Origin of the sequence: Gilvimarinus agarilyticus, from assembly GCF_000832015.1 — a bacterium.
Taxonomy (GTDB): domain Bacteria; phylum Pseudomonadota; class Gammaproteobacteria; order Pseudomonadales; family Cellvibrionaceae; genus Gilvimarinus; species Gilvimarinus agarilyticus.
The window spans coordinates 3,991,802-4,049,472 of the sequence record NZ_JXCJ01000001.1; the positions used below are offsets into that span (position 1 = coordinate 3,991,802).

Here is a 57,671-nt window from a genome sequence, read left to right on the forward strand (position 1 = left end):
GCACTTAGTTCAGACAGTKCCGCCGCGAGATTCGCCTGGCGCATGAGCTGTTGGTTGGCGTTAGGGGGTGATGTAGGCTTTTGGCTATCCGGTTCAGCTGCGCTCAGTGCCTGGCGCAACCGCGAATCGCCAAGCGCGTTGGCCGCAGCCGCCGAAAAGCTCTCGCGCATGGCCGATAGCAGCGTTATATCGGGGTTTAACTGAGTGGCCGCCGAGCCTTCAGTTTCAAAACTTAACAGTGGCGCCGAGCCAGGCGAGCTGTATAACTGCCAGCGAACTTTTATCCAGGCATTGGCCATTGTAAAGCGCGCCAACATCGACGGGGGCATCTCGGCTGCCGGTAGTGACGAGGCGCCCTGGCTGAAACAGCCAGCAAGATCGAGATCGACAACTTCTCCGCTTAAATACCTTGCTTCAGCGCCGTCAAGCGCTGGGCCGCCAAAATGTCCGGCGCGGTATAACTCTGTGTGCCCCAACCGACGCACGGCCCGAAACGCATCAACCTGAAGTTGCTCGGGGGTGCGCACCAAGGTAGGCAGAGCTTGACGTAACTCTTCAAACCGCAGCGAAGTCGGTGAAACACAATCGCCGCCATAATAAAAACGTGCAGTGGGCTCAGTCGCCGCAAAAACGGTATCGCTATAGCCAAACGGCAACATAACCAACGGGTAGAGTGCGCCGCTTAACAAACCCGGCGTCGTAAACTCAATAATTTTTGGCGCCGGCATAGTGCCGATATCCAGTGACTGCAGTACCGCATTTTGATCGGTGGGCTGATCGGAGTAGTGAATGCGGCCGTTACTGTCCGTCCAGCTATACACCTGTGCCTGTACCGCACCAACAACAAGTACCGCAGACATCACAACAGCTAAACCTAACCAAAGGCGCATGGCGGGCCTCTTAACTCTGGGTAACAAACCTAAGGCCAATACCGTCGGACTCGGCGCGCACCACTTCCATTTCGACAATCGGCGCATCTTCCATCAAGCCTTGTATTTGTCCGGTGACAATGGAGCCAATCGGTGGTGCCTGCTCTGGGTCGAGCAGCACAAACACGCCGCCATCAGAGAGATCGCGGGTTTTCACTATCATCTCGCCCCACTCTGCGTGCACAATTTTAATCCTGCAGGCTATGGGGGTACGTAAATGCTGTCGCTTATCCACTACCGAAGGCTCCCTGTTAGTTATTATTTTTCGCTGACCGCCAACCGATCTACCTTTTGAAATCCTCGGGGTAATTTGTTGCCGCGGCGCCCGCGCTCCCCCCGGTAGTGCTCCAGATCTGACGGTTTTAAAGTAAGGTGACGTTTACCCGAGTACACAGTCAAAGACTGCGCAGCCGATAGCGTCACAATTCCTAACGCAAACTCTTCGCGCGACTGCACGCGAGCTGCGGGAATATTAATAATTTTGTTACCTTTACCGCGCGCTAGCCGAGGCAGCTCAAGCGCCGGAAACAACAGTAGACGCCCCTCATTGCTAACCGCTGCCACCCAATCGTTTTCGGGGTCGTGCACAACCGATGGCGCCAACACTTGAGCGCCTTTTGACAAGGTTAAGGCGTTTTTACCCGCGCGATTTTTGCTGTGTAAATCGCTAAGAGAAGCAATAAACCCATAACCACCGTCGCTGGCCAACAGTATTGTCTGCTCATCGGCCCCCATCAACAGACCTTCAAAGGTAGCACCGTTGGGCGGATTTAAGCGCCCACTGATAGGTTCACCCTGCCCGCGCGCCGACGGCAACGTATGCGCGGCTATCGCGTAGCTGCGGCCAGTGGAGTCGAGCAGTATGGCCTGCTGGTTCGATTTGCCAAGCGCAACCAGCTTAAAGTGATCACCCGCTTTGTAGTTAAGTGCTTCTGGGTCTATGTCGTGGCCTTTGGCGGCGCGAATCCACCCTTTGTCCGAGACTACCACCGTAACCGGATCGGCACTGACCAACTCCGCCTCGCTAAATGCCTGCGCCTCTTGCCGGGCTACGATGGGCGAGCGGCGGTCGTCACCAAAATCTTCAGCGACTTGTTTTAACTCTTTGCGGATAAGCGTTTTCAAGCGCGTCGCCGAGCCTAAAATCTTCTCGAGTTCGGCGCGCTCTTTTTCAAGTTTCTCTTGCTCTTCGAGTATTTTCATTTCTTCCAGTCGTGCCAGCTGGCGCAACTTGGTTTCCAGAATATACTCGGCCTGCATCTCTACCAGATTAAAGCGCTCGATTAGCACCGGCTTGGGGTGATCTTCCTCACGAATGATGCGAATCACTTCATCAACATTGAGGTACACAATCATCAAGGCGGCTAAGCGCAGCAAACGCTCTTCGACTTTTTGCAGACGATACTGCAGACGCCGGCGCACGGTCACAGTCCGGAAGCTTAACCACTCAGACAGTATTTTTTGTAAATTTTTAACCTGCGGTCGCCCGTCGATACCGATCATGTTCATATTGATACGGTAGGTCTTTTCAAGGTCAGTGGTCGCAAACAGATGCTGCATTAACTGCTCGCAATCAACCCGGTTCGAGCGCGGCGACACCACTAAGCGAGTAGGATTTTCGTGATCCGACTCATCGCGCAAGTCGGCCACCATAGGCAGTTTTTTAGCCTGCATTTGCGCGGCTATTTGCTCAAGCACTTTGGCACCGCTGACCTGGTGCGGCAACGCGGTGACAATCACATCGCCGGTTTCTTTTTCTCGCGTGTAGATCGCACGCATGCGCAAGCTACCCCGGCCGGTGTGATAAATCGCTTTGATATCGTCCCGCGAGGTAATAATTTCTGCCTCTGTCGGCATATCAGGGCCTTGCACAAACTCGCACAACTCCGTGACATCGGCTTTAGGGTTATCCAGCAGATGAATAGCGGCACTGACGACTTCGCGTAAATTGTGCGGCGGGATATCCGTGGCCATGCCCACGGCGATACCCGTGGTGCCATTAAGTAACACGTTGGGAACCCGCGCCGGAAACACTTCGGGCTCGTCAATGGTGCCATCAAAGTTAGGCTGCCAGTCGACGGTGCCCTGCCCGAGCTCTTCGAGCAATACGTCGGCGTAACGCGCCAGTTTAGATTCGGTATAACGCATGGCGGCAAAGGATTTAGGATCGTCCGGCGCCCCCCAGTTGCCCTGGCCATCCACCAACGGGTAACGATAGGAGAACGGCTGCGCCATAATCACCATCGCCTCGTAGGCGGCCGAGTCACCGTGCGGGTGAAACTTACCAATCACGTCGCCCACAGTACGGGCCGACTTTTTGTACTTAGCGGTGGACTTTAAGCCAAGCTCGCTCATGGCGTAAATAATGCGCCGCTGGACGGGTTTTAAGCCGTCGCCCACATGGGGCAAAGCCCGGTCGAGAATAACGTACATGGAGTAGTCGAGATAAGCTTTCTCGGCGTACTCTTTGAGGGAGATAAACTCTTCTGCCTCTGAAAATTGCGTGTGTTCAGACATTGGTTATCCTGATTTTGCGCGTCTTAAAAGATCAGTTTAAGGCTGTGCAGACAGCGACTCAAAATTAACTTCGCCCGACTCTTTGATCCGAATCGACGGCGTGTAGCGACCGGTATCGAGTTTAGCCGCAAACTCATAATCGATAGGCTGGTTGGCCGGGCGGCGGCTCAGTGAGCGCGCCAGGCGAACCAGCTCGAGTATATTGGTGGTTAGCTCCAGCTCCAGCGGAGTCTCGCTGTATGCCTTAAGCACCGGCACCTTGGCGCTCACGCCATTTAGCAAATCATAGCCCTGCAGCGCCATGCTGTAAGACATCCCGCTAATCATCAGATCATCGGGGTTGGGGTTGGTAATCCGTAAACGCAAGCCGATTCTCGGCGCCAGCTCACCCGACTCGGCGGGCAACATATGCAACCCGGTGACATTAACGGTGGGCTCGGTGAAGCCCGGCCGCAAGCTCGCACAACTAGCCAACAAAACTACCATTGTGGCAACCGCCCAAAGGCGAACAGAACCCAGCAAACGGCCATTAACACACATACCAGCACTCCTTAATTCGATCCGGCCATCACGCCGGTGAAGGGGCATTATGATTCAATCGACGCGGGAATCAAGCAACTGAGCGAGCGGCAATACACGCCTCACTCCTGGCCACCCGGCCATTTTTGTGACGCGAGTCACATTAGGGGCGCCGCCGAGTGTGCTGTAATCGACACTTTGATGAACCCGATTCCCAGAAGCGGGCTTTAGCACTGCTTTAGCACTACGCCGAGATACGTTATGCCGCACCCCAACACAGCCAATAATACGTTACTAGGCAGCCGTGAACTGCGTTTTCATAACCGGCAAGAATCGAGCTATCCCAACCTGATGCGCTTTTGTCTCGACTTTAAATTTAAAGTCTTACAACTACTTTTTAGTGCGCCTAACACTGAGGCGGCACCGGTTAAAGTGGTGGTGCTAACACGGGCAGACTACAACGGTGACCCCAGCAGCGCCATCACCCCGGCATTTGCCGACCTAAACCAACTCGAGCGATATGTCACCGACAACCAAGTGGATATTTTGCACGATTACCTGTTTGGCGTCGACGAACTTGCCGAGGCGAGCGAGGCCGGTTAGTAAACCGCCAGCTTAGCTAAGTTCTTGCTCAAACTCTGCCAGTAGATCCAGCGGCTCCCACTCCTCGCCTTCCATATCCTGGTTCCAGTTGATACCCACCAGAATGACGTCCTCATGCATGCCGGGGAGCCAATCCTCCAGTAACTCGGCGAGCGCAATGGGCAGCGGCTGGTAATCGTGCCACTCCTCGACGCAGTGTACAGCGGCCAGCTCGCGCGAAGACCACAGGGGCATAACGTCGGTGTCATCGCGTTTTTCCGAGTCGCACAGCGCCCACCCGTCCGGGCCTTCAAGCCCCCACACACAGCCGGTATTGATCCCTTCGACAATAAAGCGGTCTACGTTTTCTTCAAAATCGTCTGATAAAGGTTCCATGGTTTACCTCTCGTAGGGCGGTAAGATCAAGCGGTGCCCTTGCTCGCGCAGCCAAAGGCGCTGACGCTGATAGTCCGGGCAGATGGCCTGTACCTGCTGCCAAAATGCACGACTGTGGTTATGGTGACGCAGGTGGCTAACTTCGTGGGCTACAAGATAATCCACCACAGCCACAGGAGCCAGCACTATTTGCCAGTTGTACTGAATGTAACCCTCGGACGTGCAGTGGCCCCACTTAGAACGCGTAGCGCGAATATTAACCCCGCGACACCGGAGCCCCGTGGCACGACACAGCTGCTGTGTTTTAGCCTCGAGCAGGCCTAAAGCCTCGTGCCTATACCACTGGAGTACGCTCTGGTAGGCTTGCTCTGCGGCGCTTTTGCGACTGCGTGATGACAGCCAAATATGCAGTGTATCGGCGTCTCGCTCACAGGCCGCTCGGGTACCGTTCGCAACGGACAGCGTGAGCTCCCCATCCAGATAAGGTAACCGCTCGCCTGACTGATATTGATAGCGTGGCCGCAACGCAATGCGCTCTTGCTGCTGTGCCAGCTTGGCGCTTACCCACTGACGCCTAGCCTTCAACAAGGCCAGCAAATCGCGCCGGGCAATACCTTTAGGGGCCAGCACGCGCACCTCCCCCTCACGCACCTCAATGCTAACGGTGCGCCGGCGGGCGCTGAATTGATATGTCACAGGCCAGGGCAACGACGCCGAATCAACCAAAATTTTTGTCTGCCACAAAGGGGTTGTGGGCTCGCTCGTGGGCAAAAGTCGACATAGGCCCGTGGCCCGGCACAAAGCGAATATCGTCTCCCAACGGCCATAGCTTTTCCGTGATCGATTGCAACAGAGCCTTGTGATCCCCTCGCGGAAAATCTGTACGCCCAATAGAGCCGTGAAACAAAACGTCACCAACAAACGCCAAGCGCGCCTGTTTATCCACCAGCACTATATGCCCCGGCGTGTGCCCCGGGCAATGCAATACCTCCAGCGAGCACTCGCCGAGCCTAATAACCTCGTTGTCGGCGACAAAGCGGGTGGGCCGCACCTGCGGCGTTAAGAGTGCAAACCCCATCATCTGTGCTTGCATCGCGAGCTGCTCGAGCCAAAAAGTATCATCAATGTGAGGCCCAATAATCGGCACCTGATACTTATGGGCGAGCAGCTCTGCCGCCCCAACATGATCTAAATGACCGTGCGTAAGCAAAATCTTGGTCAGTGTGACACCCGCCTGAGCAAGCGCCTCGCGAATACGTTCGGGATCACCGCCGGGGTCCACTAACGCGGCTTCGCGGCTCTGCTCACACCAAATAAGCGAGCAATTTTGCTGATAATGGGTCACCGGGATAATTTGAAACTGAAGCACTTAAACCTCGTTATCACAAGATACTAGGGGCGTTAAGCTGCGCAGTTTAGCAGCCAGATGAACACGGGAGAACGCCGCAGCCGCAAATCTCTGATAGCATACGCCTACGCCGCTGGCGCCGTACCCGAGCCGAAAGGATAGCAACTCAATGAACGACAAACTATTTACCAGCCTGCAGTATTTGGTCCCACAGCACGCGCTGTCGCGGTTAGCCGGTAAACTGGCAAACTGCCGTAACCAAACTGTGAAAAGTACGTTTATTAATTGGTTTATTAAACGCTATCACGTGGATATGTCTCAGGCTTTGGATGGAGACCCAGCCAGCTACGCCTGCTTTAACGACTTTTTTACCCGCGCATTAAAAGCCGACGCCCGCCCCATCGACGGCACCGGCAGCAGCGTTGTCTGCCCCGCGGATGGGGCTATTAGTCAGGTGGGCAGTATCGAAGAGGGGCGTATTTTCCAGGCCAAAGGGCAGCTCTACAGTGCCTGCGAATTGCTTGGTGGCGACGAGGCCTTAGCCGCCGAGTTTGCCGACGGCAGTTTTGCCACCGTTTACTTATCACCCAAAGATTATCACCGGGTGCATATGCCACTCACAGGACGGCTGCGACAAATGACCGTAATCCCCGGCGACTTATTCTCGGTGAATACGGCCACCGCCCGCGAAGTGCCCCGACTGTTTGCCCGCAACGAGCGCGCCGTGTGTATTTTTGATACCGAGGCAGGCCCTATGGCGGTTGTTCTGGTGGGCGCCATGATTGTCGCGGGCATAGAAACCGTGTGGGCCGGTGAGGTCGCCCCCTTTAAGCGCCGCGTTGTCACCACCCACTATGGGGCGGCACAAGCAGCGCCGATAACCTTAGAAAAAGGCGCCGAGATGGGCCGCTTTAAGCTGGGCTCCACAGCCATTGTGTTATTCGGGAAGGATAAGGTGCGCTGGGACGAAGCCTTTAAAGCCGAAAGCGCCACCCGTATGGGCGAGGCCATGGGGGAAACCGTCGGTTGAGTTTACGAGCGTGTAAAGCGATCAAGTAACGCGCGCAGGCCTTTTTTCTCGGTAGAGAGCAGGTAATCATCCCGGATCGCGATGATGTCTATATCGTAACTGCCGGGCTCTAGATCGCGCGCAATTTCAACTTTTTGCACATCGGCCAAAGAGACCTTACCGGCGTCAATGAGTGCCTGTTTGGTACGGTCGTCGTCGGCTAAATCGAGCAGCCGGTGCGTTTTTAATGGCTGCTTGAGCGCGTCCATCACCACCATTACTTTAGGTTTTAAACGACGTTCAAAGTTCTGCTCGACCACTACGCCGACCTCTCCGGTGTTGAGCTCGACAAGTGTACCTGTGGGGTACAGCCCAATCGCGCGGATAAACTCAACTACGAGATCTTCCTGAAACTGAATATTGCGCAGCTCATACAGCCGGGCAACGGCTTTAGAGGGGGCGATAGGAACCGTGGCTCCGCGGGGTGTAATCACAGTATCGTAGAAGGTGACAATGCCGGCAATTTTACCCAATAACGGGATCTTGTCGCCCATCAGGTGCTGCGGAAAGCCACTGCCATTTAAGCGCTCACAGTGGGTGCGTACCACGCTTATGACTCGCGGCTCCATACCATCGGCGCCTTTTAGCAGCTCGACACCCAGAGCGACAAAACTTTCGTATTGTTTTTGTTCTTCAGGGGTACGATCTGCATTAATAATGAGCTCGTGGGGTAATTTAGTTTTACCCACATCTTTAAGCAAAACCCCCATCGCCAAAATATCCAGCTCGCGTTTTGCAAGCCCAATATGACGACCAAACAATATCGCCCACACTGATGAGCGCAGCGCATGGCTGTAGGTGTACTCATCGGCCTCCTGAACGCGCGAGAGCCAAGTGAAGGCATCCGGGTTGCGCAGCACACTGTCAACCATATCGCTGGCTAGACGGCGCGTTTCGGCCACCGGGATATCGTAAAAAGTTTCTTTATCCAGCTGCGACAGAACGTCGGCAACGGCTGAGTAAACCTTTTGGTGCAGGTCGCGGGCTTTTTTAACCTCACGTCCCAGCGACTTAACCTCTTGGTATTGGTTGCGCTGAATTTTTATCGGCTTAACCGGCACCGTAACCGGGGCACTATCGACATGCCGGGTGGGCCCGTTTTTACTTCCCGCGCCACCGGTTGTCCCATCGTAAGAGCGCAACTTGGTGGCGAGCGGCGAGCGGCCTTTTACCACATCGATATAAACGTGTCCGCACAAGCTTTTCAGCTTTTTAAGCTCGTCTATATCGCGAATATAAAAGCCCTGCAGGGGGAACGGTGTTTGCGCCCACGGCCGATCAAGCCCCGACACATACATGCCGATGGTGAGCTCGTTAACACTTAGCTTAACCTGTTTTATCCCCACTGCCGCTCCCTCGTAATCCCCTCTGTTGTAACTGGGGATATTGGCGTTAAACCAGTGTAATCAATATTCGCAGATGGCGCCAGAGACTACCGATCAAGGGTGGTATTGTGCCGATAAGTCGTGAACGGCCCGAATAAACGCCCCGGCGTGCTCTGGATCTACCTCTGGGGTAATCCCGTGCCCCAGATTAAATATATGCCCCGGCCCGGTGCCAAACGACTGCAAGATAGTCCCAACCTCTTGGCGAATACGATCGGGCTTAGCGTAGAGAATCGTCGGATCCATATTACCCTGCAGCGCCACACGCGAACCCACCCGGGCGCGAGCCGCGCCGATATCGGTAGTCCAGTCGAGCCCCAGCGCATCCGCGCCAGTGTCGGCCATGGCTTCCAGCCACTGACCGCCCCCTTTGGTAAACAGGATCACCGGCACCCGGCGCCCCTCTCGCTCCCGGATCAGGCCTTTGACAATTTTATCGAGGTAAGCCAGCGAGAACTCCTGATACGCGGCATGGGATAGCGCCCCACCCCAGGTATCAAAAATCTGTACCGCCTGCGCGCCGGCCTCGATTTGAGCGTTGAGGTAGACAATGACAGATTCCGCCAGAGTGTCGAGCAGCTGGTGCATCAGCTCGGGCTGGTTATAGAGCATCTGCTTAGCGCGGCGAAAGTCTTTACTCGAGCCACCTTCGATCATGTAGGTCGCCAGCGTCCAGGGGCTACCCGAGAAACCAATAAGAGGCACCCGGCCATTTAGCTCACGGCGAATCAGTGATACCGCGTCCACCACATAGGGTAAATCTTTGGCGGGGTCGATTATCTGCAGCGTATTAATATCGGCCTCGGTACGTACCGGCTTTTTAAACTTGGGGCCTTCACCTGTTTCAAAATACAGGCCCAGTCCCATGGCATCCGGAATGGTAAGGATGTCGGAAAAGAGTATGGCAGCGTCCAGCGGGTAGCGCTCCAGTGGCTGCAGAGTGACCTCACACGCCATCTCAGGGTTACCACACAATCCCATAAAATTACCGGCCCGCTCGCGACTGGCACGATACTCAGGCAGGTAGCGCCCAGCTTGGCGCATCATCCACACAGGCGTTACATCGACAGGCTCACGCGACAGGGCACGCAAAAAACGATCATTTTTAAGTTGGGTCATGGTCAATCAGATATCCATCGAGTGTCTTGTTATGATTAGAGGCGACGCCACATTCTCTAGCCGCACACTTGCCGCCAGCCGATAGGCGGACGATAAAAAAGCCGGTCAAAGGACCGGCTTTTTCGTTTAAACTTCGAGGTAGTCTAAGATACCATCGGCGGCCTCGCGGCCCTCCCAAATGGCTGTAACTACAAGATCAGAGCCCCTTACCATATCGCCCCCGGCAAACACTTTAGGGTTGGTGGTTTGAAACTTAAATTCTTGTTCCTCGGGTGCAACAACACCGCCCCAACTGTTGACGTCCACGCTTTGCTCGGCGAGCCACTCGGGCGGGCTAGGACGAAAACCAAAGGCAACCAACACCACGTCGGCAGGTAGAATCTCTTCACTACCGGCGATAGGCTCGGGGCGGCGACGACCGTTCTCGTCCGGCTCGCCCAGCTGCGTCGTAACCACCTTAACGCCTTCGACCTTGGCTTCACCGACAATCGCCACTGGCTGTCGATTAAACAAAAATTCGACGCCCTCTTCGCGCGCGTTTTGCACTTCGCGCTTAGAGCCCGGCATATTTTCTTCATCGCGACGATACGCGCAGGAGACTGACTCAGCGCCTTGGCGAATCGAGGTGCGGTTACAGTCCATCGCAGTGTCGCCGCCGCCGAGCACCACAACACGCTTGCCGCTAACGCTGACAAACTCGTCGGCGCTTTTTTCAAAGCCTAAGTTGCGGTTAACGTTGGACACCAAGAACGGCAAAGCGTCGTAAACACCCGGTAGATCTTCACCGGGGAAACCGCCTTTCATGTAGTTATAAGTACCCATACCCATAAACACGGCATCGTACTCACTCATTAGTTCAGCCATGGTGACATCGGTGCCAACATTCGTGTTTAAGCGAAACTCGATGCCCATCTCGGTAAAAATTTCCCGGCGGCGAGTCATCACCGACTTCTCTAACTTGAACTCCGGAATACCAAAGGTGAGCAGACCACCGATTTCCGGGTAGCGATCAAACACTACCGGTTTAACACCGTTGCGCACCAATACATCAGCACAGCCAAGGCCCGCTGGACCAGCACCAATAATGGCCACTTTTTTATCGGTCCACTTCACTTTGGACATATCCGGACGCCAACCCATGGCGAACGCGGTATCGGTAATATACTTCTCGGCATTACCAATTGTTACCGCACCAAAACCGTCGTTTAGGGTACAGGCGCCTTCGCACAAGCGATCTTGTGGACACACGCGCCCGCAAACCTCTGGCAGAGTATTGGTTTGGTGGCTAAGCTCCGCTGCTTCAAAAATATTGCCCTCTGAGATCAACTTTAACCAGTTTGGTATAAAGTTGTGGACCGGGCACTTCCACTCACAGTAAGGGTTGCCACACTCAAGACAGCGATGAGCCTGACCCGCCACCTCGTCTTTACTGTATGGCTCATAGATTTCGACAAACTGATGTTTGCGAGTCTGGATGTCTTTCTTCGACGGATCTTGACGACCAACATCAAGAAACTGGAAGTTATTACTTAAACGTTCGGCCATAGTTAATGCCTCTAAACTGTTAAACCCAACGGGGTTATTCGCCGCGCGTCTTAACGCTTTCCAGCAGACTTTTCACGCTGGCGGCCTTGGGTTTTACTAACCAGAATTTACCCACGTAATCATCGAAGTTGGTCAGGATTTTCTCGCCCCAAGCACTTTCGGTTTCTTGGACAAACTCTTCAATAACGCCGCGCAGATGATGACGGTGCGCTTCTAACGATTCGGTGTCAACGCGATGGATCTCAACCAACTCATGATTGTAGCGATCGACAAACTGGTTGGTTTCATCCAGCACGTACGCAAAGCCGCCGGTCATACCGGCGCCAAAGTTAACACCCGTATCGCCCAGCACAGTCACGACACCACCGGTCATATATTCACAACAGTGATCCCCGGCACCCTCTACCACAACCTGAGCACCTGAGTTACGCACTGCGCAACGTTCGCCGGCCGTACCGGCGGCAAACAATTTACCCCCGGTGGCACCGTACAAACAGGTATTACCCATAATGCTAGTGGTATTTGAGGCAAACTCTGAACCTGCGGGCGGGCGAATAACGATTTTACCGCCGGCCATACCTTTACCCACGTAATCGTTCGCATCACCTTCGAGGTAAAGCTCAAGACCACCGGCATTCCACACACCAAAGCTCTGACCGGCAATACCGGTTAAGTTAAGCTTGACGGGGTTTTCGGCCATACCCTGATTACCGTGACGCTTAGCGATCTCACCGCTTAAGCGCGCACCAATGGATCGGTCGCAGTTAGTCAGGTGGAAACTGAATTCACCACCGGATTTCGCCTCGATCGACGGCAAAACTTCTTTCACCATGGCCTCGGCCAGCTCACCTTTATCAAACGGTGTGTTGCGCGACACGGCGCACAGCTGCGGCTTGGTTGCCAAGAACTCATCGGTATGAATAATCGGACTTAAATCCAAGTTCTTTTGTTTAACGGTTTGGCCTTCAGTTAAGGCCAGCAGGTCGACCCGGCCCACGAGTTCACCCAAGGTTTTTACACCCAAATCGGCCATTAATAAGCGCACTTCTTCTGCCACAAAGCGGAAAAAGTTTTTCGCCATCTCGACGGTGCCAATGTAATGCTCGCGACGCAGTTTTTCGTTTTGAGTGGCAACACCGGTGGCGCAGTTATTAAGGTGACAAATACGTAGGTATTTACAGCCCAATGCCACCATCGGTGCGGTACCAAAGCCAAAGCTTTCCGCCCCAAGCATTGCCGCTTTAATCACATCAAGACCGGTTTTTAAACCGCCATCGGTTTGCACGCGAACTTTATCGCGCAAGTCATTTGCACGCAGAGTTTGGTGCGTCTCGGACAAGCCTAACTCCCAGGGGGAGCCCGCGTAACGAATCGAGGTCAGGGGGCTTGCCGCGGTACCGCCGTCATAGCCTGAGATGGTAATTAAATCGGCGTACGCTTTGGCAACACCAGCGGCGATCGTACCGACCCCTGGGCGCGAGACCAATTTAACGGATACCAGCGCGTCCGGGTTGACTTGTTTTAAGTCATAAATGAGCTGCGCCAGATCTTCAATTGAATAAATGTCATGATGCGGCGGAGGCGAAATCAAAGTTACGCCGGGCACCGAGTAGCGCAAGCGGGCAATCAAGGCATTTACTTTGCCGCCGGGCAGCTGGCCACCCTCACCAGGCTTAGCGCCCTGAGCCACTTTAATTTGCAGTACTTCAGCGTTTACCAAATAGTGTGGCGTAACACCAAAACGCCCAGACGCAATCTGCTTAATTTTGGAGACCTTGTTGGTACCAAAACGCACCGGGTCTTCGCCACCCTCACCACTGTTAGAGCGGCCACCTAACGTGTTCATCGCCTCGGCGAGTGCCTCGTGCGCCTCAGGCGACAATGCCCCCAACGACATACCGGCTGAGTCAAAGCGCTTAATAATACTCTCGACCGGCTCTACTTCGTCCAGCGCTATGGGCTTATTGACGCCGCCCTGCACTTTAATCAAGTCGCGCAAGGTTGCGACCGGGCGAGTGTTTACCAAATCAGAGTATTTTTGCCAGAGCTTCCAATCACCGGATTGCACGGCATTTTGCAGCGCGGTAACCACATCGGGGTTATACGCATGGTACTCCTGACCATGAACATACTTCAGCAGGCCGCCCTGAACGATTGGCTTGCGATCCAACCAAGCGGTTTTTGCCAAAGCTTTTTGATCACTCTCAAGATCTTCGAAGCGAGCACCCTTAATTCGTGACGGGGTGCCGACAAAACAGGTGTCAACCACCTCTTCGGCCAGGCCGACCGCTTCAAATAGCTGCGCGCCGCGGTACGAGGTAATGGTCGAGATACCCATCTTCGACAGAATTTTCAACAGGCCTTTATCGAGCCCCTTACGATAATTTTTGTAGGCGTGATCCACGTCGGTGAGCAACTCACCTTTGCTCAGCAAATCGTTCATCACGTAGTAGCTGAGGTAGGGGTACACAGCCGTAGCACCGTAGCCAATCAAAGAGGCCACTTGATGTGAATCGCGGGCGGTACCAGTCTCGACAATAATGTTGGCGTCGCAGCGCAAACCGTTTTGCGTCAAGTGGTGATGCACGGCGCCGGTTGCCAGTAAGGCATGAATAGGTAACTGCCCTTGTTTGAGCTCCATATCGCTCAGCACAACCAATACAGTGCCGCCGCGCACGGCGTTGGCAACCCGTTCGGTCAGCTCGTTAATGGCTTGCTGCAAACCCACTTTTGCCGGATCGTAGGCCAGAGAAAATGTCTCGGCTTTGTAATCACTGCGGCCCAAGTTGGTGAGTGCACGGAACTTAGCTGGAGACAATACCGGCGAAGTTAAAATAACACGATTAGCGTGCTCTTCGGTTTCATCGTATACCGACAGCTCGCGACCGACACAGGTCTCAAGCGACATTACAATGGCTTCGCGCAGCGGATCGATGGGCGGGTTCGTGACCTGCGCAAACTGCTGGCGGAAATAATCGTACACCGAGCGCTGTTTGCTCGATAACACTGCCATAGGGGTGTCATCCCCCATCGAGCCTACGGCCTCTTGGCCACCTTCGGCGAGCGGGCGCAACACTTGATCGCGCTCTTCAAAGGTCACCTGATACATTTTCATAAACGCCTTCATGTCGGCGCCAGACAAACCGTTTTCAGCCACGTCGGTTTCGAGGGTAGACTCAATACGCACGGCATTGTCTTTTAGCCAGCGCTTATACGGCTGACCTTTTTTAAGTTGATTGTCGACGTCCTGCGTATGAAACAGCTCGCCGGTCTCGGTATCTACCGACAAAATCTGCCCAGGCCCTAAACGGCCTTTGGCCACGACATCTTCGGGCTTGTAGTTGTACACCCCGACTTCGGACGCCACGGTAATAATGTCATCTTTAGTAATCACCCAGCGCGACGGGCGCAAGCCATTGCGGTCAAGCGTACACACCGCGTAACGACCATCGGTAATCACCAGTCCAGCCGGACCATCCCAAGGCTCCACGTGCATCGAGTTGTACTCATAAAACGCGCGCAAGTCGGAATCCATATGCTCGACATTTTGCCAGGCCGGCGGCACCAGCATACGCACGGCGCGATGCAGCTCCATACCGCCAATCAGCAATACTTCCAGCATGTTATCCAGGCTTGACGAGTCTGAGCCAGTACGGTTAACCAAAGGAGCTACTTCAGCAATATCGGGCAACAGAGGCGTAGAGAACTTATCGGTACGCGCTACCGACCAGTTGCGGTTACCCATCACTGTATTAATTTCGCCGTTATGCGCCAGCATCCGGAACGGCTGCGCCAAAGGCCACTGCGGTGTGGTGTTTGTTGAGAAGCGCTGGTGGAACACACAAATCGCCGTCTCAAGACGTTCGTCCGCAAGATCGGCAAAAAACTGCGGCAAGTCCACAGGCATCATAAGGCCTTTATAGGACAGCACCGTGGTGCTTAAGCTGGCAATATAAAAAGCCGGGTCATTTTGCAGGGCGATCTCGGTGCGTCGGCGGGCCATCAATAGCTTAGCGCTTACCTCGGCATTGCTCAGGCCATCGGGACTATTGATAAATACATGGTTAAACAGCGGCAGCGACTCAAGGGCAATCGGCCCCAAACAACCGGTATCAACCGGTACCTCACGCCAACCGGCAACACTCAGTCCCACATTGGCAATAGCGCCTTCAAGCACCTCGCGAGCCGCATCAGCTTGCGCAGCGTCGCGGCTCAGCATAACAGCGCCAACGCCATAAATATCGGTCAACGGCGTAGAAAACGACTCGGCCGCCACTGCGCGCATAAAACTGTCAGGCTTCTGCAGTAATAAACCGCAGCCATCGCCTGTCTTTCCGTCGGCAGCAATACCGCCACGGTGAGTCATGCACGTCAAAGATTCGATCGCGGTCTCGAGCAGACGGTGGCTGGTTTTACCCTTTAAATGGGCAATAAGACCAAATCCACAGTTGTCTTTAAACTCGTCCAACCTGTACAGGCCAGTGGTCATACGCTGTCTCTCAATATCAGTATCTGTGGCAGCGCACTGCCCGGCCAAAGCGCGAGTAGTGCTACCGACAAAAAAGCCCCTAAACTAGAGGGGCTATTACAAATGGGCGCAGAATATTACCCGCTAAAGCCATTTTAGGCAAGCGGAACAGTGGCGCGAGGATGCCGACCATAGCCGGCAAGATTGTGCGATAGGCCGCGTATTACGGGCCTTTAAGCTCAGGTTATTGGCAATTGCGGCAAGATGCAACCACAGCTCACAAATGAAGCTGGCCACAAGCGAGAATTTACTCGCAGAACTGGCAACAAAAGCCTGAAAACAAAAGAAATTTGTGAAAATGTGCCACTATTCCTCTTTTTAACACGCAGGGCCCTTTATCCTGCTCGCGATTTACGCTAATTTAGGCGATACAACTAAATTATTAGGGGTACCTTTGCCCTAAAAGCCCACGCTTGGGTGTGCGACGCCCCGCCGGACGGCGGTTTAGCAAGCACAACAGCGGCCAAACACAATTACAACGCCGGCAACCAGGAATTCAACATGCGGATACAACAACTTGGGTCAACGACACTAAAGTTAACCTCAGCGATCGCCTTATGCCTTGGCCTTGCGGCCTGTGGCGGCAGCAGCGATGGCACAACGCTAGATCAGATTAACGGCAATATCGATGACGACACAGATACTCCGGCCAGCGTCGCTCAAATAGGTCACGGCAGTGGCGCTGACTTTGTCCCCGGGGAGATAGGCACCGAAACTAACGGTAACGCCCTATCCGCCGGCGGCAGCACAACGTTAATTGTAAACGTGGTTGAAGACGGCCAACTGATCACTGACAGTACTTCAGTGACCTTTATCTCCCCCTGTATTGCATCGGGCGAGTCACTGGTAGAGCCTATCGGCGGTGCCAGCGATGACGACGACAGCGCCAGCAATGTGGTCGACACGAGCAACGGCCAGGCGGGCGTACGCTATACCGCCAACGGCTGTATCGGTAACGACAGCGTCAAAGCGACTACTACTTATGGCGGCGGTGTTATCAGCGCCACAGCTGACATAAACATCGAGTCCGACACAGTAACCAGCATTAATTTTGCCGACGCAAGCCCCAACTACATCACCTTAAAAGGTACCGGAGGCACTGAAGCCTCTAGCGTTCGCTTTCAAATACGCGGCACGACCGGTGCCCCCGTTAAAGGTGTTGAGGTTAACTTTGCACTAAATACTACAGCGGGCGGCCTCTCCTTGGTCAATTCAAGCGCCATTTCCGGCAGCGACGGTTACGTCAGCACCACCGTCCAATCCGGCACAACCCCGACAAGCGTACGGGTAACAGCCACTACCGATACCGGCGTCACAAGCCAATCTAACGAGCTTATTGTTTCTACCGGCTTGCCCGACCAAAACAGCATGAGTATTGCCGCCAGCGACCGCTACCCAATCGCCTGGAACCATAACAATGTAGAATCAAGTATTACCGTAAACCTAGCCGATGCCTTCAACAACCCAGTCCCCAACAGAACTCCCGTGTACTTCACCACCAATGGTGGCTCTATCACTGCATCCTGCCTGACCGGTGTAGTTTTTGATGAAGAAGGGGACGAGGAAATAGGAACCCCAGGGGTTTGCTCGGCCATCTGGCGCAGCCAAAACCCTCGCCTGTTCTCCGAAACTCAGGTGATGATGGACGAAGAAACATTAACCTTTTACTGCCCCAACGGAGACATCGCCGGCCAAGGTAGCGATTGCCGCAATGGCCGCGTCAAAATCATTGCCACCACCATTGGTAACGAATCATTCGTCGACACCAACAGTAACGGCGTTTACGACTTCGGCACTGACTTATTTTACACAGCCAATTCAGATGGCAGCGCGTCTCGCAAGGCCAATTGCAAATACCCATCGCCCATCTCAGGGGCCGCTTCGCGATCATTTGGCTGCGACGATCTGGGGTCCGCCTATATCGATCGTAACTTTAACGGCGAATACGACGGCAACGAAGAGGTTACCTCCATTAATGACAACAGTACCGGAGAGTACATCCCAGGCGACGGAATCTACAACGGCAGCCTGTGCCGCGAGGAAGACGCTAGCGCGGGTAATTGCAGCCGGGACAGTGTGCTGGTGCGGGACGACATCACACTAGTATTAACTAGCGAAGAGCAGTTTTTCTTTACCATGCCCGACGGTCGACTTCCCGGTCAACCTGACCCATCTGAGCAGATTCGCCTGCAACCTGGCGAAAGCATGACTGTGTATCTGATGCTGGCGGATGCTAACGGCAACGGCCTGCCCCGAGGCACAGAGATTACAGCGAGCGCCCCAGACGGGATCGAAGCAAGTGTATCGCCAGAAGGAGAGCTTGCCGGCTCTTCAGAAGGGACCATTGTTGCGTTATCGATTCAAGTCAGCGACTCCCAGTCAACTCAAGGTGTCGTTTCTTTAAACGTAACAATGCCTACACCCTATGACGGTGAAGTTGGACGCTCTGTAGGCATAGTCAGCGTCGTCTCTTACTCGGCCAATTAATCAAAACCCCAGTCACAAAAAAGGCGGCTAAGAAGCTCTCTTCTTAGCCGCCTTTTTTGTGACTTAATCATTTACTACAAGCCAATTTCCTGCTGCAACTCCCCCACCCGCCGCGGCCAGGGGCCTGCCTTTATCTGACTTTTGGGCAAGGTTGCTACAGCCTGTTTTGCCTTTGCCGCCGAGCTGTAACGCCCCGCCAGCACGATATACCAAGGTTTTTGCGACCGCACTGTTTCCATCACCCGCAATGAATCCACATTGTCTTGTTTTTTAACATAGGCGATAGCCGCATCGCGACTGGACACACCCAACACTTGCAGCGAGTAATCCGACTCAGGCCAGGACAAAATCTCTGCCTCATCATTTGGCCAGGTCACAGCGGCTGGCTTCGTCGCTACCGGTGGCTCTTGCGGGACCACATCAGAGCTAGTCGCTGCACTCGAAACGACGGCCGCATCAGGCTTAACCGGCTCGCCAACAACTCCCATCTCAGGTTCAGCCTCTCGAGAAGGCCCAGAAGCCTCAGCGGCATCGCCCGAAACCGCAGGTTCGGCTCGACCGGTCACCTCATCTTTTATACTGACCGCAGGCTCCTGACGCACTGCCTCAGCGGGTGGCTCTATAGGCTTAACCGCCTCAGGGGCTGGCGGCGCAGTAACCACCGGTTCCGTTATTTTCCGCTCCAATTTAGGAGCTTCCGGCGCCGGCAAGCGCTTGACCACCCCCTGCTCGGTGGGTTCTGCCGTGTCATCACCCTGATATAAATAGACTAGCCCCAAAGCCGCCAACAAGCCTGCAACAGCCGCAATATGAACAACCGGAATTCCACCTTTGGACTCATTTTGAGCAGATGCTGCCGCCACGGACTCAGGGGAATAGCTTTGCAGCTCTAGCCGCGCCAGCTCAAGCAGCTTATCCAGGCGCCCGCCAGACTCGTCCATAAACGACTCTACCTGACGAAGCGAAAATATTGGCTCGCCTAAAAAACCTGCAAGCTCTACCCGATAGTTCAGCATGGCCGTCGCATCTGACGCACTCATCAAGGGAAAAGCGAGATCCTGCACCGCCACATCGGGCATCTCAAATTGATCTAACCGCGGCGCCAACTCCAACTCCGAAAACAGCACAAAGCTGAAAGGGCGGCTGTGCCCTGCCGGCACCTGAAGCAAGCTTACAAGGGCCGCCAAGGTGTCATCATCTAGTAAATGGACGCTATCAAGCACAACGGTTACCCCGAGTGCCTCACCACCGCTATTAATGGTCGTGCGGAGCTGGGCGAGTATTTCGCCGATACTTGAGCTATCGGAAACAGGCAAGGCGAGAAAATCAGCCAGCTGCAATAAAAGCGCTTGGGATGAGCTAGCCACGCTGGCATCCAGCAGCACACTCTCCTGGATAGCCATTAGCTGACCGTAAAAAAACTTCGCAAACGCTGATTTACCTACACCGCGCTCACCACAGACCACTACGAAGCCGGCGCTAAACTGACTCGCGTGAGTAATTTGATCCGCCAGCAACTCTAGATCGGGCGTGACATAAAAAGTATCGTTAGTAAACGGATCGCTATCTAACCCTAGCCGCTCGCAGTAATCCGGCACCATGCAATCTCTCCCGCCCGCCTAACGGCAAGCACCAATAGTTTGGCTCAACAAGCTCCGATCAATGTCGGAGGTAACAAATGCCTCACCCAAGCTGTTAAGCAGAACCAACCTAAGCCGGCCATCCTGGACTTTTTTGTCCACAGACATTAGCTCGAAAAATTGTGTTTCTGTCATATCCGCTGGCGCCACGACCGGCAAGTTCGCCCGCTTGATAAGCGTTACAGCACGACTCAAGTCCGCCTGACTGATCAAGCCCATTCGCTGCGACAAGTCTAACGCCATCACCATGCCCGCACCAACAGCCTCCCCATGAAGCCAGGCTCCGTAGCCTTGAGCTGTTTCAATCGCATGGCCAAAGGTATGCCCCAGATTTAAAATAGCGCGAATACCGCCCTCGCGCTCATCCTGCGCCACAACCTGCGCCTTGTTTTGGCAGGAACGCTCGATGCAATACGCCAAAGCGTCAACATCACCCGCCATTACACGGGCAATATTGGCCTCTAACCACTCAAAAAATTCATAATCGCAAATAAGGCCATACTTAATCACCTCTGCAACTCCGGCGGCAAGCTCTCTGGGAGGTAGCGTCTTAAGTACCGCCACATCAGCTACCACCGCCTGAGGCTGATAAAAGGCCCCAATCATATTTTTACCCAATGGGTGGTTTACACCCGTCTTGCCGCCCACCGAGGAGTCGACCATCGACAACAAAGTCGTTGGTATTTGAATAAAATTAACTCCACGCTGATAACAAGCCGCGGCAAAACCTGTCATATCGCCTATAACGCCACCGCCAAGGGCGATTAATGTCACCGAGCGGTTAAAGCGCTGCTGTAAAAGCTCATCAAATATAAGATTCAACGTTTCTAAGTTTTTGTACTGCTCCCCGTCGGGCAGCACGACTGAATGCACCTCTCGGCTAGCATCACTCAGCGCTTGCTCCAGCCCCGCAAGATAGAGCTTCGCTACTGTATCGTTAGTAACGATACACACCTGCTTGCCAGCAATGTATTCGCTAAACAGCTCCGCCCGCTCAACAAGCTCTGAACCAATAAAAATAGGGTAGCTGCGCTCCCCCAGATCAACTGTTAAGGTCTTCATAGGTATTGTCTTTTGTTCAATAGATGCAGGATAGTCACGGCTGTACTTTAGCACACAGGCACAAGCGCTGGCAGACGCCGTACAGCCGAAATAGCATTAAGGAAGGTGTGCGAGGATTTCGGCAACAGCCGCTTTCGGAGAGAACCGGTCAGTATTCAGGTGTACATCAGCCACGCCACGGTAAAGCTCGTCCCGTGCCGCTAGAATCTCTATAATTTTTTCGCGTGGGTTTTCAACTTGCAATAAAGGCCGCTTCTTGTCACGCGAGGTCCGCTCTACCAGCTGATCCACCGAGGCCGTCAAGTAGCACACCAACCCCTGAGCCATCAGCTCGCAATTTTCAGGCTTTGTAACAATCCCACCACCAGTGGCAATAACACTGGGCGTCTCGGCAACCAAATCCTGCAAGACTCCGGTCTCACGCGCGCGAAACCCCTCCTCACCTTCCATATCAAATATCCACGGGATATCGGCACCTGTGCGACCTTCAATCACACGGTCCGTATCATAAAAGGGGACATTTAACTCGGAGGCAAGAACTCTACCGATGGTCGACTTGCCGACCCCCATGGGGCCGACAAGAAATACGTGCCGATCTAGCATAGTCTTATTCGGTTAAGCTCTCGGCCATAATGCGCGGCGTGATAAAGATCAACAACTCACTCTTTTCTGAGTTTTTCACATCGCGGCGAAACAGACGACCAAGGTAGGGGATATCCCCCAAGAAAGGCACCTTATCCACACCATTGAGCTGCTGCATCTCAAAGATACCACCCAACACAATCGTCTGACCATCAGACACCAGTACCTTGGTATTCAGTCGCGTAATATCAATAATCGGGACACCAAATTCAGTATTAAACTCAGCCAGCAAATCCTTCTTAATGGCCAACTCCATAATAATGTTGTTGTCCGGGGTAATTTGCGGTGTTACGTCCAGTTCCAGCACCACCTCTTTAAACGAAGCCGATGTCGCACCACTGGCAGAAGCCTCCTGATAAGGAATTTCACTACCGGTCGAGATTTTAGCGCGTTGCTTATCGCCGGTAATCACCTTCGGCTGTGAAACAATCTCGGCATAGCCGTTATACTCCAGCGCCGACAATTCAAGGTCTAAGTAAGCATTATCGGTTAACAGACCAAAGGCAATGCTGCCCACAGGGTTGGCAACCCCCATGTCCACCATCATATTCTCATTAAGATCCATTGTGCCGCCACCGTAGATAAAGTCGGCCGGGGTCCCGGGGTCCGAATCAAGACCGCTGGTGGAACCACCGACCTCGAACAGTGAGTCAGAGTTAAGGCTGGCACCAACACCACCCCAGCGCACACCCAGCTCTTCGCGGAAGTCTTTATTAGCAATCACCAAGCGCGCTTCAATCATTACCTGGCGAATAGGGATATCAATCTCTTCGACCAGACGCTTAAAGGCATCTATGCGCTCAGCTGTGTCCGTCACAATAATCGAGTTAGTGCGCTCATCAACCACGGCCTGCCCTCGGCCCGACAACACACTGCCAGTGGATCGACTGGCAGTGCCATCGTCGCTATCGCCACTACCACTGCCACCTTTGAACAGCTCAAAGATTTCTTTCGCGCTCGCGTAGCGCACACGGATATATTCTGTGCGAAGTGGCGCAAGCTCTTCTAGCTGACGTTTAGTCGAAAGCTCCTGGCGCTCGCGCTCGGCAATCTCAGCAGCGGGGGCTACCATTAACACATTGCCCACCTGACGTTTATCTAGCCCCTTGGTTTTTAAGACCATATCCAACGCTTGATCCCAAGGCACATTATCCAAGCGCAAAGTGATGCGGCCCTGCACTGTATCAGAGGCAACGAGGTTCAAGTCGGTAAAGTCAGCAATAATCTGCAGCACCGCACGCACTTCGATGTCCTGAAAGTTAAAGGACAAGCGTGAGCCGGTATATTCAAATAAACGTTCTTGCTCGGCCTTTTCAGCCGGGGTCAAAGGCTTAACGCTAATCACATATCGATTATCAGTTTGGTAAGCCAGATAGTCGTAATCGCCATTCGCGGACACGTCCAACACCACATCGCCGTTGTCGTTATTAGCCGCAATCGTCGCTACCGGGGTCGCAAAATCCAAAACATCCAGGCGCCGACGCAGCTCGCCTGGCAATGCAGTGTTAGCAAAGGTTACTCGCAAACCGTCAGCGGTATCACGCATATCAGCACTGATACGATCAGTAGACAAATCTACGATAATACGCCCTTCGCCGGCATCGCCGCGGCGGAAATCAATACCGCTCACCGCGCGAGTAGCCTTAGCCCGAGAGCGATCGTCACTACTTGCCGCAGGCGCGGTTACGCTCGCCGGCTTGCTCGCCGCTACTTGCCGCTCGCCAGTACCGCCAACCTCAATGACATAAGCATTGCCATCGATACGGGAGCTGTAATTAGTCAAGTTTTCAAGGTTTAGGATCAAGCGTGTGCGACCACCAGAGGTCAGCACCAGCGCGCTTTTACCATTATCAAAGGCCAGCGGGTAACGTCGCTCTTTCAGCTCACTCTCGACCTCCGGAAAGTCCAGCACGATCCGAGCCGGAGATTCTATCGTGTAGCCTTGTGGCTCGGGCGGCGCCTCATCAAAACTCAAACGAACCTCGAAACGCTGGTTAGGCAGCTCCGCAAACCGGATATCATCTATTGCGGCCGCCCCTGCGAACGGTGACAACAGACAGACCGAAAGTAACGCGACTGTTTTTCTCATTTTTAACCCCATTAAGAACAAAGCACGCATGACCGCCTATTCCTTTTCTTCTAATTTAATAATACGTGGACGCTCAACCCAGCCGTCGTCACCGTCAGAGACAATTTCCATCAGCTCAAGCTGATTGGGAGTCGCCGTAAGAATTTTACCGTGGTTGCGCCCCATATAATTTCCTACCGTTACCGGCTCAACACTGCGCTGAGCCCCCGGACCGGTATCTATCAGAGCCCACAGAGTGCCATCTTTTGATACAGAACCAACCATTGTCATGTTGGCAATGCTAAAACTCTCTAAGTATTCTTTAGCTCGGGTAAGATCAGGCTTTACAGACTTGCCGCCCTTAACCCGCGCAAGCTCTTCTACAGGCTTTTCGAACGGGCTGCGCAATGTCATGGCCGCATAACTAAACGGCGGCAACGGCCGAAACACCGGCAATGGCTCAATCTGCTCACCCGGGCGACGCTTAGTCTCCTCGATGTAGTTGCGCAAATCTCGTATGTCACCACCGCTGCCACCACAGCCAGCCAAAACTGCCGCAGCAGTTAACACAGAGGCCAATATTAACTTATTGCTGTTCATTGGCTTCCCCCTCCGGCTGGTAGTGGTATGTTTTGGCGTCGATTTGCATAACTAAGTCACCACCCTCACTGGCATTCTCGATGGTGAAATTATGCAAAGTCACGATACGTGGCATACCGGCCACACCGCTCACAAAGTTACCGAAATCATGGTAGCTGCCGGTAACATTGATCTTAATAGGAAGCTCAGTGTAGTACTCCGCTGCACGCTGGGCTTCTAGTTCAATGCTTTGAATACTCGAGCCACTTTCAACACTGCGTGCATCGATATCTTCCAGCAAGCCGGGCACCTGAGTATCCGTAGGCAAACGAGCCAACAACGACTCAAATGAGCGCTGCATCTCTTCCATTTGCGCCCGATAGGCATCCAGGTTAGCCGCCTGCGCACTCTTTGTCTCAAAGGTTTTGCGCAGCGTTTGCTCTTCGGCTTTTACCCGCACTAACGTATTTTCTATTTCTTTAATTTTGAAGTAATAAGTAGCAGCCAATAACGCCGCCACAATTAAGACACACACTAAAATTTTGGTTGGCAGCGGCCAAACACCCAGTTTTGTGGAGTCACTATAGTCAAAGTCTCGAGCCTGCTCGAAGGATTCCCGCAGAGACATTACTGCTCCTCCTGCTGTTCTTGTAAGGCCTGCTGTGCTTTCGACACAACCGTTTTAACCGTCATCGAAAACGCATTCGCCTGCCCACCCTGCTGCGGCGCGGCATCCACCGAGGCCAGGTTAGGCTCTGAGTACCATTCGGAGGCATCTAAATTACGCATAAAGCTCGACACTCGGTTATTCGACTCGGCAAAACCCTCAATGCTCATGAGCCCGCCTTCGCGGCTAACCATTGTCAGGTAAACGCCATCGGGTAGCGCACGCACTAGCTCGTCAAAGTGGTGCACAATAACCGAACGGGTGCCTTCCAGATCCCGAATCAACTTCATCAACGCCAACAAATCTTGCCGACGCTGCTGAAGATCGTTCAGCTCGGACACTTTACTCTCAAGTGTGGCAATTTCAGTTTTCAGCATTTGGTTACGCTGATTCTGATGGTCGACTTTACCGTTGGCATTGGCGATCCACAAATAGGCGACTACCACAGTAGCGATAGCCACCCCAAGCATAATCGCAATAAAATCTTTCTTTTTCTTCTCCCGCTCTTTTACGCGCCAGGGAAGTAAGTTGATATTCGCCATTAGTCAAAGCTCCTCATCGCCAAGCCAGTTGCTACCATCAATGAGGGCGCATCATTTGCCAGAGCCGCTGCATTAACCCGCGACGCCACCGACATGCTGGCAAATGGGTTTGCTACCATTGCCTGCGTACCTAGCTTTTCTTCGATAAGCTCAACCAGCCCCTCCATGGAGGCTACGCCACCGGCCAAAACGATGTAATCAACATCGTTATATTCGCTGGCGGAAAAGAAAAATTGCAGCGAACGGGTCACTTGCTGCACGACCGATTCTTTAAAGGGCTGAAGCACTTCGGATTGATAATCGTCGGGTAAGCCGCCCTGCTTTTTCGCAAGCCCAGCCTCTTCCATCGACAAACCATAGCGGCGCTGAATCTCTTCTGTTAACTGCCTGCCGCCAAACAACTGCTCGCGGGTATACACGGTTTTGCCGTCTACCAACACACTTAGCGTGGTCATAGTTGCACCGATATCCAACACCGCCACTACTTGATTATCCTGATCCTCAAGCTGCTCTAGCACCAACTCAAAGGCGCGCTCCATGGCGTAAGCTTCGACATCAACCACCTCCTCCTCCAACCCCGCTAGCTGCAAGGTTGAAACGCGGGAGTCGACATTCTCGGTACGGCACGCAGCCAACAACACCTCGACCTGATCCGGGTCGTTGGGCGATTCACCCTGAACCTCAAAATCGATCGAGACTTCGTCGATGGGGAAAGGAATGTACTGGTCCGCCTCAATATAGATACGGTTTTCCAGGTCGTCATCCGACAACCCGGCCGGCATCTCAATAACCTTAGTAATCACCGCAGAGCCGGCGACAGATACCGCGGCATGCTTGATTTTGGTTTTTGATTGCTTCACCAGCGATTTGATAACCTCGGCGACCGCCGCTTCGTCGTTGATATTTTTTTCAACGACCGCATTGGGCGGCAAAGGCCTCACCGCGTAGGTTTCTACACGATACCGATCGCCACTACGGCTCAGCTCTAAGAGTTTTATAGACGTCGAGCTTATGTCCAACCCCACAACTGGCTTCGTCTTTTTTTCTAAGAATCCGAAAATGCCCATTTTTCTATCTATATCCGTAACTTAGACGTCGTTTATGTTATAGCACTTTAACTTAAGCCTGCAACAAGATCGCACATATGTAAACAGGCAAAAACCCCGTATAATGTAACATCCAGTCGGCTAATACCGCTAACTATCTAATTCGCTTAGAAAAAATGCCTAAAAAATATTCTTTTATCACATTACTATTCTGGTTACTCGTCGCCGGTTGCGGTGCAACCGGCGTTACATTTGCCGGACTCTACCTATATCTCAACCCAAAGCTGCCCGATGTGCAGAGCTTGCGGCAGGTTAAATTGCAGACTCCGCTGCGGATTTACTCAAGCGATAACCGACTTATTGGCGAGTTTGGCGAACAGCGCCGCACCCCCATTAATTACGACGAAATCCCCCCGCTGTATATCAAAGCGTTATTATCAGCAGAGGATGCCCAATTCTACGATCATAACGGCGTTTCTATTAGAGGACTTTTGCGAGCCACATCACAATTATTGCAAACAGGCCAGATTCAGTCCGGTGGTAGCACCATTACCATGCAACTTGCGCGGAACTTTTTCCTGACGTTGCAACAAACATTTGCCCGTAAATTCAACGAGATCCTGCTGGCACTTCAAATAGAACGTGAACTCAGTAAAGAGGAGATTCTCACACTTTACAACAATAAAATTTACTTCGGTAACCGCGCCTACGGTATTCAAGCGGCGGCCAACGTGTATTACGGCAAAAACATCGATCAACTCACCCTGCCGCAGTGGGCCATGATCGCCGGCCTTCCCAAAGCGCCATCGGCCTACAATCCGCTAGCCAATCCCGAGCGAGCCCTAATTCGCCGCAACTGGATTTTAGGGCGTATGCTAGAGCTCGGCCATATAGACCAGGCTACATGGAAAACCGCGACAACCGCACCGGTTACCGCCACGTATCATGGCCTGACACCTGAACTGTACGCACCCTACGTCGCTGAAATGGCTCGCCAGGATGCCATTACACGCTTTGGCAGTGCTGCCTACACCGATGGTTATAGCGTTTACACCACAGTGAACGCTCGCTTACAAGAGGTCGCACAAAGCGCGATTGTCGACGGCCTGATCACCTACGATCAACGCCACGGCTATCGCGGCCCCGAGCAACAGCTGGCCGCAGATGCCACCACCAAGCAGTGGCTCGTCACCCTGCAGGACATTCCCGTGTATGGCGGCCTTACTCCAGCCGTGGTCAGCTATATCGAAGAACAGTCCGCCACTCTGCTACTCCCCGACGGCACAGAAACCCGACTCGAATGGGATCAGGGTATCTCAGCTGCACGGCCTTACCTAAGCGAGAACTACCGGGGCGATAAACCCTCCCAAGCATCCGATGTACTCGCCCCGGGTGACGTTATTCGCCTGCGCCACACTCCAGAGGGGCCAACTTTGGCGCAACTGCCAGCCGCCGAAGCCGCACTCGTATCGCTCGACCCGCTCGATGGAGCCATCATCTCTATGGCCGGCGGCTTTGACTTTGAACAGAGCCACTTTAACCGCGTCACTCAGGCCACCCGTCAGCCCGGCTCCTCATTCAAGCCCTTCATCTACACCACGGCACTGGAGCACGGCTACACCCCTGCCACCATCATTAACGACGCCCCCATCGTTATCGAGGATGCCAGCCTTGAAGGCACCTGGCGCCCGGAGAACGACGGCGGCAGTTTTTTAGGGCCTATGCGCATGCGCACCGCCCTATACCGCTCACGCAATCTGGTTTCTATTCGCATATTGCGCGCCCTGGGAATGGATACCGCCCACGAGAGCCTCGCCCGCTTTGGCTTCGATAAAGACGCCCTTCCTCGCGACCTATCTTTGGCTCTAGGCAGCCACGACGTTACCCCGCTCGACCTGGCGCGCGGCTACACCACCTTCGCCAATGGTGGCTTTGCAGTACAGCCTTACTTGGTTAAACGGATCGAAGCAGTTGACGGCAGCCTTGTGTTTAACGCCACCCCAGACACCGTATGCCGTAACTGCGACGCACCCGCCAGCCAAGAACCTAGCGAAGCACGCACCTTGGAAGAACTGCTGAACGAAGAAACACCCACCGAGGAGCCTAGCGACACCCCGCCACCGGCCAAGCGTATCCTCGACGCCCAAACAGCTTTTATTGCCGACTCGATGCTGCGTGACGTTATCGCCCGCGGCACCGGCAAACGGGCCCGGGTGCTCGAGCGCGGCGACATTGCCGGTAAAACCGGTACTACCAACGGCCCTCGCGACGCCTGGTTTGCCGGCTACAACCCCGACATTGTTACCATTACCTGGCTCGGCTTTGACAACAATACCCCCCTGGGCAACCGTGAATACGGGGGCTCGGCAGCGCTTCCCATCTGGATTGACTACATGCGCGCTGCGCTAGCCGACAAACCAGAGCGCCCGGCCGAGCGTCCCGATGGCATTGTTACGGTACGAATCGACCCGGAGACCGGGCTGCGCGCCGGCCCACAAGACCCAGATGCGATCTTTGAAATTTTCCGCGTCGACAACGTGCCCGCGAAAGCCGAGGGCAACGATACAGGCACCAGCTCCCAAGGCGCGCCGGAGGTTTTACCAGAAGAGCTGTTTTAGCAACACTCGCTACCCGCTCCGTATCACACGCGCACAAAAAAGCCCGCTCAGTCTCCTGGCGGGCTTTTTAGCAAGGGTGTTACCCCTGTAAAGCAAGCAAGTGTTTACTTCTTGCCGCCGATGCGGCCACCGAAGCGCTTGTTAAAGCGATCGATACGGCCACCGGTATCTACCACTTTCTGCTTACCGGTATAGAAAGGGTGACACTCTGAACAGACATCGATGTGGAAGTCTTCGCCCAGAGTTGAGCGGGTTTTAATGCTGTTGCCGCAGCTGCAGCTTGCAGTCACGTCAACGTACTGGGGATGAATTTCTGCTTGCATGATATTCGCCTATGTTGTGTGCTCCGCCACCCGATCATTTCGCCGAGCACGGAACCGCAGGGTTAAAGCAACTAAATTTTGAGAGCGGCGATACTAGCAGAATAAAACACGAAAGCAAGTAAAATTGCCCACTTTCCGCTCAATCTACCCATATAGGGGGCTTTACCGCATCAACCACCACAGCCCAGCCCAAATCCAGTAAGCTATAGCCCTGAACATTCACATGAACATTCACACAAAACAGCCGCCGGACCCCGCCGTCCATGATAACCACCGCACCCTACTTGCTTGTTGCGCTACCAGTACCACTGCGCCGTTTGTTCCACTATTTAGCCCCCTCGCCAATGCCCGTAGCAGGCTCTCGAGTTCGGGTGACATTTGCCGGACGCGCGTTGGTGGGCATCGTTATCGCCAGCACCGACCAATGTGACTTCGACGCCAACAAAATTAAACCCATTGACGCCCTTATCGACTCGCAGCCACTTTTGCCCGCCCAACTACTTGAGTTTATCCGCTGGGCTGCTGACTACTACCACGCCCCGCTGGGAGAGGCACTACAGGCGGCACTGCCCGCGGCGCTGCGCCAAGGCAGTGCCGCCGAGCTAAAAAACGACCCGAGCTCGCAATTGTGGGAGCTCACCGAAGAGGGGCAAGGGCTACCCTCCGGTGCACTCAAGCGCTCTCGCAGGCAGGCAGAGCTTATCGAAAAGCTACAACAAACCGGCGTATACCGCTGGTCCGAACTTAAGGCCGAGGGGTTTAGTCGCGAGGCGCTCCGGGCTCTGGCCGATAAAAAACTTATTCGCCCCGCACGAGAAGTCACGTCATTCCGTGGTGAACCGCCGTTAACACTCAACCCCGAGCAGCAGTGCGCACTCGACGCCATCGGCCTGGAGACCTTTGGTATTTACCTGCTCGATGGTACCACCGGCAGTGGCAAAACCGAGGTCTATTTGCAGGCGATTGCCCGCGCGCTGGCTAACGACCCACAGGCACAGGCACTGGTTCTGGTGCCCGAAATTGGTTTAACACCACAAACTCTGGCGCGTTTTCGCCGGCGCTTTGGTCCCAGCGTCTGCGCCGTGCACTCGGCACTAAACGACACCGAGCGCCTCAATAACTGGCTGGGCGCCAGCCGTGGTGACGCACGCGTCATTATTGGCACGCGCTCGGCAATTTTTACCCCGCTCGCCAACCCGGCGCTCATTATTGTCGATGAAGAGCACGATGGCTCTTTTAAACAGCAAGACGGGTTTCGCTATTCGGCTCGCGACCTGGCCGCCGTTCGCGCGCAAAAACTCAACATCCCACTAGTATTAGGCACAGCCACGCCCTCACTTGAAGCGCTGCACAACGCCCGTACTAGCCGCTATCAACACCTACGGCTCACCCGGCGGGCAACCGCCAACCCCACCGCCCCCATTGAGGTCATCGACAGCCAATCCGTTAAAGAGCACCAAGGCCTAACGCCTGAAGCGCTCAGCGCAATAGAGCAGCACATCGGCGCCGGCAATCAGGCATTGGTATTTCTTAATCGCCGCGGCTTTGCGCCAGTATTACAGTGCCGCGACTGCGGCCACCAACTTAATTGCCCGCACTGCGATGCAAAACTGACCCTACACCGCAACCCATACCACCTGCACTGTCACCATTGTGACTTCCAGCGCCCGCCGGCAAAACGCTGCGAGTCGTGCCAAAGCCCCCGGCTCGAGCCGCTGGGCGCCGGCACCGAGCGCAGCGAGGAGTATTTATGCCAAAGGTTTCCGAACACACCGGTAATCCGTATCGACCGCGACTCAACCCGCAACAAGGGCTCACTAGACGCCCTAATCGATAAAGTGCACGAGGGGGAACCCTGCATATTAGTTGGCACACAGATGCTCGCCAAAGGTCACCACTTTCCCAAAGTGACTCTTGTAATTATTTTAGATATCGACAGCGGCCTGTTTAGTGCCGACTTTCGCGGGCCCGAGCGCATGGGGCAGCTGATTACCCAGGTGGCGGGGCGAGCCGGGCGAGCCGAGCAGGCCGGACAAGTGCTCCTGCAAAGCCAGCACGGCGACCACCCGCTACTGCAATTACTGCTTAACCAAGGTTATGGCCATTTTGCCCAAGCGCTACTCGATGAGCGCGAGCTTACCCTAATGCCCCCCCTCGTGTTTCTTGCGCTGTTGCGCGCTGACGCTCCCAACCCGGGCGCCGCCATGGCTTTTTTACAAACCGCGCGCGAGCTGGCCGAAACCCTACCCAGCGAGCACCAAATACAAATCCTTGGTCCCCTGCCGGCACTTATGGAAAAACGCGGCCAACGGTTTCGTTATTTGCTGCAGTTTAAGGCGCTAAGTCGCCGCGGCCTTAGTATTTATATAGGGCAACTCATCAGCCTTCTCGACCAGCAAAAAATAACCCGCGACACCCGCTGGGCGATTGACATTGACCCTCAAGAAATGAGCTGAGCCAACTGATTACCGCTTATTGCACTTAGGCAATTGCAGCGGCGGCCTACACGCCCGTAAAATAGCGCCTTTTACTGTTAAGCGACCCAACATGACCCGCGACTACGCCCGCAAAAAGCGCCCAGCCCCTAAGCGACAGCAACCGCGCAGCCAGATTCCCTGGTGGGTATGGCTGTTTATTGGCTCCATGCTTGGCGCCTTTATTATGTTTTTGGTGTATCTGTGGGGTATTTCACCCGGCCAAAGCGCATCTCAGCCTGCCACAAGAACGCACCTAGCCCCTGAGCCACAAACAAGCCCGGCGCCGGAGCCCGAGACAGAAGCGCCTCTGCCGAAGCCCCGCTTTGATTTTTATAAACTGCTGCAGGAAGAGGAGGTGATCGTACCGGCCACCGAGCCCACCCGCAGTAGCGACGACACCCCACCGGCGACACCGGTGGAGTATTTACTGCAAGTTGGCTCATTTCGCAGCCCGGATGACGCTGATAAACTGCGCGCCCAACTGATCTTGCTCAACCTGGACGCCCGTACCGAAAGCGTCACCATTAACAATGGCGAGCGCTGGCACCGGGTTGTCGTAGGCCCGTTCGACAATCAAAGCCGTTTAGCCAAAGCGCGCTCAACACTGGTATCCAACCAATACAACGCCTTGGTTCTAAAGCGTAAGCCCGGCAACTAGCACGCACCCGTCACGCGCTTGAAATCATCGGGTGCGCCCCCATCTATTCAGTTCAAAGTCACCGGCACCCACGCCGGTGGCATCAGTTTTATTGCACAAAGGACTTTCCGTGGAACAGTACCGAGGCACCACCATACTCTCCGTACGCCGTGGCAACACCGTAGTTATCGGTGGCGACGGCCAGGTATCACTGGGCAACACCATCATGAAGGGCAACGCCCGCAAAGTCAGGCGCCTATACAAAGACCAGGTGTTGGCCGGGTTCGCTGGCGGCACTGCCGATGCCTTTACGTTATTTGAGCGCTTTGAAGCCAAGTTAGAGGCCTACAATGGTCAGCTCACCCGCGCTGCAGTAGAGCTTGCCAAAGACTGGCGCACCGAGCGCTCGCTGCGCAAACTCGAGGCTCTATTAGCCGTTGCCGACAAAGAGGCCTCGCTGATCATCACCGGTAACGGCGACGTTATTCAGCCCGAGGACGACCTAATCGCCATAGGCTCTGGTGGTGCTTTTGCTCAGTCGGCCGCACGCGCGCTGCTGGATAACACCGAGCTAGACGCTGGCAGCATTGTCGAAAAGGGCCTGAGCATCGCCGGCGACATCTGCATTTACACCAATCACAACCAGACCATCGAAACACTGGATTACTAAACCGCGAGTACTATCGATATGTCTAGCATGACTCCCCGTGAAATTGTTCACGAGCTCGACCGCTTTATTGTCGGCCAGCACGACGCCAAGCGCTCTGTTGCCATCGCCCTGCGCAATCGCTGGCGCCGCATGCAGGTAGACGCCGACCTGCGCAGCGAAATCACGCCAAAAAATATATTGATGATTGGCCCTACCGGTGTGGGTAAAACCGAAATTGCCCGCCGTTTAGCCAAACTGGCCAATGCACCCTTTATTAAAGTCGAGGCCACAAAGTTTACCGAGGTAGGCTACGTGGGCCGCGACGTTGAATCGATCATCCGCGACTTGCTTGAAAGCGCCATCAAAATGCAGCGCGAACAAGCCATGAAGCGCGTGGAGTTGCGTGCAGCCGAAGCCGCTGAAGATCGCGTTCTGGACGTATTGCTACCCAAAGCCCGTGGTGACGAAGAAACCGACAGCGGCCAAAACACCCGGCAGATCTTTCGCAAAAAATTGCGCGAAGGTGAATTGGACGAGCGCGAAATCGAGATCGAAGTCTCCGCCACTCCAGTAGGCGTAGAGATTATGGCGCCCCCGGGTATGGAAGAGATGACCAGCCAGCTGCAAAATATGTTTTCATCCATGTCTAACGACAAAACCCAAACCAGTAAAATGACCGTCAAGCAGGCGCTAAAAACCTTGCAAGAGGAAGAAGCTGCCAAGCTGGTAAACAACGAAGATTTAAAAGCTCAGTCGATCGAGTCGGTCGAGCAAAACGGCATTGTGTTTATCGACGAAATCGACAAAGTAGCCAAGCGCGGCGAAAGCAGTGGCACCGATGTGTCGCGCGAAGGCGTGCAGCGCGACTTACTGCCGTTAATCGAGGGCTGCACCGTCAGCACCAAGCACGGCATGGTAAAAACCGATCATATTTTGTTTATCACCTCGGGCGCCTTTCACCTAAGTAAGCCTTCGGATTTAATTCCAGAGCTGCAGGGCCGCTTGCCGATCCGCGTCGAGCTGCAAGCGCTCACCCCCGATGACTTTGAGCGAATCCTCACCGAGCCTTCAGCGTCACTCACCGAGCAGCATCAGGCATTGTTAAATACCGAAGATGTTAAGATTGAATTTACCGCCGATGGTATTCGGCGTATCGCCGAAATGGCTTACGACGTTAATGAGCGCACCGAAAACATCGGTGCACGCCGGTTGCACACGCTACTGGAGCGGCTACTCGAGAACATCTCGTTTGATGCCGGCAGCGGTGATTCCGAGGTGTCAATCGATGCTAAATACGTCGAGCAGCAGCTGGGCGAGTTGTCGCAAAACGAAGATCTCAGCCGTTACATCCTTTAAAGGGTACTTAGCATGAGAGCGCCCGAGCGTCTAACGCTGCACAGCAAAAGTGCCGAACTGGAAATCCAGTTCGGCACCGATCACTACCGCTTAAGCGCCGAGTTTTTGCGCGTTCACTCACCCAGCGCCGAGGTCAAAGGCCACGGCCCGGGGCAGGCGACGCTGCAAACCGGCAAGCAAGACGTTAATATTAAGCGCATCGAAGCCGTCGGCAATTACGCCGTAAAGCTCATATTTGACGACGGGCATGACACCGGGATTTATACTTGGGATCAGCTCTACGAGTTTGCTCAACACCAAGACCGCTACTGGAAAGATTATCTCGCGGCCCTGGAGGCGGCTGGCGCCAGCCGCATGCCCGCGGACGTGCAGGTCATTAAACTGCTCTAGCACCCCCCTGCAACAGGTTAAATACCGGCCTTAACCTGCCCATTGCGCTTTCGCGTTTTGACGCATTTATCGCTACAATGGCCGACTTTTTGCTCAACTGGCCCGTTATCATGAAAACCGTCCCTGCGTTTCGCCCTCTGCGCTTTTTTTGGCTGCAATCCCTATTGTTACTAGGGTTGCTCGCCATTATTGCTTATTACCTACAGCTGGATGACAGTCAAACTCAGGCTGCCGCTCAAGAGGGTAGCCTAATCGACCGCACCTCGGCACTGGGATACCTGATCTGTGCCGGCCTAATGCTTGTGTTGGGCGGAAGGGATTTACTTAAACACCACTACCCTTTGATGATAGGCGTCACCTTACTCGGCTTGCGTGAGCTGGATTTTGATAAGCGTTACTCTACGCTAGGGCTGTTCAAATCGGCCACCTTCCGCTCCCCTGATGTTTCTTTACTCGAAAAGGGCATCACGCTGGTAGTGGTGCTGCTGGTCGTCTGGCTGGCCATTGCGCTCATCGTCAAGTATTTGCGCCCCCTGCTCACCCGAGCGGTGCAGTTTAATATGGTGGCCATCAGTATCTGTTGTGCCGGAGGCCTTTTGGTGGTGGCGCGAACACTGGACGGCATCGCCCGTAAGTTGGGTGAATTTGGCGTTAATGTGACTGCACACACCGAGGTACACACCACTATCATCGAAGAGGTTTTTGAACTGGGAGCGCCCTACTCTTTGATTATCGCGCTGTTTTGTTATTTGCAGATCTATCGCCGCGACGCGTTTAAAGGTGCCGTAAAACAAAACGCCGAGGCCTAAAACCTTTATCGCCCCGGCTATTACCGCGATTCAAAGAACGAATACGTTAGCGCTGTTTGTTGGTAATGGTCTCGATAATCCCGGTGGTTGAGCAGTCATCGTAAAAGCGCAGTACCGCCACATCACCACCGTACTCTTTGACAATAGGCCAACCAACCACATCATCGGCCGTATAGTCGCCACCTTTCACTAGCACGTCCGGACGCAACTGGCGCAGCAAATTCTCGGGGGTATCCTCGTTAAAACTCACCACCCAGTCCACCGCCTCCAGCCCCGCCAATACTGCCATGCGGCGATCTACCGGGTTAATGGGGCGCGAGGGGCCCTTTAAGCGTTGTACCGACTCATCAGAGTTAATCGCGACGACCAGGCGGTCACCCAAGGTGCGCGCCTGCTCCAGGTAACCGACGTGACCGGCGTGGATAATATCAAAGCAGCCATTCGTAAAAACGATTTTTTCACCTTGGGCGCGAGCTTCCGATAGCGCCAGCTGCAACTGCTCGGCACTGACCACACCGCGCTCCACGCCCTGCTCAGCGCCCACAGCACGGCGCAGCTCGGGCCCACTGATGGTCGCCGTACCCAGCTTGGCTACAACCAGGCCGGCCGCCAAGTTAGCAAGCCCGGTAGCCTCGGCCAATGAAAAGCCCGAGGCAATGGACGCGGCCAACACCGCAATCACCGTATCGCCGGCGCCGGTCACATCAAACACCTCACGCGCACGCGCTGGCAGGTGCAACTCGCTCTCGCCCGGGCGAAGCAAAGTCATACCCTGCTCGCCACGGGTCACCAACAATGCCTGTAAATCCAGCTCGGCCATCAGCGCAGAAGCTTTTTCCACAAGTACACGCTCGGTGGGGCAAGCGCCAACGACGGCTTCGAGCTCGTGTAAATTGGGGGTTAACAGCGTAGCTCCACGGTAGCGACTAAAATCAGTGCCTTTTGGGTCGACCAGTACCGGCACCTGCTGTGCTCGTGCGAGACGAATTAACGCTTGGCAATCCGCCAGAGTGCCTTTGGCGTAGTCAGATAACACCAGCGAGCCCACGCTGGGTAACATGGCCTCTGTTTTAACCGCGAGCTCAGCGGAGTCGGCGGCCGTAAAAGGTTGCTCAAAATCCATCCGCAATAATTGTTGATGACGACTCATCACCCGCAACTTAGTGATGGTAGGCTTGCTCTCTGCCACCTGAAAATCAGTCCGGATATTGGCCGCCTGTAATTGGCCGCGCAGAACATCGGCGGCCTCATCGGCGCCCACGACACTGATCAGTGAAGCCCCGGCACCAAGCGCCGCAAGGTTGAGCGCGACGTTGCCGGCCCCCCCGGCGCGATCATCCGTCTCATCGACGCGTACCACCGGCACCGGCGCCTCGGGGGAAATTCGCGAGGTGTCGCCGTGCCAGTAGCGGTCGAGCATAACGTCGCCAACAACCAAGATGTGTGCACGATCAAAACGCGCTGCGGGAAGCTGCATAGTCTGAAGCCCTTTTCGCCAGACGAGTAATAAAAAGTTGCCTATCGCGGCGCCAATGCGCCATCGAGTGAGGCGCTGTGTAAGCGTGCATAATGACCGTTCATGGCCATTAACTCTTGATGGGTACCCTGCTCGACAATCTCGCCCGAGTCCATCACCACAATTTTATCGGCCTGTTCGATGGTGGATAACCTATGGGCAATCACAAAGGTCGTGCGCCCTTTAGACACCGCTTCAAGCGCCTGCTGAATATAACGCTCGGATTCGTTATCCAGTGCCGAGGTTGCCTCATCCAACAACAAAATGGGGGCGTCTTTTAAAATGGCCCGGGCAATTGCCAAACGCTGGCGCTGACCGCCTGACAAACGAGTTCCGCCCTCACCGATGACCGTATCAAAGCCCTGCGGTAACTGCTCGATAAACTCCAACGCGTAAGCCAGCTCAGCGGCTTCGCGAATTTTGTCGGCGCCAATATCCTGCAGCGCACCATAGGCAATGTTATTGGCGACGGTATCGTTAAACAACACCACGTTTTGCGTTACCAGAGAAATTTGTTCGCGCAAATTGGCCAGTTGATAGTCGCGAATGTTGACGCCATCCACCTCAAGTGCGCCGTCAAACTGATGATAAAAACGCGATAGCACACTCACCAGGGTAGATTTACCGCTGCCGGAGCGCCCCACCAGAGCGACCGTCTCGCCGGCCTTCACCTCTAATGACAGATTCTTTAACACGGTTGTGTTATCGTCATAAGCAAAATTTAAATTGCGAATTGAGACATGTCCGGTGACGCGATCAACACGATAACTACCAGGGTCTTCTTCGGTATCTTCGTCCAGCACCTGAAACACGCTGTCGGCGGCGGCAACACCTTTTTGGATTACCGGCACAATTTCGCTGAGCTGACGCATGGGTTTTAACACCATCCCCACGGCCATAAAATAAGCAATAAATGCACTCGCGTCGTTGATCTCGATATAACCCAACGCCACCCACAAAAGCGCCCCCATAGATAGCGCCACCAGAGTTTGAATGAGTGGCGTATTGAGCGTGGTCGTTAACACAATTTTTATGTTCTGCAGGTAATTGCGCCAGCTGGCCTCGGCAAAACGGCGCTTTTCGTACGCTTCGCCACCAAAGCTGCGCATCACCCGGTAGCCGTTAATCATCTCCGAGCTAACTTGAGTAATCTCACCCATGCTGTGTTGCACCTTGGTGCTCAGGCGGCGCAGCCGTTTGCCGACAAACCCCACCAACGCCGCAATCAGCGGCACCACTGTCATCATTAATAGCGTCAGCGCCCAGTTTTTGTAAAACAAATACGCCAGTAGCGCAATCACCGTGGTGCCTTCGCGAATTAGCGTTTTTAAGGCTTCGGTCGAGGCCGTAGTGACATTATTAACATTAAAGGTGATCACCGACATCAGCTGGCCCGAGTCATTGCGATCAAAGTACTCACCCGGCAAATACACCATGTGGCTAAACAACTGCACCCGCAGCGTATCGACAATGCGAAACGATACTTTGGCGATCAGGTAGTTGCCGACAAAGCCGCCCATGCCACGTACCACAATAATGCCCAGGATAATGGCTGAGGGTACCCACGCTGGGCCGCGCTCTTCGGCTTCGATAAAGGTCAGCAGGTAGTCAAGAAACTGCGCCATGGCCGGCTGCGCCGCCGAGTAAACGAGAAAGCCCAACACACTAAAAATAAACAGCGTCCGGTGCGGCTTAAGATAGGCCAAAAGCCTGAGGTACACCGTCAGCGAAGCCGTCTCCGATGCAGCATTGGGGTTATTGGTGTGTTTGCGACTCATAGGCCCTTCAGGTTCAGGGTGAATGGGGCTGGGAGCGGGAACGCACCCAAAGATCGGCGTATTTTACAAAAGTCGAGTGGGACATCACCACCGCGATTAAAAAACCCTGACCGCCATCGAGGAACCCCCGGCGCAACAGGTACATCCGTACAAAACACGAGAATCCGTGACCGAACGCAGACCACAGCGAACAGGTGCGTCCGGCCTCGGCGCGGGCAATGGCCCACTGCTCTGCATACAGGGCCGACTTGTTCACTAAGTGACGTACGTTGTCATACACCAAGTGTAGCAAGTCACCCGCCAGGCGATGCTCCGGTAAATTATCCCGGTTACACAAGCGCTCGTGCACTCGGGTATCGTCAAAGCCCGCAAGAGTACGCGGATACAGCCTGGGAATCCAATCGGGGTACATGGCGGTGTGCCGCATATAGCGACCAAAACACCAGCTTAAGCGGTTTAGATAATAGATAGCGGAAGGGCCGGCAAGAGCGGCTTCAATGCTGGCACGCAGCTCAGGGGTGACACGCTCGTCGGCATCGATCATCAACACCCAATCACCGCGTGCCAACGCTTGCGCACGCTGGCGCTGTACACCAAAGCCCTGCCAATCCGTATTAACCGTCACCCGAGCGCCATATCGCTCGGCGATCGCAACCGTCGCATCGTCACTGCCAGAGTCCAGCACCACAATCTCGTCGGCAAAATCCAGGCTCGCCAAACAATCGGCCAACTTATCGGCTTCATTTTTGACGATAAGCACGGCCGATAAACGCACAGCTGCCGGCTTGTTGCTCTCACCCAGCACGGTGAGCCTCGGGGGCCGGTTCAAGGGGCGCGACACCACTTCGTTTCACATAGGAGGCTACCGTGCGCCGCTCGGCAGCGCGCAAATACGCCCACAGCACCACCATGTAAAACAAGTACACAGTCACGCCGCTGTTATGGCGAAAAAACGCCTGAGTCAAGCCAAAGATAGCGATCGATGAGCACAGGATCATTCCCGCGGCGGCGTAACAATCACCCGCACCACCGCGTATAAATTTTCGTGCAAACAGTGTAAACGGCACAGCATAAACCAGTAATAAAGCGAATAAACCAATCAAACCGCGGCGCAAAAATACGTCCAGAGCATCACTATGCACATGGGTATAATGGCTAATAATCATCCGCGAGCGGTCGTCATCGATCAGTCCGGTGAGCTTCTGTCCGTAGGCCGACTCGCCCCACCCCAGCAACGGCTTTTGTACCGCCAGCTCGGTGCCGGCACTCCACATTTCGAGGCGCATTCCCACCGAGCTGTTCATACGCACGCCGTTAGAATAATCCTGGACGTCTTCCATCGCGCGATCAATACGAGCCTGAACTCCCGTTTGCGGTACCAGGTACATCACCGTTAGCCCCACCGCTAGCACCGCCAGGGCCAGCGCTAATGTGCGTCTCGGCAAATAGCGCCGATAGGACACATACAGCAACATCAGCATTACCGGCAGCGCCAACCAGCCGCCCCTCGCACCGGAGACCAGCGAGGCAATCGCTCCGGCAACCGCCGCAAAACACAGCGCGACATACCAGTAGGTAGCGTTGCGCTGCTGGCGCGCCCAGCCAATACCCGTCAAGCACAGCACCCCCATCAGCAGCGATAAGTTGCCAAACTGGATGGGATTCATAAAGCCCCCTGCACGGTGCCGGTCTTCAACCAACATCTGCCACAGAGCCAAGGAGCCACCGGCCAGCGTACCCACGACCAGCGCTCCCCACCAATACTCCTCTCGTGGAGGGTACGCCAACAAATACAACAAAACCGGAATAATCAGCAGGAAGCGGCTCGGCTCCTCAAACGAGCTACCGGCCAGCTGATGGTAGGCACTGATAACCCCTGAGGCCGCGAAGTAAAACAGCAATGTCGTAATCAGCAACCAGTCAGAGCGCTCAAGGCCCAGGCGCGGCCGCTTTATTAATAAGATGGGTAAACCGCACAGAAACAGCAAAGCCGGAGCGTAGGAATAACCAGAGGGAATCGCCAGACAAAGCGCAGCGGCCGCGGCAACAGAGTAAGAAGCATAACGACATAGCGGCGTAAAAGGCGCAACAAATTCAGCGGCGACTGTCGGTTTCATTAATTAATCTCACCTACACCTATGCAATGCTGCGTATTGTTGCACTCGATGCCATCAACAGCTTACAGACTTATAACGCGAACGAGCGTCCACGCCACAACATGACAAAGCTATGACCAAACGCTGGCGTATTGAAGCACAAAACGCCCCAACCGGATAGCAACACCAGCTCAATCAGTGTGAAAAACTGTAACATCAGGGTGCAATAGCGCCGTCGGTCAAATCCGTTAATGCACGCATCACCCGAGCAGGATTCAGCTCGCGCAAGCAGCGCAAATGCCCCAGTGGGCACTCACGCTTAAAGCAGGGCTGGCACTCGAGCGCCTCCGAGACCACGGCGACGCGATCACTCAACGGCGGGGTAAAGCTAGGCGAGGTCGAACCATAAACCGCCACAAGTGGCAACCCAAGTGCAGCGGCAATATGCATCAAGCCAGAGTCGTTGCTGACCACTGCCCCCGCCGTCGCCATTAAGTCTATGGCATCGGCCAAACTGGTGCGCCCGGCCAGCGAGTGGCACGCTTGCCGCTCTGATTGGGGCACCAGGTCGCTTATGGTAGTGGTTACGGCCCGGTCTTTCTCTGAACCGAACAACCACACCTGCCAGCCCGAGGCGATCGCCTTGGTAGCCACCTCAGCATAGTGCTCGGCCGGCCACTGCTTGGCCGGGCCAAATTCAGCGCCCGGACACAGCGCCAATACGGGCCGATCCAGAGTCAGGCCATACTGCTCGCACAGGGCGGGTAAACTCTCTGACGCCACCTGTAAACTCGGGCGAGGTATATCCTCTGGCAAAGCGGCACCGGGGGCAAACGCTAACGCCGCAAAACGCTCGACCATAAGCGGGTAGCGCTCGGGATCGAGCTTGCGAATATCATTAAGTAAACCAAAACGCATTTCACCGCGCCAACCGGTACGCGTTTCGATACCGGCAAATGCCGGCACCAAAGCAGACTTAATAGAGTTGGGAAGTACAAAAGCTCTGTCGTAGCCACGCTTTGCCAACGCTTTGCCCAGTCGGTAGCGCTCACCCAGCATCAGCTGACCGTGCCCCAGGGGCATATCAATACTGGTATCGACCTCGGGCATGCGCTCTGTTAAAGGGCGACTCCAGGCGGGGGCTAAAACATCGATGGGGGTGTCGGGGCGCTGCTGGCGCAACAGCATCATTAAGCTCTGCGCCATCACCATATCGCCGACCCACGAGGGGCCGACAATCAGGGTACGGGCGGTTGAACGAGGCTTACTCACCGGCGCAATTAACCTGCAATAGGGGCCAGCCAGCCTTTGTGTTGCGGCAAACGACCTTTAACCGCATCAAAGTACAAGCCTTGTAGCTCCGTGGTCATAGGCCCGCGCTTACCTTCACCAATGGCGCGGCCATCCAGCTCGCGAATTGGCAGCACTTCAGCCGCGGTACCGGTAAAGAAGACTTCATCGGCCACATAGACTTCATCGCGGGTAATACGCTTTTCACGCACTTCGTAGCCGCATTCGGCCGCGAGGGCAAAAATCGTATTGCGGGTAATCCCGTCCAGGCAAGAGGTGAGCTCGGGGGTGTAAATAATACCGTCGCGAATGACAAAAACATTCTCGCCACTGCCCTCGGCCACATAACCTTCGTTATCGAGCAGCAGCGCTTCTTCACAACCGCTGTCGAGCGCCTCTTGCAGCGCCAGCAACGAGTTAATGTAGTGGCCATTGGCTTTCGCTTTACACATGGAGATATTCACATGGTGGCGCGTGTAGCTTGAGGTGCGCACCTTAATACCCAGATCGCGTGCCTCGGGCGACATGTAAGAGGGCCAATCCCAGGCCGCCACCATCACATGCACCTTAAGATTATCGGCGCGCAGGCCCATACCCTCTGAGCCATAAAAAGCCATGGGGCGCAGGTAGCTCTCGTGCAGGTTATTTTCCCGTACGACTTGCTTTTGCGCGGCATTCAGCTGCTCTTTATCGAAGGGCAACTTCATACGCATAATGTGAGCCGAGCGGAACAACCGGTCGGTGTGTTCTTTAAGGCGAAAAATACAAGTGCCATCTTCGGCAGTTTCGTAAGCACGAACCCCTTCAAACACACCCATGCCGTAATGCAGGGTGTGGGTCAGTACGTGTACCCGCGCATCGCGCCAGGGTACCAGTTCGCCATCCAGCCAGATTACGCCGTCGCGATCGGCAAATGACATAGCCAACTCCTAAAAATATTCACAGTAAAATAAGGGAAGGGCGCGATGGTTTCAGCGAGCCGTTAGGTTTGATCCGGACTCAGCATTAACGCCTGCCACACATCAATCACTTGCCGACGTTCGCTGGAAAACTCATCTTCGCCTTGCAGTACCGCCTCCTGGCGCTGTAACGCAAGGCGGTGTCCGGTGGACCGATAAGCCTTGTAGGCTTCAATCAGTTGGGCAACTGTCTCAGCGGCCATTAGGCCAACTTGCTCCAGTGTCTCCAGGATCCGGATGTTGTCCGTGTACTGGGTAAGCTCGGGCGCTTTTTGGGCCCACGCCAAAACGGCATATTGAACCATAAATTCAATATCGACGATACCTCCAGCATCTTGCTTAAGGTGAAATAATTGTCCGTTGCCTTTAGCGCTACCCAAGTGCGCGCGCATTTTCTCGCGCATCTCGATAACATCGCGGCGCAGCGCGGCCTCATCGCGCGGTTTAACCAGCACCGCCTCGCGCACTTTAGCAAAGCGCTCCATCAGCGCCTCATCCCCAGCCACCGGACGAGCCCGCACCGCCGCCTGATGCTCCCAGGTCCAGGCCTCGGTAAACTGGTATTTTTCATACGCCGCCAGCGAGGTCACCAGCATCCCAGAGTTGCCGGACGGACGCAGGCGCATGTCCACCTCATACAACTGACCCGAGGCCATTTGCGTGGTAATGATATGAATCATGCGCTGGCACAGGCGCGTATAAAACGTCTGGTTATCGACCGACTTATCGCCGTCGGTACTACCCTGGGTGTCAGTATCGTGAATAAACACCAAATCCAGATCCGAGCCGTGGCCCAGCTCGATGCCGCCGAGCTTGCCGTAGCCGACAACAATTAGGTTAGGAGCGCGCTCTTGAGTGCCGCCTTTACTACAGGGGTAACCGTGGCGCGCCACCATATTCTCCCAGGCGACGGCCAATACGTGCTCTAAAATCACCTCGGCGATGTACGTCAGATAATCGCTGACCTTCATCAACGCCAGCGCACCGGTGACCTCACTGGCAGCCACCCGCAGGGCGTGGGCCGAGCGAAAATAACGCAGCGACTCCATGTGCCCTTCTAAGTCGTCCCAGCTCATGCGCAGCACTTCGCGCCGCATCTCATCGCGCAGCTCATCTTTGGCTGGCGGCGCATAGAGGCTTTCTGGGGTCAGCAGTTCATCGAGCAAAATCGGATGCGCTGCCAGCTGATCGGCAATCCAGGGGCTAGCGGCACTGAGTCTTACCAACTGCTGCATGGCCGTTGGGTTTTCCACCAGCAACACCAAATAGGCGCTGCGTCGCGCGACAGCCTCGACGAACGGCAGCACCCGTTTGAGCCCTTCGGCCGCTTCAATTTCGGGCGCCTGATCCAGCGCGTGCAGCAAGCGTGGCATAAAAGCGTCCAACCGCGTGCGACTTGATGCCTGCATCGACAGTACCGGGCGGCTCTGGCGCAGATCCTCCAACAGGGCAAGCACACGCTCTGCGTTTACCCAGTTGGCCTCGCGCAACACTTCAAGCGCCTGCTCGTCCGGGCCCGTCGCCTCCCACACCGAGAACCAGGCGTCCAGCGACTCGCTGTCCACCTCGTGCTCCGAGTCCGGGTCGGCAATGACCTGCTGAAACTCGTTATTAACCCGCTCGCGGTGCATTTCAAGTTCCGTAAAAAACGCCTCCCAATCGGGATAGCCCATTACCCGCGCCAAGCGCAAGCATCCAAGCTCATCGGCGGGCAACGACTGAGTTTGGCGATCCTGATACCCTTGAATCGCGTGCTCGGTGTTGCGCAAAAAAACGTAGGCGTCGAGCAGCTGCTTGCCCGCCCCTTCGGGTAGGTATTTCTCCTGCTCCAGCAATGGCAACAACTTACACACCTGCCGCTCGCGCAGGGCTAAATCACGTCCGCCGCGAATCAGCTGAAACAGCTGTACGACAAACTCAACCTCGCGAATACCGCCTACGCCGAGCTTTACGTCAGAGTCCATGCCCTTGCGCTGCACCTGACGGTTAATCAGGCCCTTCATGGCGCGCAGCGATTCAATCACACTAAAGTCGACGTACTGGCGATAGGTAAAAGGGGCCAGCAGCTGCATAAGCTCGGTGCAGGCCTGCTCCCCCCCGTCGACCCACGCCACCGGCCGCGCCTTGATCATGGCATAGCGCTCCCAGTCGCGCCCCTGAGATTGGTAATAGCTTTCCATGGCATCAAAATTTTGCACCAAAGCGCCACTTTGCCCGTGCGGACGCAGCCGCATATCAACGCGAAACACGAAGCCGTCAGCGTTGTTGGCATCCAGGCTCTGGATCAGTTTTTGCCCCAGGCGGATAAAAAACTCCTGATTGCTTAAGGTTTTTTTATCGCCGTTGGTTTCACCCGCCTCGGGGTAGGAGAAAATCAAATCGATATCGGAGGAAACATTTAGCTCGCGGGCGCCCAACTTGCCCATCCCCAACACCACTAGCGGCTGAACCACTCCCGAACTCTGCCCCACAGGCTCGCCATAGCGCTCGATCAACGCACGGTAGTGCCAATTGAGCGCGCCGTGAATCATAGTATCGGCCAGTGCCGACAGCTCGGCGGTGGTTTCACTCATGCTGGCGGCGCGGGTAAAGTCGCGCCATATAATGCGCACCATGGCCCGGTTGCGCGCCAATCTTAGGGCGCGATCGAGCGCGGGCTGATCGGCGCACTCGGCCAACTCGGTCGCCAGCGCCTCGATGTCGGCGTCTGTTTGCGTACGAAACAACTCGCCGCTCGCCAGAGCGACCAAATGCGCGGGATTAATACTTAGGGTTTTTGCCACAAACTCGCTGGTTGCCAATACATAGCGCAGCTGCGCGGTAAATTCAGAGGCATCGGGAGCATCCGGGACGCCCTCAAGTAACGCCTCAGGGTGTTCAATGCCCTCACGGGTCAGGGCTTCTTGCAGCTTCTCGAGCCAACTATCGGCACTGGCTGTTAATTCTGCCGGCAGGGTCCATCGCTCGCTCATGGTTGCTCCTAATGTTTTAATTTGACTGCGGCGGGGCGACTCGCAGCACCTCTTCCAGGGTGGTTAAACCGGCGGCAATTTTTTGCGCACCGGATAAACGCAATGTGCGCATCCCCTCGCGCATGGCCTGCTTGCGCAATGCTTGTAAATCGCACCCCTCGGTAATTAACTGTTTTAGGCTATCGGATAACACCAGAATCTCAAAAATTCCCTGGCGCCCCAGATAACCGGTATTGCGACATTCCAGGCATCCCACAGGGCGGTACACCACCTCGGGCATATTCACCTTCCAGGGCATCACCAACGCGCCCCACTCTTTTTGCGGAATCGTGCCCGGCTCTTTGCAGTGCGGGCACAGGGTACGCACCAAACGCTGAGCCATCACTCCGAGCAAGGTGGCGTTAATAAGGTACGCCGGCACCCCCAAATCTAACAGACGCGCCACGGTGGCGGGTGCGTCGTTGGTGTGTAACGTGGACAACACCAGGTGGCCGGTGAGCGCAGCCTGCACGGCCATTTGCGAGGTCTCCAGATCACGCATCTCGCCCACCATAATGATGTCCGGGTCCTGCCGCATTAAGGTGCGGATACCGGCGGCAAAATTGAGCTCGATTTTGTGGTGCACCTGAGTTTGGTTGAAGCTCTCTTCCACCATTTCGATGGGGTCTTCGATGGTGCTGACATTCACCTCGCTGGTGGCCAGCTTGCGCAGGGATGAGTAAAGCGTGGTGGTTTTACCCGAGCCGGTCGGGCCGGTCACCAGCACGATACCGTTGGGCTTGCTGGTCATGCCCTCCCAGCGGGCAAAGTCGTCGCCCACCAAGCCCAAATCGTGAAAGCTGCGCAACAGTACCTCGGGGTCAAAGATCCGCATCACGAGCTTTTCGCCAAACGCGGTAGGTAGGGTGGACAAGCGCAGCTCTACCTCACTGTCGTCACTGCGGCGGGTTTTGATGCGGCCGTCCTGGGGCTTGCGCTTCTCGGCGATGTTCATGCGTCCCAATACTTTAAAGCGGCTGGTCACCGCCATTGCCACCGATGCCGGCAGCTCGTAGACGTCGTGCAACACACCGTCGATACGAAAGCGGATACGCGCCACCTCACGGCGCGGCTCGATATGGATATCACTGGCGCGCTGATCGTAAGCATACTGTAACAACCAATCGACAATATTGACCACGTGTTTGTCGTCGGCATCCGGGTCACCCAGCGTTTTTAGCTCGACCAGCTGCTCAAAATTGGTCGCGCCGGAGCCCCCGGGGCCGCCACTGGCGCCCGAGACTGAGCGCGCCAAGGTATAAAACTCTATACTGAAGCGATCAATATCGGCCGGATTGGCAAACACTCGCCGCACCTGCCGACGAGCCACGTGCTCGACCTGGGGCTCCCAGCCGGCCACAAAAGGCTGGGCGCAGGCAATCACGACTTCGTCGGGAGTTACGTCAACGCACAGGATACTGTGGCGTTTAGCAAAAGCATAAGAGACCACCGAGGTCACTTGGGAGACGTCAATTTTGAGCGGATCGATATGCACGACTGGTAGCCCAGCGCGCTCGGCCAGCCAGTGGGTAAGGGTTTCACCGTCGAGCAGCTTGTTGGGGCGGGTTAGATCCTCAACCGACTGGCTGGCGATATACGCCAGAGGGTGCATAGCTGCTTGCTGGCGGTTGCGGTTGGCGCCTTGCAGCAGGTTGGCGTCTTCCTGGCTCATGCGGCCTTCGCTCACCAAATCATTCAGCAGCGAGCGCAAATCCAGCACCCGGTCAGTCGCTACCTTTTGCGTCATACCTTACTCCATCAACCTACGTGTCAGCGCCGATTGTAGCCTGCATCGGCGCCGGGCGTCACGGCGGCGTGCCGCTCAAGCTGAAGACAAATATGCCTTAACGGGTGACCTGACGCACAGATATTTTTATACTGCGCGCTCATTTTACGGAAGGAAGACATTCTATGGCCCTTGGTAATCCATTTTCCAACATGTTTGGACGCTCGCCCATTAAGCCGATGCAAGAGCATATGGCCGTGGCCGTCAACGCCTCAAGCAAGCTGGTGAGCTTTTTTGAAGCCGTCATTAACGACGACTGGGAGCAGGCTCGCGCCACCCAGGAAGCCATTGTTGAGCTGGAGCATCAGGCAGATGACATGAAAAAGCAGCTGCGCCTGCACCTGCCTAAAAGCCTGTTTTTACCGGTACCGCGCACTGACCTGTTGGAGCTTTTGAGCATGCAGGATCGCATCGCCAATAAAGCGCAGGACATCGCTGGTATTATGTTAGGGCGAAAAATGCGTATTCCTGCCTCACTGCAACAGCTGTTTATCGACTTTGTACAGTCCGGCCAGCGCACCGCCGAGCAAGCGCTCACAGCCATCAACGAGCTCGACGAGTTGCTCGAGGCCGGTTTCAGTGGCCGCGAGCTGACACTGGTGGAAGATATGATTGAAAAACTCGACCAGTACGAGCGTCAAAATGACAGCCTACAAGTCGAAATCCGCTCGGCGCTGTTTAAACTTGAATCTGAGTGGCCTCCCGTCGACGTGATGTTCCTGTATCAGGTCATCGACTGGATTGGCGATTTGGCTGACCGCGCCCAAGCCGTGGGTAGCCGTCTACATTTGCTGCTGGCGCGCTAACATGCGGCGGTACGCCGCCTGAATTTGCACCAATAAAACGACTGGGGATACACACATGACCGTTATTGCAGAATACGGCCAGATTCTACTCATACTTGCCTGCGTGTTTGGTTTTTTTATGGCCTGGGGGGTCGGCGCCAACGATGTCGCCAACGCCATGGGCACATCGGTTGGCTCTAAAGCACTGACCATTAAACAGGCGATTGTGATCGCCATGATCTTTGAATTTTTGGGGGCTTACCTCGCCGGTGGGGCGGTTACCTCTACCATTCGCAAGGGAATTGTCGACCCGGCGGTGATGGCAGGCTCGCCGGAGCTATTGGTATACGGGATGCTATCGGCCCTTCTGGCCGCGGGCACCTGGCTGATGATCGCCAGTATTGTGGGCTGGCCAGTCTCCACCACCCACTCCATCGTCGGGGCCATCGTCGGCTTTGCGGCCGTGGGAATATCGGTCGAAGCAGTGGCCTGGGGCAAGGTAATGTCCATTGTCGCCAGTTGGGTGGTGTCACCTGTGCTCGCCGGCACCATCGCATTTTTTATCTTCCGCTCTGTGCAGCGGCTGATTCTCAACACCGAAGACCCATTCGCGTCCGCCAAACGCTACATTCCTTTTTATATGTTTGCCGTTGGCTTTTTAATTGCGATGGTAACAATCCTGAAGGGCCTAAAGCATGTTTTTAAAGACTCCGGGCTCGACTTAAACTTCGTTCAAAGTGCGGGTATCGCGGCCATCGTCGGCTGCCTGGTAGCGGCCGTGGGGATTTATTTTCTTAGAAAAATCAAACGTGATGAAGCCAGCGAAGCGGGCAATCGTTTTGCCAGTGTCGAGCGTCTGTTTGCCATCTTAATGGTCTTCACCGCCTGTGCGATGGCTTTTGCCCACGGCTCTAACGACGTAGCCAACGCGGTAGGGCCGTTAGCGGCCATCATCAACGTCATTAAAACGGGCGGCATCGAGGCCAAATCCGTTATGCCCAGCTGGGTGCTGCTGATCGGTGGCGCGGGCATCGTTATTGGCCTTGCCACTTACGGCTTTAAAGTAATGGCCACCATCGGCAAAAAAATCACCGAACTCACCCCTAGCCGCGGCTTTGCCGCCGAGCTGGCCGCCGCCGCCACAGTGGTACTGGCTTCGGGCACTGGGTTGCCTATCTCGACCACACACACGCTGGTGGGGGCGGTACTGGGTGTGGGTATGGCACGTGGCATCGGCGCGCTTAACCTGCGCGTGGTGGGCTCTATCTTTATGTCTTGGGTGGTGACCCTACCGGCCGGTGCCGGCCTCGCCATTTTGTTCTTCTTTATGTTCAAGGGCATGTTCAGTTAATTGCACCTATTAACGGCCCACCAGAAGAGCCCGCGATAGCGGGCTCTTCTGCGTTTAGGCTAGCTGTATTACACTCTCGACTCATACTTCGAGAGCCCCCTCCATGACGTTTGATTTAAAGCGCTACACACAAACACTGGCTCGCCTGGTGGCTCAGCCATCGGTCAGCTGCGCACTGCCCCAATGGGACACCAGCAATAAAGCGGTGATTGACCAACTAGCCGAGGATTTTGCGGCGCTTGGATTCCAAACCGATATCATTGCCGTACCCGGGCATCCGGGTAAGTACAATTTATTGGCGACCTTAGGCCGTGGTGAGGGCGGCTTAGTGTTCGCCGGCCACAGTGATACCGTGCCCTACGATGCAGACCAGTGGAGCTCAGACCCTTTCACACTGACCGAGCGCGAGGGCAAGTTATACGGTTTGGGTGCAACCGACATGAAGGGGTTCTTCCCCGCGGTTATGGAAGCGGTGCGCGATATAGACCCGAGCCAATTGCACGCGCCCATTGTGGTACTCGCCACCGCCGATGAAGAGAGCAGCATGAGCGGTGCCCGGGCACTGCTGGATGCTGGCGTAGCGCCGGGGCGCTACGCGGTAGTGGGTGAGCCCACCGGCATGCGCCCCATCAATATGCACAAAGGCATTCTGATGGAGTCCATCCGGGTACTGGGTAAGAGCGGCCATTCGTCCAATCCGGCGCTGGGCAATAGCGCCCTAGAGGCCATGCATGAAGTCACCTCAGAGCTGGTTCAATACCGCGGCGAGCTGCAACAGCGCTTTCATAACCCAGGCTTTGCCGTGGCCGTACCCACCCTAAATTTAGGCTGTATCCACGGCGGCGACGGTGCCAATCGCATCTGTGGCGAATGTGAGCTGCACTTTGATTTGCGCTCGGTACCCGGCATGCACAACGATGAACTGCGCCATGAAATCAACCGCCGGCTGGTACCCATCGCCGAACGTCGCAAGATTGATATTGTGTTCTCGACCTTATTTGAGGGCGTCGACCCACTGTTGCAGCCAAGAGAGAGTGAGCTGGTGCGCGCCTGTGAAAAACTCACCGGCGCCAGCGCCGAGGCCGTAGGCTTTGCCACCGAGGCACCCTTTTACCGACAGCTGGATATGCAGGCCGTCGTGATGGGGCCCGGTTCGATCGACCAAGCCCACCAACCGGATGAATTTATTGCCATCGAACAATTAGCACCAGCTATTGACGTACTGCGCTCGCTTATCCATCATTTTTGTATCAGTTCAGCGGCCACGGCCAGCAACCACAAGGGCACAACATGAGTGTGAGCAACATACAGGACTACGTAAAATGGTTTCGCCATTCGTCGCCCTACATCAACGCCCACCGCGGCAAAACCTTTGTGGTCATGCTGCCAGGCGAAGCGCTTACCCATGGAAACTTTGGGCATATCATTCACGACCTGGCGCTGCTATCGAGCCTGGGGGTGCGGCTAGTGCTGGTCCACGGCGCGCGGCCACAAATCGATCTGCGTTTAGCGAGCGAGCAGCGAGCGACTGAATTTCATCGTAATTTGCGTATTACCGATAGCGAATCGCTGCAAGGCGTACTGCAGGCCATTGGCGAGGCCCGTATCACCATGGAGGCGGCGCTGTCTACCGGCTTACCCAACTCTCCCATGCACGGAGCGCGGATCGAGGTCGCCAGCGGCAATTACGTGGCGGCCATGCCCCACGGCGTGATCGAAGGGGTCGACTTGCAGCACACAGGTAAGGTACGCCGCATCAACGTCGCACAGCTAACCCGTGCGCTGGACGCCGGCGCAATCGCATTGCTATCGCCCCTCGGCTACTCTGCGACCGGTGAAGTGTTTAACCTGACTTACACCGACGTGGCCACCCAAGCTGCCATCGCGCTAAAAGCCGACAAACTGCTGGCCTACTGTGATACCGACGGTGTCGCCGGCGCCGATGGGCGCCTAATTCGCCAGTTTACGCTGGCGCAATGCAAGCAACACTTAGCGGAGCAGACAGGTCAGGCAAGCGAGCTGGCCCAGCTTGCCCTCGAGAGCGCCTACCTTAGCTGCTTACAAGGGGTGCAACGCGCCCAGCTGGTTAACTACACCACCGACGGGGCGCTACTGGCCGAGCTATTCACCCGCGATGGTCAGGGCACCATGGTGTACTCCGGCCATTACGAGCAACTGCGGGGCGCCACCATCGACGATGTCGGCGGTATTTTGGGGCTAATAGAACCGCTCGAAGCCGAAGGTATTCTGGTGCGGCGCTCGCGCGAGCTGCTCGAGACAGAAATCGCCAAATTTAATGTCCTGGAAAAAGACGGCACTATTATCGCCTGCGCCGCTGTCTACCCCTATGGGCAGATCGCCGAGTTGGCCTGCGTGGCCACCCATCCGGAATACCGCAAAGGGGGCCGGGCCTCACAGCTGTTAGAGCAGCTGGAACGGCGGGCCCGGGACGGCGGCATCGAAACACTGTTTGTCTTAACCACACAAACCGCTCACTGGTTTTTAGAGCACGGCTTTGTACCCGGCGCCATCAGCGATTTACCCCTCGAGCGGCAATCCATGTACAACTACCAGCGCGGCTCTAAGGTGTTCATCAAAGACATTTGCTGATCGCTTAAGCCTGCCAAATCGACCGCGCCGCCTGACCTTACGGCACCATTCTGTTATCCTTGCCGGTTACAATTTATCCGGTTCCCGGCGCGCCTCGCACCGGGAACCTTACTTGATAGTGTTAAACGGGGTATTTATGCCAACCTATCGCTCCAGAACCACCACCGCTGGCCGTAACATGGCCGGCGCCCGCGCCCTGTGGCGCGCCACCGGCATGAAAGATGATGACTTTCAAAAGCCGATTATCGCCATCGCCAACTCGTTTACGCAGTTTGTGCCGGGCCATGTGCACCTCAAAGATATGGGTCAACTGGTTGCGCGCGAGGTGGAAAAGGCCGGCGGCGTCGCCAAAGAATTCAACACCATCGCGGTCGATGACGGTATCGCCATGGGTCACGACGGCATGCTCTACTCGCTGCCCTCTCGCGACATTATCGCCGACTCAGTCGAGTACATGGTGAATGCCCACTGTGCCGACGCGCTGGTGTGTATCTCTAACTGTGACAAAATCACTCCTGGCATGCTGATGGCGGCCATGCGCCTTAACGTACCGGTGATTTTTGTTTCTGGTGGCCCCATGGAAGCCGGTAAAACCAAGCTGCTCGATCACGGTTTAGATCTGATCGATGCTATGGTGATGGCCGCTGACGACAGTGTCGATGACGAGACCCTCTCTGAGGTTGAGCGCAGCGCCTGCCCCACCTGCGGCTCTTGCTCTGGGATGTTTACCGCCAACTCCATGAACTGCCTGACCGAGGCTCTGGGTTTATCTCTGCCCGGCAACGGTACCATTGTGGCGACCCATGCCGACCGCGAAAAGCTGTTTAAACGCGCCGGCCATCGCATTGTCGAGCTGGCCAAGCGCTACTACGAAGGCGACGAAGAGCACTTACTGCCCCGCGCGATTGGCTCCAAGGCAGCCTTTGGTAATGCCATGGCACTGGATATCGCCATGGGCGGATCCACCAACACCATTTTGCACCTATTGGCTGCCGCGCAAGAGGCGGAGCTGGACTTTGGCATGAGCGATATCGACCGCATCTCGCGCGAGGTACCCCAGCTGTGTAAAGTGGCCCCCAACACGCAGCAATATCATATCGAAGACGTTCACCGAGCCGGCGGTGTCATGGGTATTTTGGGTGAACTCGACCGCGCCGGTGTGCTCGACACCTCGGTTCCCACAGTCTACGGCGATACCCTAAAAGAAGCGCTGGACGAATGGGACATCATGCGCAACCCATCTGACGAGGTCGTAGAGTTCTTTAAAGCCGGCCCCGGCGGCGTCCCCACCCAGGTGGCCTTCTCTCAGGCGGCGCGTTGGCCAAGCCTCGATGGCGACCGAGCCACCGGCTGTATCCGCTCGCTGGAGCACGCCTTCTCGACGGAAGGGGGGCTTGCGGTACTGTATGGCAATATCGCCGAAGACGGCTGCGTGGTCAAAACCGCTGGCGTAGATGATTCTATTTTGGTGTTTGAAGGCCCCGCCCATGTGGTTGAAAGCCAAGAGCAGGCGGTAGAAGACGTGCTGAATGGCACCGTAAAGGCCGGCAACGTGGTGATTATTCGCTACGAGGGCCCCCGCGGTGGACCAGGCATGCAAGAGATGCTCTACCCTACCAGCTACCTCAAATCGAAAGGTTTGGGTAAAGCCTGTGCCCTGCTAACGGATGGGCGTTTCTCGGGAGGCACGTCGGGCTTATCTATTGGCCATGCCTCGCCGGAGGCCGCCGCCGGCGGTGCTATCGGCCTGGTAGAAACGGGCGACATCATTCGCATTGACATTCCCGAGCGCTCGATCAACGTGCAAATCAGCTTGCGCGAGCTACACGATCGCCGCGAGCGCATGGAGCACCGCGACAACCCGTGGAAGCCTGTGGAGAATCGCCCACGAAAAGTCAGCGCCTCGCTTAAAGCTTACGCCAAGCTCACAACCAGCGCCGACAAAGGCGCCGTAAGAGACCTTAGCCTACTCGACTAAGCTTGTGCTTATCGGCTAGAACGACAAAAAGCCCGCAGGTGGTTAACCTGGCGGGCTTTTTTAGTGCGCTAACTTTCAACCATAAAAAAAGCCGGCATTTGCCGGCTTTTTTATACTGTAAGACAGGTCTACGAACTTAACTGTCTTTCAGTGCTTCCTGACGCTTTTTCTCGCTTTCCGCGTAGCTGGTCCACTGAGTGGCAAACTTACGGCTGCGCTCATCTTTTGCGGCTTTCTTAAAAGACTCGATGGCAGCATCAAAATTGTTGCGTGACAACTCAGCCTGACCAATGGTCAAGTGAACCGAATCCGGACGACTTAAACCACCCTTTTTCAGCGCGTTGTTACCGGCGGCAATGGCATCAGCAAATTGGTCGCGTGAAAACAACAGACGCGCCAAGTTAAAGTACAAATCACCATCTTCGGCCTTAGCGGCCGCACGCTTCATTTCGACCAGCGCTTTATCAGTCTCTTGCGCCAGACGCCAAGAGTTGGCCAGCAACTCTAAGTTCTTTGAGGTAGGCGCAACGATTTTATCTTCGTTAATGCCTTTATCTAAAACTTTTGCTGCTTTGTATGGCGCATCTTTATCAATAAAGCCGCCAGCCAAGGTACGCAACTGAGCTTCTTTTTTCAGCCCGCCCATAACGTACATGGAGTCCAGCGCACGATAGTAATCATCGATACGACCCAACTCGTAGTACAGGCCAACCAGCTGACGCCAGTAGCTCATCTTGGGGTAGTGACGCACCAACAGCTCAACAACTTCCAAGGTTGCCGGAAAGTCTTCACGGGTGTAGTAAACCGCCCGGGTAAAGCCCAACCACTCTTCCTTGGGGATCTTGCCAGCTGCTTCGTACTGACGAGAGGCTTCAAGCATGTTAGCCAGCGCTGCATCCATATCGTCGTTGGCGTAGAACACCTGAGCGATTACGGCGTATTGCTCGGCCGAAATGCTGGTGACCATCTTGCTCCAGCGCTTAAGGTAGTTCAGCGCTTTTTGCGGCTGATCTTCCTGACTGTATAGCTGCGCCAAGGTATAAAGATACTGAGCTTCGGTACCTACCGGTAAGTTCGGGCTCTGCGCAATTACATTCTCAAAACTCTCGATCGTTTTCTCGGTGTTTTCGAGGTTGTAATAGATAGAGCCGTAGTAGGTGTAAACCATGACTTTTTCATAAGGGTTGTAATCACCCAAATCTTCGGCCATTTCGTTGACGATCTGCAGTGCTCTGCGCGGATCCGATTTGGCGCCTTCGGCCACCGCCTCTTCACTGGGGTCAAGCGCTTCGCTGACCTCCTGCAAATCTTCAATAAAGCTCTGCGATAAACCCGGCAAGCGACGCGGATCAAGCTTTTGCGCCGCAGGCTGCATAGGTTGAGTATTTTGCGCCTGAGCACTACCGGCAATCAACAATGTTTGACTTGGCACCAGTTGGTACGCAACAAACCCTGTAACGGCTGGCGCTGCAAGCAGCGCCGAAGCCAACAGTGATTTTTTGAAGGTGCCTGAAATCATCGATTTTACATTCTTCATTTTCATCACCCTTATTGCGCAAGCTCAAATACAAAGCGGTTGCGAACACCCGGCACCTCAATAGGCGTACCGTCTACAACACGCGGCTTATACTTGAACTTCTCGGCCGCTTTAACGGCTGCTCGGTCAAAGATGCTGGTTGGGTCGCCATCTTTGTCGATGCCCTCGATCACCACAACGTCTTTGGTAGAGCCATTAATAGTTACCGTAAACTCAACCGTCACAAACCCTTCGATACCACGCTGAGCGGCGCGACGTGGGTACTGAGGTGCAACCTTCACAATTGGAAGATACTCACCGTCACCACCAATACCGCCAGCACTAACATTGATATCACTGCTCAAAGACGGAGCATCCATATTCAACCCTTCTGGGTTGATATCTGGCGACTCGAAATCCGGCTCCGGAATATCCGGCGGAGGCGTCTCAGGCGTCTCAGGCTTATCGGGTTTGGCCGTCTCGTAACGGGTTTCGATCTCGGTATCCGGCATACGGATATCCTCAATGCGAACCTGCTCTTCTTGCTCATCTGCCTGCAGATCAGAGTTGATCAACGAGTGCATCAGAAACAAAAGGCCGAGGGTCACGACCACCGCCAAAGCGGCAGCAATAATTACTCTTACAAGTTTCATAGCGGCCTATTTCTTAGCTGTGGAGACAGCGACGTTGCTCACATTCAACTGACGAGCAGTATCGGCAACCTCAGCTAACAATTTAACGTTAGCTTCGGCATCGGCCTGAATAACAACGGAGCCTCTCGGGTTGTCGGCAAGCAAACGCTCAATCTGCGCTCGCACCCCACGGGGATCAACCTGGTTCTTATCGATCCAGATTTCATCTTCGTCTGTGATAGCAATCAGGATGCTGGCGTTTTTCTTCTCGTCAGCCATGGTTGCTTCAGGACGCTCAACTTCGACCCCGGTCTCTTTAATAAATGTGGCAGTCACAATGAAGAAGATCAACATGATGAAAACCACATCGAGCATAGGGGTTAAATCGATCGCCCCGGTCTGATCGTCTTCAGATTCGTTTTTCCTGCTCATGA

The 57,671-nt window shown here is 55.0% G+C and carries 47 protein-coding genes (1 of these 47 cut by a window edge); 15 read left to right on the forward strand and 32 right to left on the reverse strand.

The window, feature by feature from the left end:
• The 4 genes in view from SD69_RS17175 to SD69_RS17190 are tightly spaced (at most 36 nt apart) and all read right to left on the reverse strand, a layout consistent with a single transcriptional unit that may run on beyond the window.
• A protein-coding gene (locus SD69_RS17175) for a DUF4124 domain-containing protein (protein WP_041524187.1) crosses the window boundary here: on the reverse strand, window positions 1-890 show its 5' portion. The gene continues 292 nt to the left of window position 1, outside the view; 890 of the gene's 1,182 nt are visible here — the first part of the coding sequence; the start codon lies at window positions 888-890; its stop codon lies beyond the left edge, outside the window.
• A gap of 10 nt (window positions 891-900) precedes the next feature.
• A complete protein-coding gene (locus tag SD69_RS17180; RefSeq protein ID WP_041524188.1) occupies window positions 901-1,164 on the reverse strand; it encodes a PilZ domain-containing protein in 264 nt (87 codons plus the stop codon).
• Between the two features lie 23 nt (window positions 1,165-1,187).
• Window positions 1,188-3,446, reverse strand: a complete 2,259-nt coding sequence (gene parC, locus SD69_RS17185; RefSeq protein ID WP_041524189.1) for a DNA topoisomerase IV subunit A — start codon at window positions 3,444-3,446, stop codon at window positions 1,188-1,190.
• A gap of 36 nt (window positions 3,447-3,482) precedes the next feature.
• The gene (locus SD69_RS17190) at window positions 3,483-3,986 is read right to left on the reverse strand and encodes an LEA type 2 family protein (RefSeq protein WP_052481314.1); all 504 of its coding nucleotides are present in this window, start codon (window positions 3,984-3,986) and stop codon (window positions 3,483-3,485) included.
• A 240-nt stretch (window positions 3,987-4,226) separates the two neighbouring features.
• Here SD69_RS17190 and SD69_RS17195 point away from each other — a divergent pair, with 240 nt between their 5' ends.
• Window positions 4,227-4,568 carry a hypothetical protein gene (locus SD69_RS17195; protein WP_041524190.1) on the forward strand — a complete coding sequence of 114 codons (342 nt, stop codon included), beginning with the start codon at window positions 4,227-4,229 and terminating at the stop codon, window positions 4,566-4,568.
• A gap of 12 nt (window positions 4,569-4,580) precedes the next feature.
• Here the strand turns inward: SD69_RS17195 and SD69_RS17200 are convergent, their stop codons facing one another.
• The 3 genes from SD69_RS17200 to SD69_RS17210 are packed head-to-tail and all read right to left on the reverse strand — an operon-like array spanning window position 4,581 to window position 6,312.
• The gene (locus tag SD69_RS17200; protein ID WP_041524191.1) at window positions 4,581-4,943 is read right to left on the reverse strand and encodes a DUF2750 domain-containing protein; all 363 of its coding nucleotides are present in this window, start codon (window positions 4,941-4,943) and stop codon (window positions 4,581-4,583) included.
• A 3-nt stretch (window positions 4,944-4,946) separates the two neighbouring features.
• A complete protein-coding gene (locus SD69_RS17205; protein WP_198144122.1) occupies window positions 4,947-5,639 on the reverse strand; it encodes a M48 family metallopeptidase in 693 nt (230 codons plus the stop codon).
• 22 nt (window positions 5,640-5,661) lie between these two features.
• Window positions 5,662-6,312 (reverse strand): MBL fold metallo-hydrolase, encoded by a 651-nt coding sequence (locus SD69_RS17210; protein WP_041524193.1) that lies wholly within the window; start codon window positions 6,310-6,312, stop codon window positions 5,662-5,664.
• Window positions 6,313-6,460: 148 nt separating this feature from the next.
• Here SD69_RS17210 and asd point away from each other — a divergent pair, with 148 nt between their 5' ends.
• Window positions 6,461-7,321 (forward strand): archaetidylserine decarboxylase, encoded by an 861-nt coding sequence (gene asd / locus SD69_RS17215; protein ID WP_041524194.1) that lies wholly within the window; start codon window positions 6,461-6,463, stop codon window positions 7,319-7,321.
• 2 nt (window positions 7,322-7,323) lie between these two features.
• Here the strand turns inward: asd and SD69_RS17220 are convergent, their stop codons facing one another.
• The 4 genes from SD69_RS17220 to gltB form a co-directional block, all read right to left on the reverse strand.
• On the reverse strand, window positions 7,324-8,706 hold the full coding sequence (locus tag SD69_RS17220) for an HD-GYP domain-containing protein (RefSeq protein ID WP_041524195.1): 1,383 nt from the start codon (window positions 8,704-8,706) through the stop codon (window positions 7,324-7,326).
• Window positions 8,707-8,799: 93 nt separating this feature from the next.
• Window positions 8,800-9,864, reverse strand: coding sequence for a uroporphyrinogen decarboxylase (gene hemE, locus SD69_RS17225; protein ID WP_041524196.1), 1,065 nt, complete (start codon window positions 9,862-9,864; stop codon window positions 8,800-8,802).
• A gap of 126 nt (window positions 9,865-9,990) precedes the next feature.
• Complete coding sequence (locus SD69_RS17230; RefSeq protein WP_041524197.1) at window positions 9,991-11,409, reverse strand: FAD-dependent oxidoreductase; 1,419 nt, start codon at window positions 11,407-11,409, stop codon at window positions 9,991-9,993.
• A 34-nt stretch (window positions 11,410-11,443) separates the two neighbouring features.
• Entirely contained in the window at window positions 11,444-15,898 is a 4,455-nt protein-coding gene (gltB, locus tag SD69_RS17235) for a glutamate synthase large subunit (protein WP_041524198.1), read from the reverse strand.
• A gap of 540 nt (window positions 15,899-16,438) precedes the next feature.
• On the opposite strand from gltB, the gene SD69_RS17240 reads away from it, so the two are divergent.
• A complete protein-coding gene (locus SD69_RS17240) occupies window positions 16,439-18,424 on the forward strand; it encodes an Ig-like domain-containing protein (RefSeq protein ID WP_041524199.1) in 1,986 nt (661 codons plus the stop codon).
• 74 nt (window positions 18,425-18,498) lie between these two features.
• On the opposite strand, the gene SD69_RS17245 is transcribed toward SD69_RS17240, so the two are convergent.
• The 8 genes from SD69_RS17245 to SD69_RS17280 all read right to left on the reverse strand — a co-directional run bounded on the left by SD69_RS17245 (window position 18,499) and on the right by SD69_RS17280 (window position 26,691).
• Window positions 18,499-20,025, reverse strand: coding sequence for an SPOR domain-containing protein (locus tag SD69_RS17245; RefSeq protein ID WP_041524200.1), 1,527 nt, complete (start codon window positions 20,023-20,025; stop codon window positions 18,499-18,501).
• 18 nt (window positions 20,026-20,043) lie between these two features.
• Window positions 20,044-21,126 carry a 3-dehydroquinate synthase gene (aroB, locus tag SD69_RS17250; RefSeq protein WP_041524201.1) on the reverse strand — a complete coding sequence of 361 codons (1,083 nt, stop codon included), beginning with the start codon at window positions 21,124-21,126 and terminating at the stop codon, window positions 20,044-20,046.
• 96 nt (window positions 21,127-21,222) lie between these two features.
• Window positions 21,223-21,729, reverse strand: a complete 507-nt coding sequence (gene aroK, locus SD69_RS17255) for a shikimate kinase AroK (RefSeq protein ID WP_041524202.1) — start codon at window positions 21,727-21,729, stop codon at window positions 21,223-21,225.
• Between the two features lie 4 nt (window positions 21,730-21,733).
• The gene (pilQ, locus tag SD69_RS17260; RefSeq protein ID WP_232301232.1) at window positions 21,734-23,857 is read right to left on the reverse strand and encodes a type IV pilus secretin PilQ family protein; all 2,124 of its coding nucleotides are present in this window, start codon (window positions 23,855-23,857) and stop codon (window positions 21,734-21,736) included.
• 36 nt (window positions 23,858-23,893) lie between these two features.
• Window positions 23,894-24,436, reverse strand: coding sequence for a pilus assembly protein PilP (locus SD69_RS17265; protein WP_041524204.1), 543 nt, complete (start codon window positions 24,434-24,436; stop codon window positions 23,894-23,896).
• Window positions 24,423-25,043 (reverse strand): type IV pilus inner membrane component PilO, encoded by a 621-nt coding sequence (locus tag SD69_RS17270; protein WP_041524205.1) that lies wholly within the window; start codon window positions 25,041-25,043, stop codon window positions 24,423-24,425. Before SD69_RS17270 ends, SD69_RS17265 begins: the two co-directional genes overlap by 14 nt.
• Window positions 25,043-25,624, reverse strand: a complete 582-nt coding sequence (locus SD69_RS17275) for a PilN domain-containing protein (protein ID WP_041524206.1) — start codon at window positions 25,622-25,624, stop codon at window positions 25,043-25,045. The genes SD69_RS17270 and SD69_RS17275 overlap by 1 nt, the downstream gene beginning before the upstream one ends.
• Entirely contained in the window at window positions 25,624-26,691 is a 1,068-nt protein-coding gene (locus tag SD69_RS17280; protein ID WP_041524207.1) for a pilus assembly protein PilM, read from the reverse strand. The genes SD69_RS17275 and SD69_RS17280 overlap by 1 nt, the downstream gene beginning before the upstream one ends.
• Window positions 26,692-26,846: 155 nt before the next feature.
• Here SD69_RS17280 and SD69_RS17285 point away from each other — a divergent pair, with 155 nt between their 5' ends.
• Window positions 26,847-29,288, forward strand: coding sequence for a penicillin-binding protein 1A (locus SD69_RS17285; RefSeq protein WP_084591645.1), 2,442 nt, complete (start codon window positions 26,847-26,849; stop codon window positions 29,286-29,288).
• A 104-nt stretch (window positions 29,289-29,392) separates the two neighbouring features.
• On the opposite strand, the gene rpmE is transcribed toward SD69_RS17285, so the two are convergent.
• Both rpmE and SD69_RS19155 read right to left on the reverse strand, forming a co-directional pair.
• Window positions 29,393-29,611 (reverse strand): 50S ribosomal protein L31, encoded by a 219-nt coding sequence (gene rpmE / locus SD69_RS17290; protein ID WP_041524208.1) that lies wholly within the window; start codon window positions 29,609-29,611, stop codon window positions 29,393-29,395.
• 139 nt (window positions 29,612-29,750) lie between these two features.
• Entirely contained in the window at window positions 29,751-29,876 is a 126-nt protein-coding gene (locus tag SD69_RS19155; protein ID WP_269745028.1) for a hypothetical protein, read from the reverse strand.
• On the opposite strand from SD69_RS19155, the gene SD69_RS17295 reads away from it, so the two are divergent.
• From SD69_RS17295 to SD69_RS17320, 6 genes are all read left to right on the forward strand, one after another.
• Window positions 29,875-32,067: a primosomal protein N' gene (locus SD69_RS17295; protein WP_041524209.1), complete on the forward strand. Its 2,193-nt coding sequence runs from the start codon at window positions 29,875-29,877 to the stop codon at window positions 32,065-32,067. The two genes, SD69_RS19155 and SD69_RS17295, sit on opposite strands and share 2 nt — an antisense overlap.
• A 91-nt stretch (window positions 32,068-32,158) precedes the next feature.
• Window positions 32,159-32,746 carry an SPOR domain-containing protein gene (locus tag SD69_RS17300; protein ID WP_041524210.1) on the forward strand — a complete coding sequence of 196 codons (588 nt, stop codon included), beginning with the start codon at window positions 32,159-32,161 and terminating at the stop codon, window positions 32,744-32,746.
• A 109-nt stretch (window positions 32,747-32,855) separates the two neighbouring features.
• Window positions 32,856-33,395, forward strand: a complete 540-nt coding sequence (gene hslV / locus SD69_RS17305; RefSeq protein WP_041524211.1) for an ATP-dependent protease subunit HslV — start codon at window positions 32,856-32,858, stop codon at window positions 33,393-33,395.
• Between the two features lie 18 nt (window positions 33,396-33,413).
• On the forward strand, window positions 33,414-34,730 hold the full coding sequence (gene hslU, locus SD69_RS17310) for an ATP-dependent protease ATPase subunit HslU (protein WP_041524212.1): 1,317 nt from the start codon (window positions 33,414-33,416) through the stop codon (window positions 34,728-34,730).
• A gap of 12 nt (window positions 34,731-34,742) precedes the next feature.
• Window positions 34,743-35,120: a gamma-butyrobetaine hydroxylase-like domain-containing protein gene (locus SD69_RS17315; protein ID WP_041524213.1), complete on the forward strand. Its 378-nt coding sequence runs from the start codon at window positions 34,743-34,745 to the stop codon at window positions 35,118-35,120.
• A 110-nt stretch (window positions 35,121-35,230) separates the two neighbouring features.
• On the forward strand, window positions 35,231-35,929 hold the full coding sequence (locus tag SD69_RS17320; RefSeq protein ID WP_157471752.1) for a hypothetical protein: 699 nt from the start codon (window positions 35,231-35,233) through the stop codon (window positions 35,927-35,929).
• 46 nt (window positions 35,930-35,975) lie between these two features.
• On the opposite strand, the gene hldE is transcribed toward SD69_RS17320, so the two are convergent.
• From hldE to SD69_RS17360, 8 genes are all read right to left on the reverse strand, one after another.
• The gene (hldE, locus tag SD69_RS17325; protein WP_041524215.1) at window positions 35,976-37,406 is read right to left on the reverse strand and encodes a bifunctional D-glycero-beta-D-manno-heptose-7-phosphate kinase/D-glycero-beta-D-manno-heptose 1-phosphate adenylyltransferase HldE; all 1,431 of its coding nucleotides are present in this window, start codon (window positions 37,404-37,406) and stop codon (window positions 35,976-35,978) included.
• 41 nt (window positions 37,407-37,447) lie between these two features.
• Window positions 37,448-39,223 (reverse strand): lipid A export permease/ATP-binding protein MsbA, encoded by a 1,776-nt coding sequence (gene msbA, locus SD69_RS17330; protein WP_041524216.1) that lies wholly within the window; start codon window positions 39,221-39,223, stop codon window positions 37,448-37,450.
• Window positions 39,224-39,236: 13 nt separating this feature from the next.
• Window positions 39,237-40,052 (reverse strand): glycosyltransferase family 2 protein, encoded by an 816-nt coding sequence (locus SD69_RS17335; RefSeq protein WP_232301233.1) that lies wholly within the window; start codon window positions 40,050-40,052, stop codon window positions 39,237-39,239.
• Window positions 40,018-41,340 carry an O-antigen ligase family protein gene (locus SD69_RS17340; RefSeq protein WP_052481316.1) on the reverse strand — a complete coding sequence of 441 codons (1,323 nt, stop codon included), beginning with the start codon at window positions 41,338-41,340 and terminating at the stop codon, window positions 40,018-40,020. The genes SD69_RS17335 and SD69_RS17340 overlap by 35 nt, the downstream gene beginning before the upstream one ends.
• A 195-nt stretch (window positions 41,341-41,535) precedes the next feature.
• Window positions 41,536-42,591, reverse strand: a complete 1,056-nt coding sequence (gene waaF, locus SD69_RS17345) for a lipopolysaccharide heptosyltransferase II (protein WP_041524217.1) — start codon at window positions 42,589-42,591, stop codon at window positions 41,536-41,538.
• An 8-nt stretch (window positions 42,592-42,599) separates the two neighbouring features.
• Window positions 42,600-43,529: a branched-chain amino acid transaminase gene (locus SD69_RS17350; RefSeq protein ID WP_041524218.1), complete on the reverse strand. Its 930-nt coding sequence runs from the start codon at window positions 43,527-43,529 to the stop codon at window positions 42,600-42,602.
• A gap of 62 nt (window positions 43,530-43,591) precedes the next feature.
• Window positions 43,592-46,540 (reverse strand): bifunctional [glutamate--ammonia ligase]-adenylyl-L-tyrosine phosphorylase/[glutamate--ammonia-ligase] adenylyltransferase, encoded by a 2,949-nt coding sequence (glnE, locus tag SD69_RS17355; RefSeq protein WP_041524219.1) that lies wholly within the window; start codon window positions 46,538-46,540, stop codon window positions 43,592-43,594.
• Between the two features lie 16 nt (window positions 46,541-46,556).
• A complete protein-coding gene (locus tag SD69_RS17360; RefSeq protein WP_041524220.1) occupies window positions 46,557-48,326 on the reverse strand; it encodes a GspE/PulE family protein in 1,770 nt (589 codons plus the stop codon).
• Between the two features lie 164 nt (window positions 48,327-48,490).
• Here SD69_RS17360 and SD69_RS17365 point away from each other — a divergent pair, with 164 nt between their 5' ends.
• The 5 genes from SD69_RS17365 to ilvD all read left to right on the forward strand — a co-directional run bounded on the left by SD69_RS17365 (window position 48,491) and on the right by ilvD (window position 55,089).
• A complete protein-coding gene (locus SD69_RS17365) occupies window positions 48,491-49,171 on the forward strand; it encodes a TIGR00153 family protein (RefSeq protein ID WP_041524221.1) in 681 nt (226 codons plus the stop codon).
• A 55-nt stretch (window positions 49,172-49,226) separates the two neighbouring features.
• Window positions 49,227-50,501 carry an inorganic phosphate transporter gene (locus SD69_RS17370; RefSeq protein ID WP_041524222.1) on the forward strand — a complete coding sequence of 425 codons (1,275 nt, stop codon included), beginning with the start codon at window positions 49,227-49,229 and terminating at the stop codon, window positions 50,499-50,501.
• A 103-nt stretch (window positions 50,502-50,604) separates the two neighbouring features.
• Complete coding sequence (gene argE, locus SD69_RS17375; protein WP_052481317.1) at window positions 50,605-51,795, forward strand: acetylornithine deacetylase; 1,191 nt, start codon at window positions 50,605-50,607, stop codon at window positions 51,793-51,795.
• Complete coding sequence (gene argA, locus SD69_RS17380; RefSeq protein ID WP_232301234.1) at window positions 51,792-53,111, forward strand: amino-acid N-acetyltransferase; 1,320 nt, start codon at window positions 51,792-51,794, stop codon at window positions 53,109-53,111. Before argE ends, argA begins: the two co-directional genes overlap by 4 nt.
• Before the next feature lie 136 nt (window positions 53,112-53,247).
• A complete protein-coding gene (gene ilvD / locus SD69_RS17385) occupies window positions 53,248-55,089 on the forward strand; it encodes a dihydroxy-acid dehydratase (protein WP_041524223.1) in 1,842 nt (613 codons plus the stop codon).
• 136 nt (window positions 55,090-55,225) lie between these two features.
• On the opposite strand, the gene SD69_RS17390 is transcribed toward ilvD, so the two are convergent.
• The 3 genes from SD69_RS17390 to SD69_RS17400 are packed head-to-tail and all read right to left on the reverse strand — an operon-like array spanning window position 55,226 to window position 57,669.
• Window positions 55,226-56,626: a tetratricopeptide repeat protein gene (locus tag SD69_RS17390; protein WP_041524224.1), complete on the reverse strand. Its 1,401-nt coding sequence runs from the start codon at window positions 56,624-56,626 to the stop codon at window positions 55,226-55,228.
• An 11-nt stretch (window positions 56,627-56,637) separates the two neighbouring features.
• The gene (locus SD69_RS17395; protein ID WP_041524225.1) at window positions 56,638-57,258 is read right to left on the reverse strand and encodes an energy transducer TonB; all 621 of its coding nucleotides are present in this window, start codon (window positions 57,256-57,258) and stop codon (window positions 56,638-56,640) included.
• A gap of 6 nt (window positions 57,259-57,264) precedes the next feature.
• Window positions 57,265-57,669 (reverse strand): ExbD/TolR family protein, encoded by a 405-nt coding sequence (locus SD69_RS17400; RefSeq protein WP_041524226.1) that lies wholly within the window; start codon window positions 57,667-57,669, stop codon window positions 57,265-57,267.
• Between the last annotated feature and the right edge of the window lie 2 nt (window positions 57,670-57,671).

Coding starts and splice junctions, on each gene's coding strand:
- hldE (WP_041524215.1), bottom strand. CDS start 37,406: ATGCAGCTTCCCGCAGCGCGTTTTGATCGTGCACACATCTTGGTTGTT.
- SD69_RS17295 (WP_041524209.1), top strand. CDS start 29,875: ATGATAACCACCGCACCCTACTTGCTTGTTGCGCTACCAGTACCACTG.
- SD69_RS17265 (WP_041524204.1), bottom strand. CDS start 24,436: ATGAACAGCAATAAGTTAATATTGGCCTCTGTGTTAACTGCTGCGGCA.
- SD69_RS17395 (WP_041524225.1), bottom strand. CDS start 57,258: ATGAAACTTGTAAGAGTAATTATTGCTGCCGCTTTGGCGGTGGTCGTG.
- pilQ (WP_232301232.1), bottom strand. CDS start 23,857: ATGAGAAAAACAGTCGCGTTACTTTCGGTCTGTCTGTTGTCACCGTTC.
- SD69_RS17270 (WP_041524205.1), bottom strand. CDS start 25,043: ATGTCTCTGCGGGAATCCTTCGAGCAGGCTCGAGACTTTGACTATAGT.
- asd (WP_041524194.1), top strand. CDS start 6,461: ATGAACGACAAACTATTTACCAGCCTGCAGTATTTGGTCCCACAGCAC.
- argA (WP_232301234.1), top strand. CDS start 51,792: ATGAGTGTGAGCAACATACAGGACTACGTAAAATGGTTTCGCCATTCG.
- SD69_RS17350 (WP_041524218.1), bottom strand. CDS start 43,529: ATGTCATTTGCCGATCGCGACGGCGTAATCTGGCTGGATGGCGAACTG.
- SD69_RS17300 (WP_041524210.1), top strand. CDS start 32,159: ATGACCCGCGACTACGCCCGCAAAAAGCGCCCAGCCCCTAAGCGACAG.
- aroB (WP_041524201.1), bottom strand. CDS start 21,126: ATGAAGACCTTAACAGTTGATCTGGGGGAGCGCAGCTACCCTATTTTT.
- SD69_RS17195 (WP_041524190.1), top strand. CDS start 4,227: ATGCCGCACCCCAACACAGCCAATAATACGTTACTAGGCAGCCGTGAA.
- SD69_RS17360 (WP_041524220.1), bottom strand. CDS start 48,326: ATGACGCAAAAGGTAGCGACTGACCGGGTGCTGGATTTGCGCTCGCTG.
- ilvD (WP_041524223.1), top strand. CDS start 53,248: ATGCCAACCTATCGCTCCAGAACCACCACCGCTGGCCGTAACATGGCC.
- SD69_RS17200 (WP_041524191.1), bottom strand. CDS start 4,943: ATGGAACCTTTATCAGACGATTTTGAAGAAAACGTAGACCGCTTTATT.
- SD69_RS17240 (WP_041524199.1), top strand. CDS start 16,439: ATGCGGATACAACAACTTGGGTCAACGACACTAAAGTTAACCTCAGCG.
- SD69_RS17280 (WP_041524207.1), bottom strand. CDS start 26,691: ATGGGCATTTTCGGATTCTTAGAAAAAAAGACGAAGCCAGTTGTGGGG.
- SD69_RS17190 (WP_052481314.1), bottom strand. CDS start 3,986: ATGTGTGTTAATGGCCGTTTGCTGGGTTCTGTTCGCCTTTGGGCGGTT.
- glnE (WP_041524219.1), bottom strand. CDS start 46,540: ATGAGCGAGCGATGGACCCTGCCGGCAGAATTAACAGCCAGTGCCGAT.
- aroK (WP_041524202.1), bottom strand. CDS start 21,729: ATGCTAGATCGGCACGTATTTCTTGTCGGCCCCATGGGGGTCGGCAAG.
- SD69_RS17370 (WP_041524222.1), top strand. CDS start 49,227: ATGACCGTTATTGCAGAATACGGCCAGATTCTACTCATACTTGCCTGC.
- SD69_RS19155 (WP_269745028.1), bottom strand. CDS start 29,876: ATGGACGGCGGGGTCCGGCGGCTGTTTTGTGTGAATGTTCATGTGAAT.
- SD69_RS17285 (WP_084591645.1), top strand. CDS start 26,847: ATGCCTAAAAAATATTCTTTTATCACATTACTATTCTGGTTACTCGTC.
- argE (WP_052481317.1), top strand. CDS start 50,605: ATGACGTTTGATTTAAAGCGCTACACACAAACACTGGCTCGCCTGGTG.
- gltB (WP_041524198.1), bottom strand. CDS start 15,898: ATGACCACTGGCCTGTACAGGTTGGACGAGTTTAAAGACAACTGTGGA.
- hslU (WP_041524212.1), top strand. CDS start 33,414: ATGTCTAGCATGACTCCCCGTGAAATTGTTCACGAGCTCGACCGCTTT.
- SD69_RS17400 (WP_041524226.1), bottom strand. CDS start 57,669: ATGAGCAGGAAAAACGAATCTGAAGACGATCAGACCGGGGCGATCGAT.
- SD69_RS17245 (WP_041524200.1), bottom strand. CDS start 20,025: ATGGTGCCGGATTACTGCGAGCGGCTAGGGTTAGATAGCGATCCGTTT.
- rpmE (WP_041524208.1), bottom strand. CDS start 29,611: ATGCAAGCAGAAATTCATCCCCAGTACGTTGACGTGACTGCAAGCTGC.
- SD69_RS17365 (WP_041524221.1), top strand. CDS start 48,491: ATGGCCCTTGGTAATCCATTTTCCAACATGTTTGGACGCTCGCCCATT.
- SD69_RS17315 (WP_041524213.1), top strand. CDS start 34,743: ATGAGAGCGCCCGAGCGTCTAACGCTGCACAGCAAAAGTGCCGAACTG.
- SD69_RS17230 (WP_041524197.1), bottom strand. CDS start 11,409: ATGGCCGAACGTTTAAGTAATAACTTCCAGTTTCTTGATGTTGGTCGT.
- SD69_RS17320 (WP_157471752.1), top strand. CDS start 35,231: ATGAAAACCGTCCCTGCGTTTCGCCCTCTGCGCTTTTTTTGGCTGCAA.
- SD69_RS17340 (WP_052481316.1), bottom strand. CDS start 41,340: ATGAAACCGACAGTCGCCGCTGAATTTGTTGCGCCTTTTACGCCGCTA.
- hemE (WP_041524196.1), bottom strand. CDS start 9,864: ATGACCCAACTTAAAAATGATCGTTTTTTGCGTGCCCTGTCGCGTGAG.
- SD69_RS17390 (WP_041524224.1), bottom strand. CDS start 56,626: ATGAAGAATGTAAAATCGATGATTTCAGGCACCTTCAAAAAATCACTG.
- SD69_RS17275 (WP_041524206.1), bottom strand. CDS start 25,624: ATGGCGAATATCAACTTACTTCCCTGGCGCGTAAAAGAGCGGGAGAAG.
- msbA (WP_041524216.1), bottom strand. CDS start 39,223: ATGAGTCGCAAACACACCAATAACCCCAATGCTGCATCGGAGACGGCT.
- parC (WP_041524189.1), bottom strand. CDS start 3,446: ATGTCTGAACACACGCAATTTTCAGAGGCAGAAGAGTTTATCTCCCTC.